The sequence below is a fragment of the Pseudonocardia yuanmonensis genome, from assembly GCF_039542425.1.
GTDB classification, from domain to species: domain Bacteria; phylum Actinomycetota; class Actinomycetes; order Mycobacteriales; family Pseudonocardiaceae; genus Pseudonocardia; species Pseudonocardia yuanmonensis.
Map to the genome: position 1 here is coordinate 57,672 of NZ_BAABIC010000001.1, position 56,831 is coordinate 114,502.

The following is a 56,831-nucleotide window of genomic DNA, read 5'->3' on the forward strand; positions in this document are numbered from 1 at the left end:
CCACGACGATCTTCAGGTGATCCTCGCCGAAGCATCGTCGCAGGTCAGCGGTGGAGCGGGCGACGGGAATCGAACCCGCGTAGCCAGTTTGGAAGACTGGGGCTCTACCATTGAGCTACGCCCGCGTGCCCTCGGATCTCTCCGCGGACGGACGCCAGCGTAGCGGATCGATCGCCCCGGCCCGGGCCACCCCGCCCCTCCCCTTACACTCTGGCGTGACGGGGTGTGGCGCAGCTTGGTAGCGCACTCGCTTTGGGAGCGAGGGGCCGTGGGTTCAAATCCCGCCACCCCGACCAGGTCGGGCCACGGGGGACCGTGCGCCGGGTCAGAACCGGTCGAGGTTCATGACCTTGTCCCAGGCCGCCACGAAGTCGCGCACGAACTTCTCGCCGGCGTCGTCGGCGGCGTAGACCTCGGCGAGCGCGCGCAGCTCCGAGTTCGAGCCGAAGACGAGGTCGACGCGGCTGGCGGTCCACCGGGGCTCGCCGGTGGCGCGGTTGCGGCCCTCGTAGGTCTGCCCGGCGCGCGTCGGCGTCCACTCCGTGTCCATGTCGAGCAGGTTGACGAAGAAGTCGGTGGTCAGCGCCCCCGGCCGCGAGGTGAGCACGCCCAGGGGCGAGCGCCGGACGTTGGCGTCGAGCACCCGCAGGCCGCCCACCAGGACGGTCATCTCCGGCGCGCTCAGGGTCAGCAGGTTCGCGCGGTCGACCAGGAGGTGTTCCGGCGGCACCCGGTTGGCCGGGCAGCTGTAGTTGCGGAACCCGTCCGCGATCGGCTCGAGCGCGGCGAACGACTCGACGTCCGTCTGCTCCTGCGACGCGTCCGTGCGGCCCGGGGTGAAGGGGACCTCGACCGCGTACCCGGCCTCGTGGGCGGCCCGCTCAACGGCCGCGCACCCGCCGAGCACGATCAGGTCGGCCAGGGAGATCCTCGTGTCGTCGGTCCGTGAGCCGTTGAACGACTCCCGGATCGCCTCCAGGGCGCCCAGCACGTCGTCCAGGACGTCGGGCTCGTTGACCTCCCACCGCCGCTGCGGCTCGAGCCGGATCCGCGCCCCGTTCGCCCCGCCGCGCTTGTCGCTGCCACGGAAGGTGGACGCGGAGGCCCAGGCGGTGACGACGAGCCGGGACACCGACAGCCCCGACGCCAGGACCTGCCGCTTGAGCTCGGCGACCTCCTCGGGCCCGACGAGAGCGTGGTCCACCTCCGGGACCGGGTCCTGCCAGATCAGCGGCTCGGCCGGGACCAGCGGTCCGCGGTAGCGCCGGATCGGGCCCATGTCGAGGTGCGTGAGCTTGAACCAGGCCCGGGCGAACGCGTCCGCCAGCACGTCCGGGTTCTCCAGGAAGCGTCGTGAGATCGGCTCGTACTTCGGGTCGAACCGCAGCGCCAGGTCCGTCGTCAGGAACGTCGGGACGTGGGTCCTGGAGGGGTCGTGAGCGTCCGGCACGCTGCCGGCGCCGGCTCCGCCGCTCGGGACCCACTGCCACGCGCCGGCCGGGCTCAGGACCGCGTCCCACTCGAAGTCGTACAGGGTCTCCAGGTAGCTGTTGTCCCACTTCGTGGGGGTCGGCGTCCACGTCCCCTCGAGGCCGCTGGTGATCGCGTCCGCACCCTTGCCGGTGCCGAAGCTGCTCCGCCAGCCCAGGCCCTGCTCCTCCAGGGGAGCGGCCTCGGGTTCCGGACCGAGATGGGTCTGCGGGGCGGCGCCGTGGGTCTTGCCGAACGTGTGGCCGCCCACGATCAGCGCGACGGTCTCCTCGTCGTCGAAGCCCATGCGCCGGAACGTCTCCCGGATGTCACGTCCCGAGAGGACCGGGTCCGGCACGCGGTGCGGGCCCTCCGGGTCGACGTAGATCAGGCCCATCTCGGAGGCGGCCAGCGGGCTCTCCAGCTCGCGGACGCGGGTGTGGCGCTCGTCGCGGAGCCAGGCGCGCTCGGGCCCCCAGTAGACGTCCGCCTCGGGCTCCCACACGTCCGCCCGGCCGCCCCCGAAGCCGAACGTCGTGAAGCCCATCGACTCGAGGGCCACGTTGCCCGCGAAGACGATGAGATCGGCCCAGGAGAGCTTGCGGCCGTACTTCTGTTTGACCGGCCACAGCAGCCGCCGCGCCTTGTCCAGGCTCTTGTTGTCCGGCCAGCTGTTCAGCGGGGCGAAGCGCAGCATCCCGGTCCCGGCACCTCCGCGGCCGTCCTGGATGCGGTACGTGCCGGCGGCGTGCCACGCCATGCGGACCATGAGCGGGCCGTAGTGGCCGTGGTCGGCGGGCCACCAGTCCTGCGAGGTGGTCAGGACCTCCTCGATGTCCCGCCGGACCGCCGCCAGGTCGAGGGTCTCGAACTCGGCGGCGTAGTCGAACTCCTCGCCCATGGGGTTCGCGGCGGGGGCGTTCTTGGCGAGGACCTTGAGGTTCAGCCGGTCCGGCCACCACGAGCGGTTGACCTCGCCCTGGGTCGGGTGCGGGGAGGCGCTCTTCCGGTTCCTCCGCTTGACGGCCGTGTCGTAGGTGGCCGACACCTCGTAGGTCGCTGACACGAGATCCCTCGGACGTGATCACGGGCGCGGCCTCCGGCGCACCGGCAGCCGTCCTCGGCGTGGTCTGACGGCCCAGCATGCGCCCGGCGCACCCCGCGGACAAGGGTCTGCACCGATCCCGGCCCGCCCGACACCGTTCGTCAGCGGGACCCCGCCGTTCGTGCCCGATCCGGGCCCGCGCCGGACACTTGCGGTCCGGTCACGGGCGCGGCGAGCATCGGGGGGTGGTCGACGCGCAGGGGCTGGGTCGCGAGCTGCTCGGCGACCCGGCGACGGGCTGGAGCATGGGGCCGCCGGGGGCGATCGCGGAGTTCGCGCGGGATCCCGACGAGCCTGCGGAGACCGGCGCGACCTCGGTCGTCACGCCCCGCGGGGGGATCCTGCTGGACCCGCCGCCGGACGTCGTCCCCGTCGCCTACGAGACGCCCGCGGGCGGCGGCCTGCACTGGACCCAGGCGGTCGCCCTCTGCCTCCCGCACGAGCGGGCCCGGCGCGCCGCCCGGACCTCGATCACCCTGCTGGGGCCCGACGTCGACGCGCTGCGGCCGGGCGACCGCGGGGCCGTGCTCGTCGACCTCGGGCTGGGTACGCCGACCGTCGACGCCTGCGTCCGGACCGAGGACCGCGAGCTGCTGGCCCTGCTCGCCGCGCACGCCGGGCGGCCGCTGTTCGCGACACCCGTCGGCGCCGAGCTCGTGGCCCGCAGCCCGGACCGGGTCTTCCTGACGGCGGTGGGCCGGGTCGAGGTGCACGCCCCGATCCCCCCGCCGGGCGGGCGGTCCCCGCTGGGCCCGCACACCCACCTGCTTCCGCACCTGCTCGGCCGCGGGCCGGCGCCGACCGTGCCGATCCCGGGCGGGCACGTGGCCGTCGCGCACGCCTATCCCGCGCACCCCGCGGCCGACCACCTGGGGCGCCCGCACGCCTTCGAGGCGGACCGGCTCGCCCGCTTCGACGCCCTGCTCGGGCTCGCCGGGGATCCGCGCCTGGCCGCGCTCAAGGACACGGTGCGGACGGCGGTGCGGGCAGGGCGAGAGCCCCTCGACCTGCCGGAGGATCCGGCCGCCCGGGCGGCGGTCGCCGTCGCGCTGCGGCAGCTCGCGCACACCGACGGCCCGACGCCGCCGGCCTGGACGCGCTACCGTGACCTGCCCGCGGACCTGCTCGATCCCGCGGGCGACCCGAACGCCGGGTGAGTCAGGCCGCCTCCGGCGACCGGTCCTCCCAGAACCACTGGGCAGTCATCGGCCTCCGGCAGTCCGGACAACCGATGTCGAAGCCCTCGGACTCGTCGGCGGGAAGCTCGGCGTAGGAACCGCAGTCGGCGCAGCTCCACCACAGGGTGTCGCCCATGGGCCCGAGGGTAATCACATCCGTGTAGTTCGCAAGCGCCGGGCCCCCGCGCGCCCCTCGTCGGCGACACCACCCTCCGACACCGCGGGTCCCAGGCTGTCGAGTCCCAGGATCCGGTCGAGCAGCCGGAGCCGGAACGCCGCGCTCAGCACGAGGAACCAGGCCACCAGGGCGGGCAGCACGACGACGAACACGGGCTTCGCGGGACCGGTGAGCCCGAAGTAGGTGTAGAGCGCCGGTACGAACAGGATCGCCACGAACGCGAGAGCAGCCCGACGACCAGCAGGGCCGGGCGGCGGTCGTCGGTGGGGCGGGTCCACGTGGCGAAGAGCCGGTGGGGTGGGGCGAGGAACAGGATCAGCAGGAACGACGCGAGGCAGATGAAGGTCGACAGCCCGGTCCGGGCGCCGATGGTGGCCGCGGCGACGGGGAAGTCGGTGTCGGTGCCGTCGGCCAGCCCGGTGTGGCTCTCGAACTCGCCGATCACCTGGGCGGGGGTGCGTCCGGAGCTGAAGCCCTTCAGCACGATGTCGGCCACGTCGCGGGTGACCGTGCTGCCGCTGCGCATCGCGACGCCGACCTGGGCGCCCTTGAGGGCGCGGGCGTCGTTCACCCGTCGCCGATCATCGCGACGTAGTGGCCCCTGCCGGCGCAGCGACGCGACGACGCGCTCCTTCTGCTCCGGGGCGAGCTCCAGCTCACGCCCGTCCCGCACCACCACGACCGGCGCGCGGTCGAGCAGCTGCAGCTTCGTTCCCTCGGGGCCGGTCCGCGGATCCTGACACAGGCGCACGACCGGGGCCCGGCACGAGCGGACCTCCGGAGCTAGACGACCACGGGGCTCCGGGTGATCACCAGGCCACGCGGCTCCAGCTCCTCCGTCGTCATCTCGGGAGGGGGACCGGTCCGCCCGGCGGACAGCTCGGCGACGACCGGCGCCACCAGCGTCTCCGTGTAGTGCTCGTACGCGGCCCGGGACTCCCACACCTCGAGGACCTCGAACCCCTCGGCGGCCGGCAGCCCGACGTGGGCCAGGAGCCCGTCGACCACGCCCCCGGTCCGTCGCACCACCTCGGCGTGGACGGCGTCGTACAGCTCGACGGGTGCGGAGACACGGGTCCGGATGGCGACGGTCATGCCGACCTCCTCGATCGGAACGGTGACCGACGAGAATAGTCAGAGAGACTGACCATGTCCAGAGTCGGCGATAGGTGCGTCCCGCCGTGGTGGAACTACGTATCGTGCCCGCCTCCACCCCGGTGCGACGCTGCCGAGCGCGCACGACGACGCCGTCGTCGTGGACCTGGAGGAGCAGCGTCATGGCGATGGACAAGCGGAGCCTGGACGACCCGGACGAGTCCCGGCGGCCGGACAAGACGGTGCTGGACGTGGTCTCCCTGCCCGGGGCCACCGTCGGGCGGATCGCCCTGCAGCCGGGGTGGCGCTGGTCGGAGTGCATCAAGCCGGTCGCCGGCACGAAGAGCTGCCAGACCCCGCACCTGGGCTACGTCATCGCGGGCCGCCTGCACCTGCGCGACGACGAGGGCGGCGAGCTCGACCTCGGACCCGGCGACGCCTACCAGGTCGCGCCCGGCCACGACGCCTGGGTCGTCGGCGACGAGGTCTTCGTGGCGCTCGAGTTCGACAGCAAGACCGCGGAGACCTACGCCACGGGCTGATCCGCGCCCCCTGCCCCGGCCCGCCGCGGGACTTCCCGGCGGGCCGGGCGGACGCACGCCCGGGCGCGGTCCGCCCCCGTCCGGCGTCCGCCCGTGCGGCTGCGGGAACACCGGTCGACACCTCTGTGACGCCGCGTAACGCGACGGATGAACCTTCCGAGTCATCTCCCGGGGCGCGCCGCCGACCCGGTCTCCGGATCGGGCGTCGTGCACGCCGACCCCGCGGCCGGGAGAACCCCTCCCTACCGGCCGCCGGTCCACGCCGGTGGTGCCCGCCGGCGTGGACCACCCGGTCCGACCGTTCGGACCGGGCCCGCTCAGATCTCGTCCACGAGCTCGGCGATGGACGCCACCACCCTGGTGGGCCGGTAGGGGAAGCGGTCGACGGACTCCGCCCGCATGATCCCGGACAGCACCAGCACCGTCCGCATCCCGGCCTCCATGCCGGCCACGACGTCCGTGTCCATCCGGTCGCCGATCATGACCGTCGTCTCGGAGTGCGCCTCGAGCCGGTTCAGCGCCGCGCGCATCATCAGCGGGTTCGGCTTGCCCACGAAGTACGGGTCGACGCCCGTGGCCCGGGTGATCAGCGCCGCGACCGAGCCCGTGGCGGGCAGGCTGCCCTCGTTCGACGGGCCCGTCGGGTCCGGGTTGGTCGCGACGAACCGGGCGCCCCGCTCGACCAGCCGGATCGCCGTCGTCACCGCCTCGAAGCTGTAGGTGCGCGTCTCCCCCAGCACGACATAGTCCGGGTCCGACTCGGTGAGCACGTAGCCGATCTCGTGGAGAGCGGTCGTCAGCCCGGCCTCGCCGACGACGTACGCCGAGCCGCCGGGCCGCTGGTTGTCCAGGAACGCCGCGGTGGCCAGCGCGGAGGTCCAGATGGACTCGACCGGCACCTCGATTCCGGTGTTCCGCAGTCGGAACTGCAGGTCGCGGGGTGTGTAGATGGAGTTGTTGGTGAGGACGAGGAACGGGGTGCCCGTCTCGCGGAGGCGGTTCACGAACGCGTCCGCACCCGGGATGATGTTCCCCTCGTGGACGAGCACGCCGTCCATGTCCGTCATCCAGGCCTCGACGGGCTTGCTGTCCGACACGGCGGCGAGCCTAGTGCCGGGAACGTTCGTGCCCCCCTGTCCGTTGTCGGTGTGCACAACCCGCCTACAAGGAGAACCCGTGGACCTCGTGACCATCGTCCTGCTGCTCGCCGTGGTGGCGGGCGTCGTGTGGCTGGTCCGCAACCGCAACGCCGGCCAGGCCCGCGAGCTCGAGGACGCCAAGGCCGATGCCCGCCGCTGGGTCGAGCGCCTCGGCGGCCAGGTGCTCAACCTCGTCGGCACCAACGAGGCGGCCAAGCAGGCCCTCGCCGACGCGTCCGAGCGCTACAACGCGGCCGGCTCGCAGCTCGAGCAGGCCCGCACCCCCGCCCAGGCCCGGGGCGTGACCGAGACCGCCTACGAAGGCCTCTACTACGTCCGCGCGGCGCGCACAGCCATGGACATCGACCCCGGCCCCGAGCTGCCGCCGCTGCCCGGTCAGGCCCGTGCGGGCCGCGTGACCGAGGAGCGCGAGGTCGACGTCGAGGGCCAGCACTACAGCGCCTCGCCGAACCCGTCGGAGCGCAACGCGCACTACTACCCCGGCGGCAACGTCGCCGGCCGGCCGGTGCCCGCCGGCTGGTACAGCCAGCCCTGGTGGAAGCCGGCCCTGGTCGCCGGCGCCTGGGGTGTCGGCTCGGCCCTGCTGTTCAGCGCGATGTTCTCCGGCATGGCCGGCAGCGCCTACGCCGAGGGCTACTCGGACGCCATGGCCGCCGACATGGCCGCGGGCGGCGACGGGACCGGCGACGCCGGCGACCCCGGTGACGCGGGCGGCGACATGGGCGGCGACGCCGGGGGCGACTTCGGGGGCGACACGGACTTCGGCGGCTTCGACTTCTGATCGTTTGGACTTCTGGACGCGCGGGTAACACCCCGTTAACAGAACGTCCGGCCGGCTCGCCCGGCCCTGCGCCACTGACCGGCCCGGAGTGCTACGACCCGGGCCGGTCGTGTTTTCCGGACCCGTTTCGGGACCTTCTCCCGTATCTCCCGCGGCCGCCGGGCCCTCTCCTGCGTGTCGACGACAGGAGGTCCCCATGGTCGCCCCGACGACACGGACGACGACCGAGACGACGACCCGGACCGGGCACCCGGCCCCGGGTCCGGCGGAGCTGCCGGCGGTCGATGCCGCCGCCCGGCTCTCCCGGCTCGCCGACGGCTACCTGGTCACCGCGGCCCTGAACGTCGCGGCGGAGCTCGGGGTGGCCGACGTGCTGGCCCGTGGGGCGTGCGACGCCGTGCGGCTCGCCGCCGAGGTCGGGGCCCGGCCCGGGCCGCTGCACCGGGTGCTGCGGGTGCTGGTCGCGGAGGGCGTGCTGGCGGAGTTCCCCGACGGCACCTTCACCCTGACGCCGAGCGGGCGGCTGCTGCGCTCGGACGTGCCGGGCTCACTGCGCGGCGCGGTCCGCGCCCGCGGCGGGGTGTACGCCACCGCCGCACCCGCGCTGCCCGACGCGGTGCGGGAGGGCGATGTGGCCTTCGAGCGGGCGCGCGGCGAGCCGTTCTTCGACCACATCGCGTCCCGTCCCGCCGAGCTGGCCGCGTTCCAGGCCGCGATGCAGGACCGGTCGGCCCGGGAGGCCGCCGACGTCGTCGCCGCCTACGACTTCGGCCGCTTCCGCAGGGTGGTCGACGTCGGCGGCGGCACCGGGGTGCTGCTGTCCGCGGTCCTCACCGCCACGCCCGGCCTGGCGGGCGTGCTGCTCGACCGGGCCGAGGTGGTGGCCGAGGCGCGCGTGCCCGAGGGCACCGAGGTCGTGGCCGGTGACTTCTTCGCCGGCGTCCCGGCGGGCGCCGACGCCTACCTGCTGTCCCGGATCCTCCACGACTGGGACGACGCGGACGCGCGCCGCATCCTCGTCCGCTGCCGGGAGGCGATGGGGCCGGACGCGACGTTGCTGGTCGTCGACGCGCTGCTGCCGGAGCGGGCCGCGGACGGGCCCGCGGTGATCCGCATGGACGCGACGATGCTGCTGCTCGCCACGGGGTGCGAGCGGACGGCGCGGCAGTTCGGGGAGCTGTTCGCCTCGGCCGGGCTCGTGCTGCGGCGGGTCGTGCCGACGACCTCGCCGGTGGGCCTGGTCGTCCTCGAGGCCGGCCCCGCGTGACTCACCCCGCCTGACAGGTGGGGCACCGGAACAGGTTGCGGGCCAGGTGCGTGGCCCGCGCGATCGGGGTGCCGCACACCAGGCAGGCCTGCCCCGCCCGGCGGTAGACGTAGACCACGCTCGCGCACACCGAGCCGCGATCGGGCGGGGCCAGCTGCGCGGGATCGTGCTCGGGCCCCAGCGTCTCGATCTTGCCGCGCCGCTCGCCGTCGCGCAGCATCGCGGTGAGGTCCGCCCAGAGGTGCTCCCAGCGCTGCCGGCCCAGCTCGCGGCCGGGCAGCTGCGGAGGCAGGCGGCAGCGGAAGAGCGCCTCGGCCCGGAAGACGTTGCCGACGCCGGCGATCACGCTCTGGTCCATGAGCAGCGTCGCGAGCGGGGCGCGCGAGCGGGAGATGCGCGCCCACGCCTCGTCCGGGTCGGCGTCCGGGCGCAGCGGATCGGCGCCGAGCCGGGAGCGCAGCGCCTTGACCCCGACGTCCGTGAGCAGCTCGCAGGCCGACGGTCCGCTCAGGTCCGCGAAGTGGGTCCCGCCGACCATCCGCATCCGGATCTGCCCGCGGGGAGGGAGCAGGGGAAGCCGACGGTTCGGGAAGCGGCCGTAGAGCCCGAGGTGCACGTGCACGACGAGATCGAGCCCGTAGTGCTGGAACAGGTGCTTGCCGTGCGCGTCGGTCCGCTCGAGGACCCGCCCGTCGACGAGCGCGGCGTCGGCGGCGAAGCGGCCCTGCGGGCTGCTCACCGCGACCGGCGCCTCACCGAACCACCGCTGCTGCAGGCGCGCCATGCGGTGGACGGTGTGGCCTTCGGGCATGTCCCGACCCTGCCCCGCCGGCCGGGATCCCGCGCGTCGAACCGGCGTCCTCGCAGGTCAGGGCGGGCCGTGAGTGCGAACTACCGTTCTACGGGCAGTCGGCGCTCACGGGGTGGACTGGCAGGTGGGGCACCAGAACAGGTTGCGGGCTGCGTGGGTGGCGGTGCGCACCTCGGAGCCGCAGACCAGGCAGGGCAGCCCGGCGCGGCGGTAGACGTACACCTCGCCGCCGTGCCGGTCCTTCCGCGCGGCCTGCCCCCGCCGGCGCGGGTCGTGCTCGGGCCGGACGGTGTCGATCCGGCCGCGGCGCACGCCGTCCCGCATCAGGGCGACGAGGTCCGGGGCCATCGCCTCCCAGGTGCCGCGGTCGAGCGCCCGCCCGGGGATCTGCGGGTCCAGCCCGTGCCGGAAGAGCAGCTCGGCGCGGTAGACGTTGCCGACACCCGCGAGCACCTTCTGGTCCATCAGCAGCGTGGCGAGCGGCGAGGCGGACCGCGAGATCCGCTCCCACACCCGGTCGGGGTCGAAGTCGCGGCGCAGCGGGTCCGGCCCCAGCCGCTCGCGGATCGCCTTCACCTCGGCGCGGGTCAGCAGCTCGCAGGCGGTCGGCCCGCGCAGGTCGGCGAAGTGGGTCTCGCCGACGAACCGCAGCCGCAGCTGGCCGCGCGGCTCCGGGGCGGGCAGCTCGCCGTCGTCGAACGTCCCGTACAGCCCGAGGTGCACGTGCACCACCAGGTCCGGGCCGAAGCGGTGGAACAGGTGCTTGCCGTGCGCCTCGACGCGGGTCATCACCTGGCCGTCGAGCAGCGCGGCGAAGTCGGCGAACCGGCCCTGCGGGCTGCTGACCGCCACCGGCCGCTTCGCGAACAGCGCCTGGTGGCGCCGCGCCAGCCGGTGCAGCGTGTGCCCCTCGGGCATCAGGCCTGCTCGGTGGTGGCGCCCGTCTGCTCGTAGGCGGCGAGCTGGTCGATGCGACGCTGGTGCCGCTCGCCCTGCGAGAAGGGCGTGGCGAGGAAGGCGTCGACGATCGCGAGCGCCTCCTCCTCGCTGTGCTGGCGGGCGCCGATGCCGATGACCTGGGCGTCGTTGTGCTCGCGGGCGAGCGTCGCGGTGTCGACGCTCCACGCCAGCGCGGCGCGGATGCCCTTCACCTTGTTGGCGGCGATCTGCTCGCCGTTGCCCGAGCCGCCGATCACGACGCCGAGGCTGCCGGGGTCGCCGACGACCCGGCGCGCGGTGTCGATGCAGAAGGCGGGGTAGTCGTCGTCCGGGTCGTAGGTCAGGGCGCCGACGTCGACGACGTCGTGCCCCGCACCCTTGAGGTGCTCGGAGAGCCGGGCCTTCAGCTCGAAGCCGGCGTGGTCGCTGCCGAGGTAGACGCGCACGGCGAGAATCCTGCCTCATGAACGGTTCCGCCCGGATCGCCGGGGTGGACGGCGTGCCCGGGGGCTGGGTGGTGGTGCGGCTGCACGGGCGCGCTCCCGGGTGGACGGTGCGGTGGGCCGTGGTGCCGAGCGCCGCCGAGGTGGTCGAGCTGACGGCGGGGTGCACGGCCGTGGGGGTCGACATCCCGCTCGGGCTCCCGGTCGACGGCACACCCCGCGCGTGCGACGTGCTGTGCGCCGCCCGGCTCGGCCGCGCCCGGTCCTCAGTGTTCCCGGCGCCGCCGCGCGAGGTGCTGCTGGAGCCGACGCACGAGGCGGCGGTGCGCCGCGCGCGGGAGCTGACCGGGCGCGGGATCAGCGTCCAGACCTGGAACATCCGCCGGCAGATCCTGTCCTGGGACGCGGTGCACCCGCTGCCGGACACCGTGATCGAGGTGCACCCCGAGCTGGCGGTCCGGGGGCTGGCGCCCGGGACGGAGTTCGCGTCGAAGAAGACGGCCCGGGGTGCGGGCCAGCGCATCGCGGCGCTGGCCCGCTGGGTCGACCCGGCCCGGGCGCTGGCCGACCTCCCCGCGGGCGCCCGGCTCGACGACTGTCTCGACGCCCTGGCCGCCACCTGGTCCGCCGCCCGCTGGGCCGACGGCACCGCCGAGGTCCTGGGCGGCGGGACGGGCGACCGGGGCCGGGTCATGCGGGTCGCGGTCTGAGCAGCCGCCCGTCCCGCGCTGCAGGAACTCGCGACTCGCTGAAGCCCACAGCGCGACTCGCGGAAGCCCACAGCGCGACTCGCGGAAGCTCAGCGCGACTGGCGGGTGGTTCAGGCGGGGACCTTGTCCAGGAAGCCCACCACCAGCGCGATCCGGCCGTCGGGGGCGAGGGTGACGGCGTCGGCGCCGATCACCGGCGGCTCGCCCGCGCCGTCCGGGCCCAGCCCCCACCGGAACCGGACGACGTCGTGGTGGGCGTCGGCCTCCCCCACCGGCCCGAACACGAAGCCGGGGAACTGCGCGTGCACGCCGCCGATGAGCGCGGTGATGGCCTCGTGCCCCGTGACGTCGGCGAGCGGGTCGACGTAGCGGGCGTCCTCGGTGAACACGTCGGCGACGGCCTTGGCTCGGGCCTCGTCGTCCGTGGTGTTCCAGGCGGTCAGGTAGCGGTTCACGATCTCGGTCATGCCACGAGCCTGCTGCCCCGCGCGCCGTCGGTCGACGACCTCGGAGGTAAGGCGGCGGTGGTCCGGTGCGGCGGTAGGGTCCGGTCCGTGCGCGCGGCGGGGATCGTGCTGGCCGGCGGCCGGTCCTCGCGGATGGGCCGGCCCAAGGCGTGGCTCGAGTGGGACGGGACGACGCTGCTCGACCGCGTCTGCGGGGTCGTCGCCGGGGCCGTCGACGGGCCGGTGGTCGTGGTTCGCGCCCCGGGCCAGGAGCTGCCGCCGCTGCCGGCCGGGGTCGAGACGGCCGAGGACCCGGTCGAGGGGCGCGGCCCGCTGCAGGGCATCGCGGTCGGGCTCGCGTCCGTCGCCACCCGCGCCGACGCGGCGTTCGTCGCCTCGGTCGACCTGCCCTTCCTGCACGGGGCCTACGTGCGGCGCGTGCTCGCGCTGCTCGGCGGGCACGCCGTCCTGCTGCCGGTCGCGCGTGGGCACCACCAGCCGCTGGCGGCGGCCTACCGGACCGCCTTGGCCCCCGTCGTCGCCGACCTGATCGACCGGGGGCTCGTCCGCCCGCCGGACCTGTTCGCGGCCGTCGACGTGCACCGCGCCGACGAGGCCGAGCTGCTGGCCGATCCGGCGCTCCGCGACGCCGACCCCGAGCTGCGCGCCCTCGTCAACGTCAACACGCCCGGGGAGTACGCCTCGGCCCGCGGGCAGGGCCGATGACCTGGGTCGAGCTGGGCGACGGCGTGCTGGCCCGCCGGCACGCCGAGCTCGACCTGACCACCGGGCTGGTCCTCGGCGCCGAGCGCGCGCTGGTGATCGACACGCGCGGCGACCACGTGCAGGGCGGGGAGCTGGCCGCGGCGGTGCGGGCGGTCACGGCCCTGCCCGTGACCGTCGTGCTCACCCACGCCCACTTCGACCACTGCTTCGGCACCGCCGCGTTCCTGCCCGCGCCGGTCCTGGCCCACCCGGGCTGCCGGGCCGCGCTGGAGCGCACCGGCGCCGCGCAGCGGGATCACTGGGTCGCGCACTACCGCGCCCACGGCGACACGGGCACGGCGGCGGCGTTGGCGGCGACCGAACCGGTGCCGCCGGATCCCGCGCCCGCGACGCTGGACCTCGGCGGCCGCGAGGTCGCGCTCGTCGCGCCGGGACCGGGGCACACCGACCACGACCTCGCGGTGCACGTCCGCGACGCCGGGGTGCTGTTCGCCGGCGACCTGCTGGAGTCCGGCGCCCCGCCGGACTACGAGGACGCCCACCCGCTCGGCTGGGCCGACGCCGTCGCCGCCCTGCTCGCCCTCGGCGCGGCGGTCCACGTCCCGGGGCACGGCGACCCGATGACCCGCGCGCAGGCCCGGGCCCAGCACGCCGAGCTGGCGGAGGTGGCCGCCCTCGCCCGGGCCGTCGCCGCCGGGGAGCTGACCGAGGTCGAGGCGGAGGCGCGCTCGCCGCACCCCGGGGTGCCCTGGAACCGGGAGCCCTAGGGTCGGACCACGTGAGCTTCTCCGAGCAGTTGCGCGAGGCCGGGCGGGAGACCTGGGAGGCCGCCGTCGGCCACCGGTTCGTCGAGGAGCTGTGGGCGGGCACGATCGCGCCCGACGTGCTGCGCCGCTACCTCGTGCAGGACTACCAGTTCTGCGACGCCTTCCTCGCCCTGATGGGCGCCGCCGTCGCCACCTGCGACGACCCCACCGCCCGCGTGGTGCACGGCCGGCAGGTCGGGCTGGTGGCCGGCGACGAGCACGCCTACTTCCACCGCTCCTTCGACCTCCTCGGCGTCCCCGAGGCCGAGCGGACCGCCCCGGAGCGCACGGCGCCGACCGAGGGTTTCGTCGCCCTGATGGACACCGTCCGGGCCGACGCGAGCTACACCGAGATCGTCACAGTGCTCGTCGTCGCGGAATGGCTCTACCTCGACTGGGCATCCCGGCCGCATGGACCGCCGCCAACCGACCCGATCGCCCGCGGGTGGATCGATCTGCACCGCGGACCCGAGTTCGAGGCCTGGGTCGCCTTCCTGCGGGCGGAGCTGGACCGCACCGCACCGCAGGCCCGGGACCGCCGCCGCGTCGCGCGCCGGTTCGCCGAGGCCGTGGATCTCGAGCTCGCCTTCTTCGAGGCGGCGTACGGCGGCTGAACCCGCCGCACGTGAGGAGGACCCCGTCGCGAGGCTATCCGCACGTAACATTCGGCCCCTAGCGTCACCCGCATGAGTGGCGCCGGGAAACCCCTCCTCGGGGTCGAGGAGGAGTTCCACGTCGTGGACCTCGAGACGCGGCGTGCCGCGCCCGAGGTCGACGCCCTCCTCCCCCAGCTCGACGGGGCCGAGTTCGCCCGGGAGCTGCAGCGCTCGCTCGTGGAGACGAACACCCCGGTCGTCGAGACCCTCGACGAGCTGGGTGCGCACCTGCGGCGGCTGCGGTGGAAGCTGGAGAGCGTCGCCGAGCCGCACGGGCTGGGGATCGTCGCGGCGGGCACCGTCCCGCTCGTCGATCTGACCGGCGAGGACATCTCCGCGGGCGCGCGCTACGAGAAGATGCAGCACGAGTACCAGATGCTCGTGCGCGAGCAGCACATCTGCGGCGCGCAGGTGCACGTCGACGTGCCGGACCGGGACACCGCGGTGCAGGTCGTCCGGCGGGTCGCCCCGTACCTGCACATCCTGCTCGCCCTGTCGGCGAGCTCGCCGTACTGGCGCGGGCACGACACCGGCTACGCCAGCTACCGCAGCATGGTGTGGTCGCGCTGGCCGACGTCGGGGCCGCCGGCGATGGTCGAGACCGCCGCCGAGTACGACGAGATGGTCCGGCAGCTGATCGCGTCGGGAACGATCAGCGACCCCGGGATGCTCTACTTCGACATCCGACCGAGCGCGCACGTGCCGACCGTGGAGCTGCGGGTCTGTGACGCCTGCACGGAGGTCGACGACGTCGTCCTCATCGCCGGGCTCTTCCGCGCCCTGGTGTGCAAGGCCCGCGAGGACCTCGACAAGGGGCTGCCCCTGCCGACCAGCCGGCAGGAGCTGCTGCGCTCGGCGAACTGGCGGGCCGCGCGCAGCGGGCTGGAGGGCGACCTCGTCGACCTGGTCGGGCCGTCGCTGGTCTCCCCTCCGCTGCTGGTCGGGCAGTTCGTGGACATGCTGCGGCCGCAGCTGGAGGCGCTCGGGGACTGGGAGCAGGTCCTCACGCTGTCCCAGGCGACCCTGGAACGCGGCAGCGCCGCGGCCCGGCAACGGCGGATGTTCGGCCGCCGCGGCCGGCTGACGGACGTCGTCGACGCCCTGATCGCCACCACCCAGGGCCGGCTGCTGCCCATCGACCCGCCGGTGGAGGTCCCGCTCGCGCGGGAGCTGCTCTCGCAGTACCGGCCCGGGACCTTCGACGAGGCGGTCAGCGCCGGCGGCACCGTCCTGCCCCAGTACGGCTGGATGTTCCGGGCGCTGGAGCGCCTGGGACCGCGCGGGATGGTCGCCGCGGAGTCCGCGCTGGGGACCGAGCAGCGGGCCCGCGGGGTGACGTTCGGCCCCGAGGACGGCACCGAGGAGCCCCGGCTCTTCCCGCTCGACCTCGTGCCGCGGATCGTGAGCGCCGAGGACTGGCACGTGCTCACCGAGGGGCTGGCGCAGCGGGTCCGGGCGCTGGAGCTCTTCGTCCGGGACGTCTACGGCGAGCGCCGGATCGTGCACGACGGCGTGATCCCGGCCTCCGTGGTCGACGGCGCACCCGGCCGCAACCGGGAGGGCGAGATCGCGCCGGCCGACGTCGTGCGGATCGCCGTGGCCGGGATCGACCTGGTCCGCGACGCGCCCGACCACTGGCTCGTGCTCGAGGACAACCTGCGCGTCCCGTCCGGCATCGGTTACTCGATCATGAGCCGCCGCCTGGTCCGGAGCGTGATGAGCGACCTGGAGCCACCCACGGGCGTCGTCGGGCTGGAGGACGTGCCCGGGCGGCTGCGGGCCGCCCTGCTCTCGGCCACCGACTCCGGCAGCCCGGGGGCGGACGAGGTGGCGCTGCTGTCGTCCGGCCCCTCGGACTCGGCCTTCTTCGAGCACAAGCTGCTCGCGGACCGCATGGGCGTGCCCGTGGTGACGCCGCGGGACCTGCAGGTCACGGACGACGGTGTCTACCTCGTCTCGACGGGCGGGAAGCGTCGGCTGTCCGCGCTCTACCGTCGGATGGACGAGAAGGACCTGATGAACGCCCGGGGCGCGGACATGCGCCCGATCGGGCGGGCGCTGGCGAGCGCGGTGTCCCGGGGCCGGGTCGCCCTGCTCAACGCGCTGGGCAACGGCGTGGCGGACGACAAGCTCGTCTACGCCTACGTCCCCGACATGATCTCCTACTACCTCGACGAGCCGCCGCTGCTCGACGCCGTCCCGACCTACCCGTGCGTCGACGACGAGCGGCGTGAGGAGGTGCTCGACCGGCTCGACGAGCTCGTGCTCAAGCCCGTCGACGGCTACGGCGGCAGCGGGATCGTGATCGGCCCGCACGCCGAGCGCTCCGAGCTCACCCAGGTGGAGAAGCAGATCCGCGCCGAGCCGGCGAAGTGGGTGGCGCAGGACATGGTGTCGCTGTCCACCCACCCGACCTTCTCGGCCGGGCGGCTCGAGCCGCGGGCGGTCGACCTGCGGGCCTTCGTCCTCCAGAGCCAGTACGGCGGCCGGGCGCACCTCGACGTGGTGCCCGCCGCCCTCTCCAGGGTTGCGCCACCCGGCAGCCTCATCGTCAACTCGTCGCGGGGCGGCGGCGCCAAGGACACCTGGATCCTCCGTTAGTCGGAAGTGGGGAGCAGCCACATGTGCGGTATCGCCGGTGAGATGCGGTTCGACGGCGGTTCGGCCGACCCGGCCGTCGTCGCCCGGATCGTCAAGGCGATGGAGCGCCGGGGCCCGGACGGCACCGGGGTGCACGCGGCCGGCCCGGTCGCGCTGGGCCACCGGCGCCTGAAGATCATCGACCTGTCCGAGCGGGGCGCCCAGCCGATGGTCGACTCCGCGCTCGGGCTCGCCGTGGTGTTCAACGGCTGCATCTACAACTACAAGGACCTGCGCCGCGAGCTGGAGGCCGCGGGCTACTCCTTCTTCTCCGACTCGGACACCGAGACGGTGCTCAAGGCCTATGCGCACTGGGGCCCGGAGTGCGTCGAGCACTTCTACGGGATGTTCGCGTTCGCCGTGGCCGAGCGGGACAGCGGCCGGCTCGTGCTCGGCCGGGACCGGCTCGGGATCAAGCCGCTGTACCTGACCGAGGGGGCAGGCGTCCTGCGCTTCGCCTCCTCGCTGCCCGCGCTGCTGGAGGCGGGCGGCGTGGACACCTCGGTCGACCCGGTCGCGCTGCACCACTACATGACCTTCCACTCGGTGGTCCCGGCGCCGCGGACGATCCTCGCGGGCGTCGGCAAGCTGCCGCCGGCGACGGTCCGCACCTACGAGCCGGACGGCCGGCACTCCGACCGCGTGTACTGGCGCCCGGTCCACGAGCGCCGCCCCGAACTGGGGATCACGGACTGGAAGGAGGCCGTGCTCGAGGGCCTGCGCACCGCGGTGCGCCGCCGCATGGTCGCCGACGTGCCGGTCGGGGTGCTGCTCTCCGGCGGCCTGGACTCCTCGCTGATCGTGGCGTTGCTGGCCCAGGAGGGGCAGACGGGGCTGAAGACCTTCTCCGTCGGCTTTCACGCCGCCGGCGGGGAGAAGGGCGACGAGTTCGAGTTCTCGGACATCGTGGCGAAGCAGTTCGGGACCGACCACCAGCAGATCCTGGTCGACCCGGCGCGGATGCTGCCGGCGGTCGACGAGGCGATCACGGCGATGGCGGAGCCCATGGTCAGCCACGACTGCGTGGCCTTCTACCTGCTGTCCGAGCAGGTGTCCAGGTCCGTGACCGTGGTGCAGTCCGGCCAGGGCGCCGACGAGGTCTTCGCCGGCTACGACTGGTACCCGCCGCTGCGCGAGACCCCCCGCGACCGGGCCGTCGAGGCGTACCAGGCGGTGTTCACCGACCGCCCGCACGCCGAGCTGGCCGAGATTCTCGAGCCCGAGTGGCTGCTCGACCACGACCCCAGCCGGGCGTTCATCGCCGAGCACTTCGGAATGCCGGGTGCGCAGGAGACGTTGGACGCGGCGCTGAGGCTGGACAGCACGATCATGCTCGTGGACGATCCGGTCAAGCGCGTCGACAACATGACGATGGCCTGGGGGCTGGAGGCCCGCGTCCCGTTCCTGGACCACGAGCTCGTCGAGCTGGCGGCGGCGTGCCCACCCGAACTGAAGCTCGCGCACGGCGGCAAGGGCGTCCTCAAGGAGGCGGCCCGCGGCGTCGTCCCGGACGACGTGATCGACCGGCCCAAGGGGTATTTCCCGGTGCCCGCGATCCGTCACCTGGAAGGACCGTTCCTGGAGCGGGTGCGCGACGCCGTGACCGACCCGGTCGCCAAGGCGCGGGGCCTCGTCCGGGGGGACTGGCTCGACCGTATGCTCGCGGATCCGAACACCCAGCGCACCAACCTCGGGTCCAACGCGTTGTGGCAGGTGGCACTGCTGGAGTTGTGGTTACAGGAGAGGGGGATCTAGCTCATGAACGGTGTCAACGTGGATACCTTCACCGACCGGCGGCGCGCCCAGCTGGCCGGTGAGCTGGACGAGCACCTCTTCACCCCCGCCTACCGCTCCGCGCTGCCCTCCCCGGACGGCACCCTGCTGGCCTGGGTCTCCGACCGGGACGGCCGCCCCCGCGCCTACGTCGGCCCGATGCCGGCGGGCGAGGCGTCCGTCGTGCAGCCCGCCGCGCCGCTGGACACCGAGGTGGACCCGGTCGTGGCGTGCGACGTCAAGGCCCTCAGCTGGTGCCCGGACGGCTCCTTCGTGGCCTGCGAGGTCGCTCCCGGCGGCGGGGAGCGGACGCGGGTCCTGCTGCTCTCCCCGGACGGGGCGGAGCGGCGCGAGATCGCCGCCGGCTCCTCCGCCGTCACGCTCGGGGCCTGGTCCCCGACCGGCCGCCAGCTCGGCGTCACCATCTACTCGGACCGCGCCGCGGGCGGGGACGGGTCCGGCACGGCCTGCCTCGTCGACGTCCGGGACGGCTCCTCGATCGTCCTCGGCTCCGGGCCGGCCGCCGTGGTCTGCGCGGTCAGCCGGGACGGCCGCCGCGCCGTCCTGCGCACCGGCCGCCGCGGCGCCCGCACCCTCGAGCTGATCGACCTGTGGACCGGCCGCCGCACGGACCTGCTCCCCGGGCACGACGCCACCGTCGCCGACGGCCGCTTCGGCGTCACCGGCGCGGTGCTCTACCTGCACACGGATGCGGGGCGGGACCGGCCCGGGCTGCTCGCCTGCTCCATCGGCGACGACGCCTCCGGCGGTGAGGTCTCCCTCGCGTGGGAGGTCGCCTGCAGAGGGCACGACGACCTCGACCAGGTCGCCCTCGACCCGGCCGGGGCCCGCGCCGCGCTCGTCTGGAACGTCGACGGCCGCTCCGAGCTCGAGCTTGTCGACCTGCGCACCGGGCTCACCGACCCGGTGCCCGACCATCCCGGCGACGTCGTGACCGGGCTGGCGTTCACCCGCGACGGCCAGGCGCTGCTCGTCGGCAGCGAGGGCCCGGCGGTGCCGCCGCACGTCGCCCGGATCGCGCTCGACGTCCCCCTCGCCGAGCCCACCCCGCTCCTCCCCGACACCTTCGAGCCGCTCGAGCCGCTCGTCGACCCGACCCTGCACGAGTTCCGCGCCGAGGACGGCCTGACCCTGACCGGCTGGTTGTTTCGTCCCCGTGGTGGATTCGGGGCCGCCCCGACGCTGGTGTGGCTGCACGGCGGGCCGGAGGCGCAGGAACGGCCGATCTTCCAGCCGCTGTTCCAGGCGCTAGTGGCCGCAGGCGTGCAGGTCTTCGCGCCCAACGTCCGCGGCTCGGCCGGCTTCGGGCGCGTCTTCTCGCAGGCGGACGACCTGGACCGCCGCTTCGTCGCGATCACGGACGTGCGGGCTGCGGTCGGCTTCCTCACCTCGTCCGGCCTCGCCGACCCGGACCGCATCGGGGTATCCGGGCGCTCCTACGGCGGCTACCTGACCCTCGTCGCGCTCGCCTGGTTCCCCGAGCTGTTCGCGGTGGGTGTCGACGTGTGCGGCATGTCCGACCTGCAGACCTTCTACTCGGACACCGAGCCGTGGATCGCCGCGGCCGCCACCACCAAGTACGGCGACCCGGAGCGGGACTCCGAGATGCTGCGCGCGCTCTCCCCCATCCACAGCGCCGACCGGATCAGCGCTCCCCTGATGGTGGTGCACGGGGCGTACGACACCAACGTCCCGCTGGGCGAGGCCGAGCGGATCGTCGAGGCGCTGCGGGCCCGCGGGGCGTCGACGAGGTTCCTGCTGTTCGACGACGAGGGCCACGAGACCCATGCCGTCGCCAACCGCGCCGAGTTCACCGCCGAGGTGGTGCGGTGGGTGACGGGCCACCTCACGGAACCCGCCTCGCAGACCGCGTGACCCGACGCGTCATGGACCCTTGACGCTCGGCAGAGCCCTCTTCTTGCAGCGTCATGGATCCATGACGCTGTCAGGGCCCCTCCTCTGGCGCGTTGTGGAACCACAACGCCGTCGGTGTCGTCGACCCGGCGCGCTGTGGAGCCATGACGCGGGTCAGGCGCGGGAGAAGGACTGGATGAGCTGGTTGCCGTCGCTGCCCGTGCCGACCCGGAAGGTGTAGGGCTCGCTGCTGGTCGAGCCGTCGTCGCGGGTGAAGACGATCGTGCCCGAGACCTGGCCCTGCCCGGTGGAGCGGGCGTTCTGGATCTCCACCTCGCTCATCCCGCCGTAGAAGCGACGGAAGCCGTCGATCCCGCCCGAGGCCGCCTGCGCCTGCGAGCCCAGCATCGCGAAGGCGGCGTCCGGGTCGTCGGGCAGCAGGCTGTAGTAGCGCTGGACGAACGACACGGCGTCGGTGTCCGAGGCCGCCGACGTCGTGGTCGTGGGCGACGGGGTCGTCGTGCGCGGGGTCGTCGTGGGCGTGGTGGTGCGGGGCGGCGACGACGTGGTGGTCGGCGCGGCCACAGGAGGCGCCGTGGTGGCCCCGCCGCCCTGATCGCCGTTGTCGGCAGCCCAGAGGGCTCCGATCGCGACGCCACCGCCGACCACGAGCAGCACGAGGGCGGCGATGACGAACGGCAGCATCCGCCGCTTGCGCGGCGTGGCCCCGGCCGGCGGCCGCTCCGATCCCGGCGGCACGACGACCGGTGGCGCCGGCATGCCCGTGAGCGTGCGCGGGCCGGGCTTCGCCGCGGCCGCCTGCGGCGTCGGGATGACCCGGGTGGTGACCGGCGCTGTGGCGCCCAGCCCGGTCGCCGACGTACCGCCTGCGATCGTGGCGAGCGCGTCCCGCGCCTGGGCCGCGGTGGGCCGGTCGCTCGGCTCGTTGGCCAGCAGGCGCATCAGCAGCGCCGTCAGCGGGCCCGCGTGCTCGGGCGGGCGCACGGCGCCGGTCGCGACCTTGTGCAGCAGGGCGTAGGCGTTGTCGTCGAGCCCGAAGGGCGGCTCGCCCTCCACCGCGGCGTAGAGCGTGGCGCCGAGGGCGAAGACGTCCGACGCCGAGGTCGGCTCCTGCCCGCGCGCCACCTCGGGCGCGAGGAAGGCCGGGGTGCCGGCGATCATGCCCGTGCGGGTGAGCTGGACGTCGTCGACCGCGCGGGAGACGCCGAAGTCCGTGATCTTGGCGCGGCCGTCCTCGGCGATCAGGACGTTGCCCGGCTTGATGTCACGGTGCACCACGCCCGCGGCGTGCGCCGCCGCGAGCCCGTCGGCCACCTGACGGCCGATCGACGCGACCTCGCGCGGCTCCATCGGCCCCTTCTCCCCCAGCACCACCGCGAGCGAGCGCGAGGGGAGGTACTCCATGACCAGCCACGGCCGGTCGTCGTGCACCACGACGTCGAACATGCTGATCACGTGCGCGTGCTGCAGCCGCGCGCCGATCCGGCCCTCGCGCAGCAGGCGCTGGCGGGACTCCTCGGCGGCGTCGGGCCCGCTGCTGCTGACCGGCGCCGCCGCCGCGATCAGCTCCTTGACCGCGACGGTCCGGTTCAGCAGCTCGTCCGTCCCCCGCCACACCGCGCCCATCGCCCCGACACCGATGCGCTCCTCGAGCCGATAGCGGTTCCCGATACGCGGGGCGTCGGGCTCGGGCGGGGTCATGACCGTCAAGGGTAGGCACTCCGCGCGCGCGGGGCGCCGGGAGGTCGGGTCAGACGGGCCTCCCCCGCCAGGGTGACACGTGACGACGGGTGATCGTCCGCCGGGTCGGCGCGGCCGCCGCAGGTCGCGGTGCTGCAGATCACCGCGGGAGGCCGAGCTTGCGGGCGCAGGCGGGCCAGGAGCCGTACCCGCCGCGCCGGTCGCGGACCTTCTCGGCGATCTCGATCTGCTGCTCCTTCGTGGCCTGGTCGGCCCGCGGGGCGTAGTGGGTGCCGCCGAAGTCGGACCAGGTGGCGGAGTCGAACTGGAGGCCACCGTAGTAGCCGTTGCCGGTGTTGACGGCCCAGTTCCCGGAGGACTCGCACGCGGCCAGGCTGTCCCAGGTCGCGGAGCCGCCTCCTGCGGACTTCGCGGGCTCGGCGGGCTTCTCCGGTGCGGCGGCGGGCTTCTCCGGCGCGGCCGGTCTCTCCGGCTCGACGGGCTTCTCGGGTTCGGTGGGCTCGGGTTCGGCGGGCTTCTCGTTCGACGGGCGCTCTTCCCGGGGCTCCTCGGGGCGATGCTCGGCGTCTGATCGCTGCTCCGTGGGGTGGTCGTCCGAGCCGTCCCCGCGCTCCTCCGCGGCGCGGTCGTCGCCGCCGTGGTCGTCGGCGTGCCGGTTCCTCGCGGGCGGCTCGTCGGTGGTTCCGTGGCCCCCGGCGGAGTCGGGCTCCACGGCATGATCCGGCTCGTCGGCGAGGTCGTCCTCGGCAGCGCCGTCCTCGGTCGCGCCGTCCTCGGTCGCGCCGTCCTCGGTCGCGCCGTCCTCGGTCGCGCCGGCGAGGGTCCCGGAGCCGGGATCCTCGAGGACCTCGGTGCCCGGTGCGCCGTAGCCCGCGGCCTCGTCGTCGAGCACGAGAACCCAGTCCCGCTCGTCGCCCGTCCCGGCGGGCGCCTCGAACGCGGCCACGCCGGTCGCGTCGACGGGCTCCTCGACCTCCAGCACCTCACCGGTCCGCGGATCGACCCACGAGGCCCGGACCCGCTCCGCGGTGAGCATGTCGAGGTCCACGGTGACGTCCTCGCCCTCGGGCGTGTAGGCGACCAGGAAGGAGCCGTCCGAGGCGAGGCCGGCGGAGACGCGCGCGTCGCCCGCGGAGCCGGTGCCGGCAAGCGTCTCGTCGGCCGGCTGCAGCAGGCGGTAGGGCCGCGACTCCAGCACCCGCTTGAGCACGCCGAGCTGGGCGCCCCCGTCGGTCTCCACCGCGTTCTCCCAGCCGGGCGCGAAGTCGGAGACGGTCGAGTCGGCGTAGGTCGCCCCGCTCGCCCCGCCGAGCGCCGCGCGCCACGCCTCCGCCCGGACGTCGTGCGCGCTCGTGGTGCCGTCGGTTCCGCCCTCTCCCGCGCAGTCCTCCCCCTCGGCGGGCGGTGTCGTGTCGAGCAGGGGCTTCCCGCTCCCGGCCGCCGCGGCGCGCGCGTCGGCCCGGGAGGCGGACGACGCGCAACTGCCAGTCGCCGCCGAGCTCACGTCGGGCGACGCGGCCCCGATCCCGGTCGCGCCACCAGGGTCACCGGCATCAGCACCGTCAGCGGCATCCTCGGCCCCGTCCTCCGTCCCGACCACCCCGGCCTCCTCGGCGCCCGCGTCGAGTCCGGCCACGTCGCCCACCCCGCTCTCGGTCGCGACGTCGAACTCACCCACCCCGTCCCCCGCGTCCTCGCTCGCGCCCGGGGGGTCCGCGGCATCGGTCTCGGACTCGTCGGCAACGGTCGACTCCTCACCGGCAGCCCCGCCCCCACCCCCGGCGGAGGTGCCACCGGACCGAGCGGCACCCGACCCCCGCGGCAGGTGCGCGACCGGCGCGTCGCTCCCGCCCTCCCGCAGCCCCTCGACCAGCTCCGCCCAGATTCCGTCGTGCGCGCCGTCGTCGTCGCCGCCCGTCAGCCAGACCACGGACGCGTCGCCGTACCGCGCGCCGAGGAAGCTCCCGTACTCCCGGGCGTTGCGCTCCGTGACCAGGCTGCCGGCGAGCCCGTCGCTCCACACCGGCGCCAGCGCGAGGGTGACCCCCTCCGCCGCGGCCGACCGGACCAGCCCGTCGACGCGTTCCCAGTAGGCTTCGGTCGGCGCGCCGAGGTGCCCCGCGAAGGCGGCGTTCCCCTCCCGGTCCCGGGCCGCCCCGGGCCGCACGAGAGCGGTCCGGACCACGGTGAAGCCCTGGTCGGCACGAGTACCGAGGTAGCTCGCGGCCTCGTCGTCGTCGAGCCCGGTGACGAGCCCCCACGCGGTGTCGGCGAGCCAGTAGAAGGGCGTGCCGTCCGGCCGGGAGAACCACCGCCCGTCGACCCGGGCACCGCTCTCCGGCGCCTCCCGCACCACGGCCGCGACGAGCACGCCCGCCAGCACGACGACCACCGCCAGCGCCGCACCCAGCGCCCGTCCGTAACCACCCACGCGCCGCACGCTCGCAGCGCGACCCGCCCGTCCGGGGCGGAACGGATCAACCGGTCACGATCGTGAACGGCCCGGCCGCCACACAGGTGATCTCCCGCATTGTTTCGTGCCGAAACGGAGGCCCCGGGAGCAGAATGAACGCGTCCGAGAACTGCGGCGGAGGGAACGGCGATGAAGATTGCGGACATCCTCGACGCGAAGGGCCGGACCGTGCACACGATCCTGCCGTGGGCGACGGTCGCGGACGCCGTGGCCCGGCTCGAGCGCCTGGGGGTCGGCGCCCTGGTGGTCTGCGACGCGGACCACCGGATGGTCGGGATCGTGTCCGAGCGGGACCTGATCCGGGAGCTCGCGCACCGGGGCACGGGCCTGCTCGATCTCCGGGTCGACGAGGTCATGACCAGGAAGGTCGCCACCTCGCGGCTCGACGAGCCGATCGCGAGCGCCATGGCCCGCATGACCCGCGACCGCCACCGGCACCTGCCCGTGCTCGACGGCGGCAGGCTCGTCGGCATGGTCTCGATCGGCGACCTCGTCAAGGCGCGGCTGCGCGACATGGAGCTCGAGACGGGCGTCCTGCGCGACATGTTCATCGCGGCGCACTGATTCTCCGCCGAATACCCGAACGGCACTTCCGCGCGATCTTCCGCGCAGAAGTGCCGTTCGGGCGAAAAGGGATCAGTAGTCGAAGTCGGGGTCCTCGGTGCGGGTCCGCTTCAGCTCGAAGAAGTGCGGCCAGCCGGCCAGCAACCGGGCACCGTCGAAGACCTTGCCGGCCTCCTCGCCGTGCGGCACCTTGCTGATCACCGGGCCGAAGAAGGCGACGTCGTTGACGTGGATCACCGGCGTGCCCACGTCCATGCCCACCGGGTCCATGCCCGCGTGATGGCTCGTCGTCAGCTTCTCGTCGTACTCGGTGGAGGTGGCGGCCTCGGCCAGCGAGGCGGGCAGGTCCAGCTCCGCCAGCGCCTCCTTGATCACGATGTCGAAGTCCTTGTTGCCCTGGTCGTGGATGCGCTCGCCCATCGCCGTGTACAGCGGGCGCAGGACCTCCGGGCCCTTCAGCTCGGCCGCGGCGATGCACACGCGCACCGGGCCCCAGCCCTTCTCCATGAGCGACTGGTACTGCTCCGGCAGGTCACGGCCGGAGTTGAGCACCGACAGGCTCATCACGTGGAAGTTCAGCTCGATGTCGCGGACCTTCTCGACCTCGAGGATCCACCGCGAGGTCAGCCACGCCCACGGACACAGCGGGTCGAACCAGAGATCGACCTTCGCCTTGTCCGTCTCCGTGCTGGTCATGGGCACTCCGTTCGTCCGGGGAGGGACTCTTCCGCTCCGCACAACCCGAGGGGTGAGGGGGCTGTTCCCGGATACCCGGCGACGACGGACGCAATGACGGGGCGACCACCCCGCCCACGTGATTGGATGCCCCCGAAGCGAACCCCTCCGGAAGGACCGCGCCCAGCTCATGGCCCCGCCCAACCTGACCCGGACCGACGCCGAGCGCCGGGCCGCCCTGCTCGACGTCACCGGCTACGTCGTCGACCTCGACCTCACCGACGGCCGCGGCGGACCGGGCGAGAAGACCTTCGCCACCACGACCACGGTCCGGTTCTCCTGCACCGAGCCGGGGGCGGACAGCTGGATCGACTTCGTCGGCGAGTCCGTCGAGTCCGCCACGCTGAACGGCACCGCGCTCGACGTCTCCGGCTACCGGGAGGACGACGGCATCGCGCTGCCCGGGCTGGCCGCGGAGAACGAGCTGACCGTCGTGGCCACCGGCGTGTACATGAACACCGGCGAGGGGCTGCACCGCTTCGTCGACCCGGTCGACGGCGGCGTCTACCTCTACTCGCAGTTCGAGACCGCCGACTGCAAGCGCCTGTTCGCCTGCTTCGACCAGCCGGACCTCAAGGCCCGCTACACGCTCACCGTCACGGCACCGGACGACTGGAAGGTCGTGTCCAACGCCGTCGCGACCACGGAGAAGGCCGGCCCGGCGACCGTCCACCGCTTCGCCGAGTCCGAGATCATGTCGACCTACCTGGTCGCGCTGATCGCGGGCCCGTACTCGAGCTGGCACGCGGAGCACAGCGACGATCACGGGGTCATCCCGCTCGGCATCTTCTGCCGCGCCTCCCTGGCCCCGCACATGGACCACGAGCGGATCTTCACCGAGACGAAGCAGGGCTTCGACTTCTACCACCGCAACTTCGGGATCCGGTACCCGTTCGGCAAGTACGACCAGCTCTTCGTGCCGGAGTTCAACGCGGGCGCGATGGAGAACGCCGGCGCGGTCACCTTCCTCGAGGACTACGTCTTCCGGTCCCGGGTCACCCGCTTCCTCTACGAGCGGCGCGCCGAGACGATCCTGCACGAGATGGCGCACATGTGGTTCGGCGACCTCGTGACCATGCGCTGGTGGGACGACCTGTGGCTCAACGAGTCGTTCGCCACCTGGGCCTCCGTGCTCTGCCAGGCCGAGGCCACCGAGTACACGCAGGCGTGGACGACCTTCGCCAACGTCGAGAAGTCCTGGGCGTACCGGCAGGACCAGCTGCCGTCGACGCACCCGATCGCCGCGGACATCCCGGACCTGCAGGCCGTCGAGGTCAACTTCGACGGGATCACCTACGCCAAGGGCGCGTCGGTGCTCAAGCAGCTGGTCGCCTACGTGGGGCTGGAGCCGTTCATGGCCGGCCTGCGCGCGTACTTCGAGGCCCACAAGTGGGGCAACGCCACGTTCGACGACCTGCTGGGCGCGCTGGAGCAGGCGTCCGGCCGGGACCTGTCGGACTGGGGCGCGCAGTGGCTGCGCACCACCGGGCTCAACCTGCTGCGCCCGCAGTTCGACGTCGACGACGAGGGCCGGTTCACCTCCTTCGAGGTCGTGCAGGGCGGGGCGCGGCCGGGCGCCGGCGAGCTGCGCACCCACCGGGTCGCGGTCGGCGTGTACGACGACGACGGCGAGGGCCGGCTCGTGCGGACCCACCGCGTCGAGGTCGACGTCACCGGCGAGCGCACGCCCGTCGAGCAGCTGGTCGGCACGCCGCGCGGCGCGCTCGTACTGGTCAACGACGACGACCTCACCTACTGTGCGCTGCGGCTCGACCCGGGCTCGCTCGCCACCCTGATCGACCGCATCGGGGACATCGCCGAGCCGCTGCCGCGCACGCTGTGCTGGTCGGCGGCCTGGGAGATGACGCGCGAGGCCGAGCTCAAGGCCCGCGACTTCACCACCCTCGTGACCGGCGGGTTCGGCCGGGAGACCGAGATCGGCGTCGTCCAGCGACTGCTGCTGCAGGTCCAGACCGCGGTGGCGTCGTACGCGGACGAGTCGTGGGCCACCGACACGGGGTGGCCGCTCCTCACGGACGCCCTGTCGGCGCAGCTCGACGCGGCCGAGCCCGGCTCGGACGCCCAGCTCGCCGTGGTCAACGCCCTGTCCGGCAGCGTCCTGCCCCCCGCGACGCTGGACCGGTTCGCCGCCTGGCTCGAGGGCCGGGACGTGCCGGAGGGGCTGACCGTCGACACCGACCTGCGCTGGCGGCTGCTGCACGCCCTGGTCGCGCACGGCCGCGCCGCCGAGGACGCGATCGAGGCCGAGCACCGGCGCGACCCGACCGCGGCGGGCGAGCGACAGGCCGAGCGGGCCCGTGCACTGATCCCCACCGCCGACGCCAAGGCCACGGCGTGGGAGCGCGCGGTGCACGACGACGAGCTGCCCAACGCCGTCAACGAGGCGATCATCGGCGGCTTCTCGCACCCGGCGCAGCGCGGACTGCTGGCGCCGTACGTGGAGAGGTACTTCGCCGAGGTCGCGGACGTGTGGGCGCGGCGGACGTCCGAGCGCGCACAGAGCGTGGTGCTCGGGCTGTTCCCGTCCTGGGCGGTGGAGAAGTCCACGGTCGACGCCGCGGACGCCTGGCTGGCCGACGAGAGCCACCCGCCGGCCCTGCGCCGGCTGGTGTCCGAGGGCCGGGCCGGGATCGTCCGCGCCCTGGCCGCGCGGGAGTTCGACCGCAGCTGACCGCACCGTGGATCCATGACGCGTCGAGGCACCACCTCCGGCGCGCCATGGATCCACAGTGCGCTCGAAGCGGTGGGCCTGAACGCGCTTGGATCCACAACGCGCTCAGGCCGCCGCTCGAGACGCGTTGTGGATCCACAGCGCCGGGGCCGTGATCTCGCTCCGTCGCAGGTCGGTGACGCGGAGCGAGAAGGTTGCTCGGCGTTCGGGTGAACGTCATCTACTCCACCCGGTAGTGCCATACTCCGCTCCTCACCGAGGGTGATCCGTGCTCCCCGTCTGCGGGCGCCCCGAACCGCCGGAGTCCGCGCATGCGCATCCCGTCCGTGCTCTACCCCGTCCTGCTGGCGTGCCTCGTGGTCGTCGCGTGCGGCAATCCGAGCGCCGACCAGGCCGCGCTCGTCAGCACCGGACCGGCGACCGCCGAACCCGCCACCGTGCCCGCGGCGATGCCGCTGCCCGGCGCCCCGTCCGTGCTGCAGGCCGCCCTCGACGCCAGCCGGAACCTGCCGAAGCCCGCGGCGCCCGCCCCGTCGTCGTCGACCGCGGCCGCACCCGGTCCTGCCCGGTCCGGCGGCGGTGGCGGCGGCGGTGGTGCCACGGGGTCGGCCGGCCGCACCGTGAACACCGAGGTCACCTTCTACGGCGCCTACGACAACGACCCGCCGGGAAGCGCGGCGATCGCCTACCCCGTGAAGCACTCCGAGGCCGGGGGCCGGGGCACCTACGCCGACCCGATCACCTTCGCCGCCGACCCGGACTACATGGCCGTGGGCACGATCGTCTACTACGCGCCGCTGCGGAAGTACTTCGTCATGGAGGACCTCTGCGCGCCCTGCCAGGACGAGTACCAGGCCAACGGGCACCCGCACATCGACTTCTACACGGGCGGCTTCGACAGCGGCGTCACGGCCTGCCAGTCGGCGCTCACGCCGTCCGGCCTGGTCGCGGTGGAGGTGTCCCCGCCGCCGGGCCGCGCGGTCGACACCACACCGCTCTACTCGAACGGGCGATGCATCTCCGGTTGATCACCGGGAACGCTGGAGATCGTGACGAGCGCAGGTCCGCCCGCCCCTCCGGCCCTGCCCGAGCACCTGCGCCGCCCCGCCGCCGTCGCGGTCGGCCTGGCCACGCTCGTGTTCGCGCTGCTCGGCGCGCGCTACGCCGGGCAGAGCGGCCACGGTCGGCTCGACGGGCACGCCGAGAGCCTGGTCGACCCGCTGACCTCGGCCCACCTGTGGGTGCTGCGGCGGCTCAGCGAGCTCGGCTCACCGCCGCTGGTGGTGTTCGCGGCGTTCGCGCTCTGCTGGCTCTGCCTGGCCCTGGGCCGGCGCCGGCTCGCCGTCGTCGCGATCGTGGGGCCGGGGCTCACCGGCGTGGCGACGACCCTCCTCAAACCCGCGATCGGTCGGACGATGGAGTTCGGCGGCTTCGCCTACCCCAGCGGCCACACCGGCGGGGCGACGTCGATCGCCCTGGTCGCCGCGTTGTTGCTGGTCAGCCTCGTGCGGCCCGGGCGGAGCACCGGCATCGCGCTGATCGTCACGATCGCACTGGCGGTCGGCGGCACGATCGGCACGGCGATGGCCGCGACCGGCGCCCACTACCCGACCGACACCGTGGGCGGCTTCTGCGTCGCCGTGGCGTTCGTGCTGGGCACGGCACTGCTGCTGGAGACCGCCGCCGCGTGGTGGCACCGGCTCCGCAGCTGACGTCGAGTACGGCACGGCCCGCCGGACAGGTCGTCCGACGGGCCCGCGGTCGTCCGTTCGGTCAGCGGCGCAGCAGGCGGCCCAGCAGCCCCTTCTTCTTCCCGCTACCGTCGGCCGGGGTGTAGTGGCCGCAGACGGCGGCCCCGCAGGCGCCGCAGTCGTCGCCGGGCCGGTAGTGCTCGTGCGCCTCGGCCGCATGCCCACAGACGCACGTCCCCGCCGGGGCGGGCGCCTGCGTCGGAGGAGCGACCGGCGGAGCCGTCGGCGCGCCGGTTCCCGCGCCGGCGCTGGTCCGTGCGTCGGTCCGCTGGGCGGGCACCGCGACCGCGGGCGCCGCGGGATCGTCCACCGCCGGCAGCCCCGTGGGCGGGGTCAGCACCGACGACGAGGATCCCTGCGCACCACGCGCCGTGGTCCGGTTGCGCGGACGGGCGTTGTCCGACTCACCCATTCGGGATCCCACCTTTCTTCCGACCGGCCTCGGGGGGCCGGATGGGGCACAGTATGCAACCGAGCGACCCCCGAGGGCCATCACCAGGAGTGGTGAGACGCCCGACGGTGCGGGTGGTTGCCTTACCGTGCGACGGGGTCGGTGGCCGGTCGATCCGCATCGACGGCCGGGAGGGTGACGGTCGCGGCGCAGCCGCGCGGGCCGTCCACCGTCCGTAGGGTCAGGGACCCTCCCTGACCCTCCACGAGCTCCCTGCTGATGTGGAGCCCCAGTCCGGAACCTCCGGCCCGGGCGTCGCGGACACCCCGCCCGAGAACCTCGTGCTCCTTCCCCGGGGGAAGACCCGGCCCGCGGTCCCTGACCTCGATTACCACCTCGTCGCCCTCCAAAAACGCCGTCACCGAGACGGGGGTTCCCGGAGCGTGCCGTTCACAGTTGGCCAACAGGTTCGTGACGATCTGGGCCACCACGGCCGGGTCGCCGAGCGCCGTCAGGCCCTCGGCCACCTCGAGGTGCACCTCCCGGCCGCGGGCCCGCTGCAGCGCCACGAGACCCGCCAGCATCGGCTCGACCTCGTAGCAGGCCGGCACGCCCGGCGCGCCGAGGTCCTCCTCGAGCTGCAGCGGGTCCGACGAGCGTTCGAGGATGGTGTGCAGGCGGCCGAGCTCGGCGAGGACCGCGCTGCGCAGGCGCTCGTGGTCCGGTCCCTCGCCCTCGGCCGAGAGCAGGTGGGTGATGCCGGCGAGTCCGGCCAGGCCGTTGCGCAGCTCGTGGTTGCGCTCCGCGCTGTGCGCGGCGGCCCGTTCCATGTGCAGCGCGGCGGCGGCGAGCTCCTCCTGCTGCTCGAAGTTCTCCTCCTGCAACGTCCGCAGGCCGCGCTGGACCAGCTGCAGCAGGCCGACCAGCAGCACGGCGATGCCGACGAGCCGCAACGTCGGGAACACGAGGTCCGGCACCGAGGGGTTCATCGGGCCGGACAGCCGGTAGAGCTGGGCGCCGGCCAGGATGACCAGGCCGAGCCCGATCCGCAGCCGGGTGGTGCTCTGCCGGCGCGCGGCGTCGACGACCGCCAGCACGGCGGCGCCGACCCACCCGAGCACGACGACGACCGAGGTCACCGGCCCGGCGACCAGGCGCGTGACCGGGCCGAGATCGGGCACCACGAACAGGGCCAGCACGGCGAGGACCGCGCCGCCGATCATGATGACCCAGCCGCCCCAGGTCCCGAGGCGCCGCGGCGAGCGCAGCGCGAAGACCAGCAGCACGAGCGCGGTGGTGTAGGCGAGCAGGCGCGAGACCTGGACCGCCGAGGAGACCGTGCCCGCCGGCGCCGAGACACCCCACGGCAGCACGACCAGGCAGTACAGGACCAGCGCGGCGGCCAGCCACGCCAGCCGGGGCTCGGTCAGCAGCCGCGAGGCCACCAGGGCCAGGATCGCGGCCGCGGCGCCGATCCCCGCGCTGACCAGGGTGAGGATGTCCGAGGCGGTCTCCTGGTGGAGCCACTCGAGGACCCGCGGGCTGCCGGCCAGCACGACGACCCCGGCGCACAGCGCGAGCAGCGCCCCCACGTCGACGGCCAGGCGTGAGGTGAAGCGGGCGCGCCGCAGCCGCCCCACCGCACTCGTGACACCCGTCGCCATGACGCCGAGGACCCCCTCCCCGGACGCGCCAGGGGCGCGCCGTTCATCCATCTTAGGGATGCGCGGACCCCGGTACGCGGTGGACGATGGACCTCGGCCGAACGGTCGTCAGGCGTTCGCCCGACACCGCACACCCGCGACCGGTGACGAGGGGCGGATCAGGCCCCGGTAGCCCGGCGGTAGAGGGCCACGGCCTCGAGCTGCGAGCTCACCTCGAGCTTCGTGAGCACCGCACGGATCTGCGTGCGCACGGTCGCCAGGGACACCACGAAGTGGTCGGCGACGGCCTGCGCGCGTTTGCCGCGGGCCAGCTCGGCCAGCACCTCCCGCTCACGCTGGGTGAGTCGGCCGAGCTTCTCGGCGAGCTCCCGGCGCTCCGACTGTCTGCGGCGGTAGAGGTCGATGAACTTGCGCCGCCGGTCCTCGGACATCACCGGGCGGCCGGCGACGGCCTCGCGCACGGCCGTGAGCAGCGTGGGGAAGGGCGCGTTCTTCGGCACCCAGGCCAGCGCGCCGGCGTCGAGCGCCGAGCCGACGCGGGCCGGGTCGGCGCTGCCGGAGAGGACGAGGACCTGCCAGCCCGCGCCCAGCAGCGGGCCGACCAGCTCCACGCCGTCGATCCGGTTGCCCTCCGCGTCCCGCCCCAGGTCCAGGTCGAGCAGCACGAGCCCGGGACCGAGCTTCGCCGCCTCGACGAGGATCCCGCGCTCGGCCGCCGGCCGGATACGGGAGGCGTCGATGCCCTCGGACCGCAGGCCGAGCACGAGCGAGGTCGCGACGAGCTCGTGGTCGTCCACGACCACGACGGGCGTGCCGACGCCCGGGGGCCTGCGCCCGGCGTCGTGCCGTCTCGGTTCGCTCATGGAGTACGACGGTGGCCTTCGGTGTGGGTCCGACGGACGGTCCTGGTGATGCACCGATCCGCCCACCAGGTACCGGTTCCCGCCCCGGGCGTGGGTGAATCCGTACGCCTTGCCCACATGATTGCACCATATGGCTGACGTTCCCTACCCATCACGCACGATTGCGTGATGAGGGTGTGGCACTGCCCGCTTCCGGGCCGTGCCGCAGGTGTACGTCAGCGGCGCGGACCGGCCTGGTCCGCCAGCATGCGCAGGCCGCTGAGCAGGCCGCCCAGCAGGTCGCCCTCCTTGAACGAGGCCACCATGCTCATGACGGCGAGCTTGGCGCCCCGGTCCGGCAGGCGCAGCCGCGCCTCGGACCCGGTGATGACCTCGACGACGCGCTGCCCGGGGCTCACCGCGACCAGCACGGACTCCGGCGCCCGCTCGAGCGACGCCTGCAGCTCCGCCGCGCGGACCTCGGTCTTCTCCCCGAGGTCGCCCAGGTAGATCGCGAACAGCAGGCCGGTCTCCCGGCTGGCGAGGGTCAGCGCCTCGTCCAGCCGGGACAGCTGCGGGGTCGTGAAGGGGACTCCGTCGGAGGAGTCCACCTCGGTGAAGATCTCGGCGGCCGACACCCGCCCGGAGCCGGTGACGACCGTGCCCTCCGGCAGGTTCTCCGGGTCGACCGTGGCGACGGCACCGTGACCGTGCCCGCCGTGCTCACCAGTGGCCACGGGCACCCCCGGTCGTCCCGGCCCCGTCGGCCGGCTCGATGTGCTCGACGTGCGCGGGCAGGTGCGCCCCCTCGGGGTTCGCCGTCCACAGCACGGGCTCGTAGCCCCACTTCTCACCGGTCCGGTACCTGGGCCGCTTCGCGGTCTTCGGGGCGATCGTCAGCAGGGCGACGACCACGTAGATGACCACGGGCGGCACCACGAAGGCCAGCACCGTCTGCACCACGCTCACGGACGTACAACCTAGTCCATGGGGTGGGTCCGGGCATGTCAGGAGGGGTGGACCTGCCTCACAGTCACACTCCGGGCTCGCAGGGCAGCACGCCCCGCCCGATCGCGCCCGTCAGCTCCTCGAAGTCCCGCTCGGTCTGGTCGGCGTAGGCACGGGCGAAGCGGCACATCGCCTCCCGTACCTTCCCGCCGCCCCCGATGTAGCCGCTGATCATCGACGCGCCGCTGGTGCGGGCGTGCCCCTTCGCGAGCAGCCGGCCGCAGACGGCGGCGTAGTCGGCGAGCGTGTCCGCGTCGATCCCGTCGAGGACGATCGCGCCCTTCATGTCGCGGAACTGACGCACGTAGTACTGCCGCTGCCCCACCGTCGTCCAGCCCAGCAGCGGGTCGGACACCGTCTGCAGCGCCTGCTGGTACTCGACGACCCGCTGGCCCTGGTGGTCGTGCCAGGCGTCGTCGCCGTGCACGTAGGGGGCGACGACGGACCGGCGGGCCTGCTTGAGCTGCAGGAACAGCACGTCGTCGGCCCCGGAGCCCTCGCACAGGGCGATGTACGCACGCAATCCGACCGAGCCGACGCCCACGACCTTGTGCGCGACGTCCACCACCCGGTACCCGCCGACGACCCGCGACCAGTGCGGCGGCAGGGTCCGCAGGTACTCGTCGAGGGCGGCGAGGATCCGCTCGTACTGCGCCGCGTCCGGCCGCGTGATCAGCGGCGGTTCGGTGACCAGGCGGCGCTCCGCCCCGTCGCGCTGGGTGAACCGGGGCAGCGCGCGGTCACTCGTGCGCCGACGGGCCTTGCGGGCCGCCGACGCCACGGCCTCGCGGCTGCTCTTGCGCGGCGCCCCCTCGTGCAGCTCCTGGGCACCGATGCGTTCGAAGGAACGGGCCAGGAGCGGTTCCTCGGCCAGCCGCTCGAGGTGGCGGCGGTAGGCGTCGACGCACTGCCCGACGGCCGTGGCGCACTGGTCCTCGGTGGCCGCGTTCTCCCGGCCGGCCACCCAGATGCTCGCCGCGAGCCGGCGCAGGTCCCACTCCCAGGCGCCGGGGTGGGCCTCGTCGAAGTCGTTGAGGTCGAAGACGAGTTCACGCTCCGGCGAGGCGTAGAAGCCGAAGTTGCCGAGGTGGGCGTCGCCGCAGATCACCGGCTGGATGCCGGTGGCGGGCAGGACCGCGAAGTCCGCGGCGTGCTGGGCCGCGGCGCCGCGCAGGTAGGCGTAGGGGCTCGCGCTCATCCGCCCGATCCGCACCGGGACCAGCCGCGCGACCCGGCCCTCGTTCGTCGCGATCACCGACTCGACGGCGCCGATCCGCCGGTCGTCCGGCGACCAGTCCGCCAGGGAGGACCGCGGCACCTCCCGGCGCAGGCTGCGGCCCAGCGCGTACCGCTCGGCGCGCGGGACGGACGGCGTCGAGAGCCGGGCGAAGCCGTCGCGGTCGCGCGGGTGCAGCGAGGTGAGGACGACGTGCGGGTGCATGGAAAGGTGATACCGGACGGGCGGTCGCGCCGCCGGGCCCGACGGCACGCCGTCCGGTTCGTCCGTCCGGAACCCCGCCCGCGAGCGGTTGGCCGCACGAGTACACCCGGTGATCTCTCCGTCACCCTCTCGGGTTGTTCGGCCGTCCCCACTTGACGACGATGGGCCGCATGCGTCTCCGGCGGGCGGCCCTGGCCCTGGTCGCGGCAGCGGGCCTCGCCGGGCTCGGGGGCTGTGCGGTCTCCGGCCCCACCCCGCTGTGCGAGGAGGCGCGCCGGCTCGTCGACCAGGGCCAGCTCGCCCAGGCCGCGGAACTGTTCGCCCGCGCGCAGGTGCGCAACGAGGGCACGTGCGCGGACGACGGCCTGTCCGAGGTCGGGGACCGCTACACGATGGCCTACACGGACGCCGCCCGCGGTTCGGCCGCCGAGATCGAGGGCCGCACCGACCTCGCCCGGTCCGCCTACGAGTCCGCGCTCCGGCTCGACGCGGGCAACCAGGCGGCGTCCAACGGCCTGGTCCGGCTCGGCCTCCCGCCGGCGGAGCGCAGCAACCCGCTGGCCCTGCCCGCGGTCGCGCCGTACCCGCAGGCCTCGTGGTGGACGGGCTGGCAGCTCGCCCTCCCCGCGCTCGCCCTCGCCCTGCTGGCCGTGGCCGGGGTCGTGGCGCTGTGGCGGCGGGGTGGCGTGGGCCGGCCGGACCGGGAACCCGCCTCGGGGCCCGACCGCGACGACGAGGGCGCACGCCCCTCCGCCTTCCGTGAATGGCGGGGGCGCGGGTGGCGGCTCCGGCGTCCGCGGGACGAGGAGGAGGTCCTCGAACCCGCGGCGGCGGGCGACGGCGGGGCGGCGGGTCCTGGCGGTCGCCGGGACCTCGAGCGGGGCGGATCGCGGTGGGGCGCACGCCGCCGGACGCAGAAGGAAGCCGACGACCGGTGGGCCCGGGCCCGGGCACGGGCGGAGGCCGAGCGCGAGCCCTCGGAGGTGGTCCCGTCGAGCTCCCGCTCGCTCCCTGCGGCATCCGGCGCCGCGGGCGCGGGAGTCCTGGCCGCGGGTGAGGTCGCAGCGGAGCGGCAGGAGGCCGAGCCCACCTCGCCCCGGCGGGAAGCGGAACCGACCCCACGAGCCGAGGCCGAGCCGACGAAGCGGGCCGCGGCCGACCAGCAGCAACCTCCGGAGGCCGAGCCGGGGCGGAAGGCCGAGCCGACGCGGGAGGCCGAACCGACACGCGACGGCGGGCCGACGCGGGGAGCCGAGCCGACGCGGGGAGCCGAGCCGACGCGGGGAGCCGAGCCGACGCGGGAGGCCGAACCGACGGGAGACGGGTCGGCGCGGGACGAGGCGCAGGAGGCCGAGCCGACGGGGAACGCCGAGCCGACGCGCAAGGCCGGGCCGGCGGAGCGCACAGCAGCGGACCACGCTGCGCCCGCCGAGCGGGGCGGCGCCGAGGAAGGCGGGAGCGCGTCCGCCGCGCAGCCCGCAGCAGCGAAGGCCACGGCCGCGGGTGGGGCGGCTGCCGAGTCGCACAAGGGCGCCGAGTCGCAGGCGAAGGTCGAGTCGCAGGGCGAGGCCGAGTCGCAGGGCGGGTCCGGGTCGACCCCGCAGAAAGCGGAGCCGGCCGAGCCGCAGCGCACAGCTGGTGCCGAGTCCGCTCCCCCGCCTGCGCCCGCCGGCGCGGCAGCCGCCGAGGAACACCCCGGGCTGCCGGGCGATGAGGAGTCCGCTGCCGCGCACGAGGAGGTCCCGTCCGGGTCGGAGGCGTCGCCCGCCGCCGAGGCATCGCCCGCCGCCGAGGCATCGCCCGTCGCCGAGGCGTCGCCCGCTGCCGCTACGCCCTTGCAGCGCACGCCCTCCGGGCCAGGGACCGCTGCCGAGCAGTCGCCGGGCGAGTCCGGTGATCAGCCGAACCGCGACGCCCAAACCACGATGCCGGACAAGGCGACGCCGTCGGACGACGCCCAGGTCGAGGAGCGGGCCGCCGCCGAGGCTCCCACCACGGCCGACGCTTCCCCGTCGGCCCCCGGCACGATCGTCGCCGCAGCGGCGGTCGGAGCCGCAGCCGTGGGCGCCGCGAAGGCCGCTCCTCGAGGGACCGGCCCGACGACCGGCGATGAGGCCGGGAGCGACGCCGTCACACAATCCGCGCAGGCGCAGGCCACCGGCACCCACCCACCTGCGGAGACGCCCGACCCGGCCCTCCGCTCCCAGCTCGCCACCCTCGACCTGGAGATCGGGCAGCTCCAGCGCATCCTCAACCGCTCGCTGCGCACCGACCGGGATGGCGGCCCGCCACGCTTCTTCGCCGCCCGCGAGCCGGTCAAGGGCGCGGCCGTGGCCGTCACGCTGGAGATCGTGTCCCTCAAGCTGACGGGCGGCGACCACACCGGGAACACCATCTGCGTGCGACGCACCGTGTCCGCGGAGCGGCAGCCGGGGCCGTGGGTGCCGGAGGACCGCGAGAACCGCTGGCAGGACGTCGCCGAGGAGGTCGATCATCGCCCGCTCGGCAGCATCCGCGACTCGGACGGCCGCATGTGGATCACCCCGGGCCGCGAGGAGCTGCGCGAGATCCTGCTGGACCTGGACCGCATCCGGCCGGCCTGGCTCTCACTCCTGAGCGGCGACTCACCGAGCACGGCGCTCCCGCTCGCCCCGCCGCCGGCGGACCAGGTCACCGGCCTTCGCGCCGCACTCGATGGCGCGCAGCCGCTGGTCACCCCGCAGCCGCTGCCCTCGGGCGTCCGCCTGCTCGCGATCGTCGACGCCCTGCTCACCGGCCCCGATCTCACGAACGTCCGGGTCGACGCCGTCGCCGACGAGATCCTCGCCCTGGCCGCCGCCGAGTCCGTGGAACACGAGCTCGACCGCCACCTGCTCCCCCTCGGCCGCTGAGGAAGACCGAACCGGCTCGGCCCACGGTCGACGCAGCACCGACACCAAGGCTTCTTGCCCGGTGGCCGACGCCGTGCGCGAGCGATCTGCCTGGTGGCCGACGCCGTGCGCGAGCGACGGGCCGCGCGAACGACGCATGGTCACCGCAACCCCGCCTCGTTCCTCAGCGACCCGTGCTTGATCACCCGTCGTGGACCCGCACGGTCGACTTTCGACCGCCCGCGTCCAGGGTCGGTGATCACGGCTCGCCCGGGCGGCGTACGCGGTCCGGGCCCCCGCCCGCGAGTCGTCCCTCCCGTGAACCTGCATGATCACCGTTGCCGGACCAGGACCGTCGATTTCCGACGGCCGCCGCCCACACCAATGATCATTGGCTCCCCCCGTGACCGGGAAGACGGGCCCGGCGAGTCGGTCGGCGGCCGTCCGAGGCGAAGAAGGTCGGTGCCGGGCCCCGGCAGGACGCCGCGCCTACCGGTACACCGGCAGGATCCCCTGTTCCTTCGCCTCGGCCAGGGCGGGGGCGTCGCGGTCCTTGTCCGAGAGGATCAGCTCGAGGTCGGCAGGCCAGGGCAGGCCCAGCTCCGGGTCCAGCGGCGAGACCCCGTGCTCCGCGGCCGGGTTGTACGGCGTGGAGCACAGGTACGCCATCACCGTCGACTCCTCCAGCGCGACGAACGCGTGCCCCAGACCCTCCGCCAGGTAGACCGCGCGCATCGACCCCGAGTGAGAACCGTCGTCCAGCTCCACGGCCTCCCACCGTCCGAAGGTCGGCGACCCCACCCGGACGTCGACGATCACGTCGAGCAGCCGCCCCGACGGGCACGACACGTACTTCGCCTGCCCCGGCGGCACGTCCGCGAAGTGCACCCCACGCACCACACCCAGCCGCGACACCGAGTGGTTCGTCTGCCCGACGACCAGGTCGAAGCCCAGCGCCTCCCGGAACACCGGCCCCTGGAACGGCGCCACGAACACCCCACGCCGATCCGGGAACACCGCCGGCTCGAACACCCACGCCCCGGAGATCCCCAGCTCCCGGTACTTCACGACGCCACCCCGTCCCGGACAGAACCGCTCTTGAGCGGCTCCCACCACTGCCGGTTGTCCCGGTACCACGCCACGGTCTCCGCCAGCCCCGCCTCGAACGACATCCGCGGCTCGTACCCCAACTCCGCGCGGATCTTCGACCAGTCCACCGAGTACCGCCGGTCGTGGCCCTTGCGGTCCGGCACCGGCTCCACCCGCGACCAGTCCGCACCCACCGCCTCGAGCAGCCGCGCCGTCAGCTCCCGGTTGGTCAGCTCCGTACCGCCGCCGATGTTGTAGACCTCCCCCGCCCGGCCACCCGCCGCGACCAGCGCGATCCCGCGGCAGTGGTCGTCGACGTGCAGCCAGTCCCGCACGTTGAGCCCGTCGCCGTACAACGGCACCGTGCCCCCGTCGAGCAGGTTGGTCACGAAGAGCGGGATCACCTTCTCCGGGAACTGGTACGGCCCGTAGTTGTTGCTGCACCGCGTGATCGACACGTCCAGCCCGTGCGTGCGGTGATACGACCGCGCCAGCAGGTCGCTGCCGGCCTTCGACGCCGAGTACGGCGAGTTCGGCTCCAGCACGTGGTCCTCGCGCCACGAGCCCGACTCGATCGACCCGTACACCTCGTCCGTCGAGACGTGCACGAACTTCCCGACCCCGGCGTCCACCGCCGCCTGCAGCATCACCTGCGTGCCGACCACGTTCGTCGACACGAAGTCCGCCGCCCCCGCGATCGAGCGGTCCACGTGCGACTCCGCCGCGAAGTGCACCACCACCTCACAGCCGCGCACGGCAGCCGCAGCCCCCGCAGGATCCCGGACGTCCCCCACCCGAAGATCCACATCGCAGCCGGCCAGGTTCTCCCGCCGCCCCGCATAGGTCAGCAGATCCAGCACCCGGACCTCACCGGCCAGGGCCGGGTAGGCGCCAGAAACCAGCGACCGCACGAAGTGCGACCCGATGAACCCCGCCCCACCCGTGACCAGAACGCGCACCCGGCGAGGGTAGCGACGGCCCGCTCGGCAGAATGCCCCCGTGCGCGCCCTCGTCCTCGGAGCGGGCGGCCAGCTCGGGAAGGCGCTGGCCGCGGCCCTGCCCACGGCCCGGGCGGTGACCCGCGCCGAGCTGGACCTGACCGACCCGGCCGCGCTCGCCGCCGTCGACTGGTCGGCCTTCGACACGATCCTCAACGCCGCCGCCTACACCAAGGTCGACGCCGCGGAGACCCTCGAGGGCCGCCGGCAGGCCTGGGCCGCCAACGCCTTGGCCCCCGCCGCCCTCGCCCGGATCGCCACCGCGCAGGACCTGCGACTGGTACACGTCTCGACGGAGTACGTCTTCGACGGCACCCACGAGGGCCCGATCCCCGAGACCGCCGCGATCGCCCCGCTCAGCGCGTACGGGGCCTCGAAGGCCGCCGGCGACGCCGCCGTCACGACCACCCCGAAGCACTGGATCGTCCGCCCGACCTGGGTGATCGGCGACGGCGCCAACTTCGCCCGCACCATGCGCACCCTGGCCCACAGAGGGGTCAGCCCGACGGTCGTCGCCGACCAGATCGGCCGGCCCACCCTGGCCACCGACCTCGCCGCCGGAATCCTCCAGCTCCTCGAGTGCGATCCCGGCACCTACCACCTGACCAACGACGGCGAGCCGGCGAGCTGGGCGGACGTCGCCCGGTTCGTCTTCGCGGCCTCCGGGCGCAGCGGCGACGACGTCACCGACACCACCACCGCGGCGTACTTCGCCGACAAGCCGGACGCCGCCCGGCGGCCGTCGAACAGCGTCCTCGACCTGACGAAAGCCGCGAAGGCCGGTGTGACGCTGCCGGACTGGCGGGAGAGCCTGGAGGCCTATCTCCGATGAAGGGCATCGTCCTGGCCGGCGGCACCGGCACCCGGCTGCACCCGATCACCCGCGGCGTCTCGAAGCAGCTGCTGCCGGTGTTCGACAAGCCGATGATCTACTACCCGCTCTCCACCCTGATGCTGGCCGGGGTCCGCGAGATCCTGGTCATCACCACCCCCGAGGACGCCCCGAGCTTCCACCGCCTCCTCGGCGACGGCGGCGAGCTGGGCCTCGCCCTCACCTACGCCACCCAGGCCGAGCCCAACGGCATCGCCGAGGCCTTCCTCATCGGCGAGGACCACGTGGCGGGCGAGAACGTCGCGCTCGTGCTGGGCGACAACATCTTCCACGGCCCCCGGTTCTCCGGGATGCTGCGCGACGCCCGCGACGGCCTCGGCCCCGCGGGCGACGGCTGCGTCCTGTTCGGCTACCCCGTCAAGGACCCGCAGCGCTACGGTGTCGGCGAGGCCGACGACCAGGGCCGCCTGGTCTCCATCGAGGAGAAGCCCGACGAGCCGCGCTCCGACCGCGCCATCACCGGCCTCTACCTCTACGACGGGCAGGCAGCCGAGCTGGCGAAGCAACTCCGACCGTCCGCGCGCGGGGAGCTCGAGATCACCGACCTCAACCGCGCGTACATGCAGCAGGGCCGCGCCCGGCTCGTCGACCTCGGCCGCGGTTTCGCCTGGCTCGACACCGGCACCCACGAGTCGCTGATCGATGCCGCGCACTACGTCCAGGTGCTCGAGAACCGCCAAGGGATCCGCATCGCCTGCCTGGAGGAGGTCGCCCTGCGGATGGGCTTCATCGACGCCGACGCCTGCTACGCGCTCGGCGAGAAGCAGGCGAAGAACGGCTACGGGCAGTACGTCATGGACGTCGCCCGGTCGATGGGGGCGAAGTCCTTCACCGCGACACGGTGAGCGAGCCGGAGCGCTTCAGACGACCGCGACCTCCGAGATCGCGATCGTGTCGTTCGCGGCCTGCCCGTTCTGCGCCGTCCCCGGCACGCTGTCCAGGACCGTGATCGTCAGGCGGCCGGTGACCGTCGCGCTCAGCGCGGTCCACTGGAGCTCGCGTCGGTCCGCCGACGGGTCCAGGGCGGCGGTGACCGAGCGGCCGTCGTCCGTCGTGAGGCGGACGGCGGTGATGCGGCGGTTCTGCGTGTAGCGGTCGGTCCCGTCCGCGGGGTCGACCTTCGCGAGACCGGGGACGATCCCGAGCGCGCTCACGCGCATGGGCGCGGCGAAGGTCAGCGTCAGGCTCTGCCCGACCCCGTCGCCGCTGCAGCGCCAGGCCGTGGCGAACACGCCGTCGATCGCCCGGGACGCCTCGTACGAGGTGGGCATCCCGGCGGCGTCGCTGCTGGGTGGGCGGACGCAGGTCGCGCTGGCCGTGATCGCCGCGGTGATCGGTGCCGTGGGGACCGGGACCACCGGAGCGGCGGGCCTGACCCGCGGGGACCAGAAGAACAAGGTCAGCAGAACTCCCAGAACCACGAGCCCGGCGAGCACCGTGATCGCGATGGGCCACGCGCTCCGCTGCGGCGCCGCGACGGCCACGGGCTGAGGCGGAGCACTCGACGCGGGCGGGGCCACCGGCGCAGGCGGACCGACCGGCGACGGGGCCACCGGGCCAGGCGGGATCACCGGCGCCGGCGGGGCGGTCGACGCAGGCAGTGCAGCCGGCGTAGGCAGGGCGGTCGACGCAGGCAGTGCAGCCGGCGCGAGCGGACGAACTGGCGCGCCCCGCATGCCTTTCCCGCGAGTCGGCGTTTCCGGGACTCCGAACCGCACGTCTCGGGAGGCCCCGCACGTCCCGCAGAAGCGCGCACCCCGCGCGATGCCCGTCCCGCAGTAGCCGCACCGCTCCGTCGCGATCGTCTGGATCGTCACCGTCCGCCCCCGTCGTCCTCGACTGTTCGTCGGAGCCGTCGGGTCCGATCACCGATTTGCTACGGGCCGGGCGGCGGTATGGACAGAATTGGGTACTGCGCCGTTCGGGGCAGCGCTTGCCCGATGCGCGAGACTCGGTGCGTGGAGCTGCTCGTCGCGCGGAACCCCGACCCGGACAGCTCGCTGCCGTACCTGATCCGCGTTCCCCTCGCCGGCGGCCTCGTGTTCCGCGCGAAGGACACGTGGCCGCGCACGAAGGCGATCTACTGCCACCCCGTCGGGGCGGACGAGTGGCCCACCGAGGCCGAGATCGTCGAGCGGGTCGCGCTCAAGTCGTGCGTCCGGCGCGGGGCGGCGATCGACGTCGTCGCCGACCGCGGCCGTGAGCAGCGCTCCCAGATCGTGTTCACGCGGGCACGCGGCAGGGAGATGGTGTTCTGGCAGTCGCCGCGGACCCGCAAGCAGGCCCGTCCGGACGTCCGGCTCCCCACCGCCCGCGCGTCCGGCATCCCCGAGCTCGAGATCCTCGTCGACGCGCACGAGCGCTACCCGTACTCCTTCTCCGGCCAGCAGGTGACGACCTCGAAGCGCGGGCTGCCCTGCGGCGACTACGCGGTCCTCGGCGGGGGCGGCACGGTGGTCGCGGCGGTGGAGCGGAAGTCCCTGGCCGACCTCGTGAGCAGCGTGTCCGACGGCCGGCTGCGCTTCGCGTTGACCGAGCTCGCGACCCTGCCCCGTGCGGCCGTCGTCGTGGAGGAGCGGTACTCGTCGATCTTCAAGCAGACCTACGTCCGCCCCGCGACCATCGCGGACGGGCTCGCCGAGCTGCAGGTCCGCTGGCCCGCGATCCCGATCGTCTTCTGCGACACCCGCGCGCTCGCCGAGGAGTGGACCTACCGCTTCCTCGCCGCCGCCCGATCCTGGGCCGACGACGAAGCCGTGGCCGCCGACCGGTTCGGCGGCGTCTCCGCGCTGACCGACGCTCCGGCCGCTCCCCCGCCGTCGACCGCCGAGGTCCGGCGCTGGGCGCGGGAGAACGGCATCGCCGTACCGGACAAGGGCCGGTTGCGGCCCGAGGTGCACGAGGCGTGGCGGGCTGCGCACCGCGACCACTCCTGACCCGAACGGCTCACCCACGGGAACCGAGCGGCCCAACTTCGGCCCAGGAAGGTTGGTGATCTCGTAACAGGGCGATCCGCCCTGCCGATGCCACGCACCGACTGGGTGAACACGCGCCGAACGGCGGACGGCGACCCGACGACCGACACGGGAGCCCCGGACGCCTCGCCGATCGCCTGCAGTGGCGGAACGGCGGGTGCGTCGAGGGAGGCCACATGGACGGATCGACCCCGGACGGCTCGCGCGGACGGCCGTCGGTCTCCGTGGTCGTCCCCACCCTGAACGAGCGCCGGAACATCGGACGCCTGCTGGCCGGCCTCGACCCGCGCTACGAGGTCGTGGTGTCCGACGGGGGCTCTGTCGACGGAACCCCGGAGGCGGCCCGCGCGGCGCGACCGTCGTGTCGTGTCGTCCGGCAGTCCGGCCGGGGTCGGGGCACCAGCATCCTCACCGGCCTGTGGAGCGCGACGGGCGACCTCCTGGTCACCCTCGACGCCGACGGCTCGGCCGACCCGCACGAGGTGCCGCGTGCGGTCGCGGCGCTGGAGGCGGGCGCCGACATGGCGAAGGGCGCGCGCACCCTCGCCTGCAGGACGCGCGCCGGAACGGGACGGAGCGTCGCGGATCTGGCGGTGGCCTCCGTGGCCTCCGCCGTGCTGGGTACCGCCTTCGCCGACATCTGCTGTGGACTCACGGCGATGCGGCGCTCGGTCCTCCCCCGACTCGACCTGCCCGACGGCCGGCGGCGGTCCACCGATCCCCCGGTCCTCGGCGACGGCGTCGAGTTCGAGGTCGTCCTGGCCTGTCGGGCGATCACTGCCGGACTGTCCATCCGGAGTATTCCGGGCCTACAAAAGGCGCAGTGGTGCGAATACCGGGCGGAGCCCTCCATCCCGGATCGAGGACGCATTCTTCGCGCACTGTTCCTGGAGCGCAGGAGAGCCGCGCGTGCTCGCAGGACCCGCATTGCCCTCCCACTTCTCGCAGCACCGAGCGAGGAGATCTCCGCGACCGGCATCCGCCGATCGGCGGACGGCGGCTGATCACTCTTCCGCAGGTCGAGAGGCAAGGAGTAGCAACCGCCGGCACGGAACGCTGCCGCCTCGGATACCCCCGCGGACTGATCGGACGACCGCGTCCGAAAGGGACCGGAGTTCGACCGGCACCCCTGTTCGATCGTACACAGAGGAATCGGGGTGGGCGCTCCCGCCAATCATGAGAATCCCGCTCGCTCGGCGCGACGCCCTTTTCGCCATGACCTATGCTGGCGGCCGTTTGCGTGACGTACACGACGGATTCACCCGTTGGACATGATCGATCCGGTCTCACCCGAGAAGGAGTCAGCGTGGTCGAACTGCCCGCGACGATCGAGCAGATCGCCGGCGTGGTGCGCCGCCAGCTGCGCAGCATGAAGCTGGACCGGACCGTGCGGCGTCTGCCGGGCAACGAGGTCGTCGCGCTGCGGGACTTCCTCGGCCCGCAGGCGAACCGGATCCTGTCCCGGCTCGGGCTGATCCCGAAGGCCGTGCTGCGCCGACGCGCCCGTCGCTTCGAGGAGGACCTCCGCCTGCTCAACGACGTGCTGGCGGGCACCGGATTCGGGGAGCGCTACTGGGTGTGGGGCGGCATGCTGCTGGGCTGGGCCCGCGAGGGCCGCCTGCTGCCGCACGACATCGGCGATGCGGACTTCTGCTACGACGCCGCGGACGAGGAGCTCCTCGACCGTGCGGAACCCGCGTTGCTCGCCGCCGGCTTCCGGCGCTGGTACTCCTTCCGCGACAGCCACGGCGAGCGGACCGAGAGGATCTTCATCCGGCACGGGGCGCTGTTCGAGTTCTTCCGGCTCCGCCCGACCGACCAGGACATGCAGGAGTACCACCTGTACGGGGCCGGTCCGACCGGCCTGGTCGAGGCCGTCGGGCTGCTGCCCCGGCTCGACACCGAACCGTTCGAGTTCCTCGGGCGGACGTGGCGCAAGCCCGTCGACCACGAGAAGGTCCTGGAGCTCCACTACGGGGACTGGCGCACGCCCGACCCGACCTGGGGCTACCTGGACGACAACGCCATCGTGCGGACCCGCGAGTGGCGCCCGGCGGGAGCGCGGTGACCCGCCGCGCCCCTGCCGCGGACGCCGTCGCCAGGACGAAAGGGGATCCCCCGATGCCCGACCCACTGCTGTCCACCGGGCTCGACCACCCGGGACCCGACCACCCCGGGCTGCCCCGTCCCCGGGGCGGCACCGCGCCCCGCTCCCGGGCGGCGGCCCTGCGGCGGATGGTGCTCTCCGACGAGCTCGAGTTCCTGATGGAGGCGCACAACGGGCTCTCCGCCCGGATCGTGCGCGAGGCCGGGTTCGGCGGGATCTGGGCCTCCGGCCTGGCCATGTCCGCCCAGCTCGGCGTCCGGGACAACAACGAGGCGAGCTGGACGCAGATCGTCGACGTCGTCGAGTTCATGGCCGACGCCAGCGACCTGCCCATCCTGCTCGACGGGGACACCGGCTTCGGCAACTTCAACAACGTCCGCCGCCTGGTGCGCAAGCTGGAGCAGCGGGGCGTTGCGGGGGTCTGCATCGAGGACAAGCAGTTCCCGAAGACCAACAGCTTCATCGACGGCGACCGGCAGCCGCTCGCCGAGGTCGAGGAGTTCTGCGGCCGGATCAAGGCGGGCAAGGACTCGCAGCTCGACGAGGACTTCGTGCTGGTCGCCCGGGTCGAGGCGATGATCGCGGGCTGGGGCGTGGACGAGGCGCTGCACCGCGCCGCGGCCTATGACGAGGCCGGGGCGGACGCGATCCTGATCCACAGCGCCAAGTCGCGACCGGACGAGATCCTCGAGTTCGCGGCGCAGTGGCAGGACCGCGCGCCACTGGTGATCGTGCCGACCAAGTACTACAGCACCCCCACGACGGTGTTCCGCGAGGCCGGGATCAGTGTGGTGATCTGGGCGAACCACCTCCTGCGCGCGGCGACCTCGGCGATGCAGTCCGTCGCCCGCGAGATCCACGACAGCCGCACGTTGGTCAACGTGGAGGACCGGGTCGCGCCGGTCGGGGAGATCTTCCGGCTGCAGGGCGCGGACGAGTACGCCGCGGCGGAGCGCCGCTACCTGTCGGTCGCGCACCAGGCGCCGGCCGCCGTCGTCCTCGCCGCGACACGCGGCCGCGGGCTCGAGGCCGTGACCGAGGACCGCCCGAAGGTCATGCTGCCGATCGCCGGCAAGCCGTTGTTGCGCTGGCTCGTCGACACGTTCAAGTCCCAGGGCGTCAACGACATCACGGTCGTCGGGGGCTACCGGGCGGACGCCATCGACACCTCCGGCCTGAAGCTGGAGGTCAACGAGCGCTACGAGGACACCGGCGAGCTCGAGTCGTTGCGGCACGCCCTGCCCGCGCTGACCCGCGACACCGTGATCTCCTACGGCGACCTGATGCTGCGCGGCTACATCCTGCGCGACCTGCTCGAGGTCAAGGCGGACTTCGCCGTGGTGGTCGACTCCTCCGCCGCCACCGAGGAGGACGGGGGCAGCACGAACGACTTCGTGCAGTGCTCGGAACCCGACGACCGGTCCCTCTTCGGCCGGCGGGTGCTGCTGCGACGCGTCACGGGCGAGGCCGCCGGCGCGGACGGCCGGTGGATCGGGATGCTTTCCGTGCGGGGCGAGGGCGTCGGCCGGTTGACCGGCATGGTGGAGCGCCTCGCGGAGCGCCCGGACTTCGACCGCATGGACATGCCGGACCTGCTCAACGCGCTCGTCGAGGACGGTGCGACAGTCGAGGTCCTGTACATCCACGGTCACTGGCGTGGCATCAACGACCTGTACGACTTCGACCGCGCGGGCGAGTTCGCCCGGCCGTGAGTCCCGACCCCGACGGGAGCACCACGTGATCGCCGCCGAGACCTTCGTCGACGAGGCCCGGTCGCGCGGGTTCGCCTGGTACACCGGCGTGCCCTGCTCGTACCTCACCCCGTTCATCAACCACGTGCTGCAGGCGGATCGGCTGCGATACCTGTCCGCCGCCAACGAGGGCGACGCCGTGGCGATCTCCGCCGGGGTGACCCTCGGCGGCGGGCGCGCGGTGACGATGTTGCAGAACTCGGGGTTGGGCAACGCGGTCAGCCCGCTGACCTCGCTGACCTGGACCTTCCGTCTCCCGCAGCTGCTGATCGTGACCTGGCGCGGCGAGCCCGGGAACCCCGACGAGCCGCAGCACGAGCTGATGGGCCGGATCACGCCGCAGATGCTCGAGACGATGGACGTCCCGTGGGCGGACTTCCCGTCCGACGACGCCGCGGTCGGCCCGGCCCTCGACACGGCCGTGGCGCACATGGACCGCACCGGGCGCCCCTACGCGCTCGTGATGCACAAGGGAACGGTCGCCCCGTACACGTTGCGCGACGGGGTGCGCCCGCCGGCCGCACCCGGCGGTGCCCCCGCACCGGAGGCGGCCGGCGCCCCCGCCGGTGCCCTGCCGACCCGGCGCGAGGCCCTGCAGCGGGTGATCGACCGGACACCCGAGGGGTCGACCGTGGTGCTGGCCTCCACGGGCTACTGCGGCCGCGAGCTCTACGCGCTCGCGGACCGCCCCAACCAGCTCTACATGGTCGGCTCGATGGGCTGCGTGGCGCTGCTCGCCCTCGGCCTGGCGCTGGCCCGGCCCGACGTGCACGTGGTCGCCCTCGACGGGGACGGCGCCGCACTCATGCGGATGGGCGCGTTCGCCACGCTCGGCACGTACGGCCCGCCCAACCTCACCCACCTGCTGCTGGACAACGGCGCGCACGAGTCCACGGGCGGCCAGGCCACCGTGTCGCCGAACGTGTCGTTCGCCGGTGTCGCGGCCGCGTGCGGCTACCCCGTCGCGCTGGAGGGGGACGACCCGGGCCTGGTCGACGCGCTGCTCGACGCGCCGGCGGCCGACGGACCGCGCTTCGCGCGGCTGCGGATCGGCACCGGGACGCCGAAGGACCTGCCCCGGCCGACCGTCACGCCTCCCGAGGTCGCCCGCCGACTGATGTCCCACCTGGCCGGGCGGGTCGCGGAGCCGTCCGCGGCGGAGCCGGGCCGGTGATGCCGGAGGCCCCGGCTCCGCACGTCCTCGCCCGCCTGCCCCGCCCGGTCGCCCGGCTGGCGCAGACCGCCGCACCCAACCAGGCCCTCGTCGCCCTCACGAGCCTGGCCGTCGTCGTGCTCGCGTCCCGGTCCCTGCCACCGGCCGCCTTCGGCCTGTTCGCCTCGGCGCAGCTGGCCGTGCTGTTCTGTGTCGGCGTCGCACAGGCCACCGTGCTCACCCCTATCGTCGCCGACCGGACGGTCGACCCGACCCGCCCGGTCGCCGAGGCGCGCCGGTTGGAGCTGCTCTTCGGGGCGGGGGCGCTGGTCGTCGGCATCCTGGGGGCCCTGTTCCTCTCCGGTGAGCTGCGGACCGTCGTCCTCGGCACCGGTCTCGTCCTGCCGGGCTGCCTGTACTGGGACGCCGTGCGGATGCACTACCAGGGGCGCTCGGCCTACCTCCGGCTCCTGCCCGGGGACCTCGTCGCGAGCGTGGTGACGACCGGCTGGGTCGGGGCCGCCCTGGCCCTGGACCTCGGTCCGCTGGTGACGATCCTCGGACTCGGCGCCGGCCCGTGGGCCGCCTGCCTCGTCGTCCTGCCGCCGTGGTCCTCGCGGTGGACGAGCTGGCGCCGGCCGTGGCCGCGGCGGGTGAGCGCCAACCTCGCCGGCGACTACGTGATCTCGACCGGCCTCGACCAGCTCCTCACCCTGCTCACCGCGGTGTTCCTGTCCGCCCAGGCGCTCGGCGGCCTTCGCCTCGCCCAGTCGGCCCTGGGCCCGATCAGCACGGTCGCGATCGCGCTGAGCATGACGGTGCTGCCCACGATGCGCGACCTCGCGCTCACGCCCGCGGGCAAGGTTCGGTGGGCGGCCCGCCGGTTCGGCGCCGTCGCCGCGCTCGCCCTCGCGATCGGGCTCGCCCTGACGTTCGTGCCGGTCCCGGTCGGTCAGGCTCTCGTGGGCGACTCCTGGGCGATCGCGGCCCCGGTCGCGCTGGCGGTCGCGGTGTACGCCGCGGCGTCCGCGCTGGGGCGGGCCGCCACGCTGACCATGCTGACCTCGGGGGCCAGCGGGCTGCTGGTGACGGTCCGCGCGGTGTCGGCCCCGGTGGTCGCCGTCGTGTGCGTGCTCGTGCTGACCCGGCGTGAGCTGGTCCTCTACGCCTGGACGGCGGCGGGGCTGCTGGCCCTGACGACCGCGGTCCTGTTCGTCATGGCCGCCCGCAGCGGCACCCGTACTTCCGGAGGTGTTCGTGACGACGAGTGAGCCCGACGAGGTGAAGCGGGCCGTGATCCTCGCCGCCGGCCGCGGGCAGCGGCTCGCGGTCGAGACCCGGCCCGGACCGAAGTGCCTGCTGGAGTTCGGCGGCCTGACCCTGCTCGAGCGGCAGCTCCGTGACCTGCACGCGTGCGGGGTGACGGAGGTCGTCATCGCGACGGGGTACGCGTACGAGGAGATCGAGCGCGAGCTCGACCGCCTCGACCTGCCCCGGCCCACGGTCGTCGTGAACGAGCGGTACGAGCTGGGCAGCATGCTCACCGTCGACGTGGTGGGGCCGCAGCTCACCGCCGGCGGGTCCGTCCTGCTGATGGACGCGGACGTGCTGTGCGACGCGCGTGTGCTCGCCCCGCTCGTCCACGCACCGGCCGCGAACGCCCTGCTCGTCGACCGGGACTTCGAGCCCGGCGAGGAGCCGGTCAAGGTGCTGCTGCGCGGCGGGGTGCCGGTCGACCTGGCCAAACGGCCGGATCCCGAGCTGCCGCACGACACCGTCGGCGAGTCCGTCGGCTTCTTCCGGCTCGGCGAGGCGGCCGCCGCGGCGCTGGCCGGGATCGTCCGGGCGAGCGTGGCGGCCGGCGGTGCGGCGCTGCCGCACGAGGACGCGGTGCGGGACCTGCTGCGGGCGGGCGAGCACCCGTTCGCCGCGGTCGACGTGACCGGCGCCCCCTGGACCGAGATCGACTTCCCGCACGACGTGGAGCGCGCCCGCGCGGACGTGCTCCCCCGCCTGAGCCTCGAGGTGTAAACCGTGTTCCTGCTCAACCCCGGCCCCGTCACGCTCTCCCCGCGCGTGCGGGAGAGCCTGCTCGGACCCGACCTCTGCCACCGCGAGCCCGAGTTCTTCGACCTGCAGGACGGAGCCCGGGCGGGCCTGCTGTCGGTCTACGACCTGGATCCCGCCGACTGGGCCGCCGTGCTGCTCACCGGTTCCGGCACGGCCGCCGTCGAGAGCATGGTCGCGTCCGTGGTGCCCGCGGACGGACGGCTGCTCGTGCTGGAGAACGGGGTCTACGGCGAGCGGATGACCGCAATCGCGGAATGTCACGGGATCGCCCACGAGACGCTGGCCGGGGACTGGCTCGACGGCCCCGATCTCGACACCCTCGAGGCGCGGCTGAGCGGGTCCCCGGGCTTCACCCACGTCGCCGTCGTCCACCACGAGACCACGACCGGCCGGCTCACCGATCTCGCCGCGGTCGGCGCGGTGTGCCGGCGGCACGGCGTGCGGCTGCTAGTCGACGGCGTCAGCAGCTTCGGCGGCGAGGAGATCGACTTCGCGCTGCCGATCGACGCCGTCGCCGGCACGGCGAACAAGTGCCTGCACGGTGTTCCCGGTACCGCGTTCGTCGTGGTGCGGCGCAGGGCGCTCGCCTCGGCGGCGCAGCGGGCCTACTACCTGGACCTGACCCGGCTGGCGACGCTGCAGGACCAGCGGAACACGCCCTTCACCCCCGCCGTGCAGAGCCTGTACGCGCTGGTCGAGGCGCTCGACGAGCTCCGGTCCGAGGGCGGGTGGCGGGAGCGGCACGCGCGCTACACCCGCTACGCCGAGGCCGTGGGCGAGGGCCTGCGGCGGGTCGGCGTGGCGCCCCTGCTGCCGGCCGGGACGAGCTCGGTCGTGCTGCGCTCGTACCGCTTGCCCGACAGTGTCACCTACACCGACCTGCACGACGGCCTCAAGGACCGGGGCTTCGTGATCTACGCCGGGCAGGGCGAGCTCGCCAAGTCGATCTTCCGGATCTCGACCATGGGGGACCTGCACGACGCGGACGTCGAGCGCCTGGTCGGAGCCTTGACGGAGGCGTTCTCGTGACGCCTCGCGTCACCTCCCCCGCGCCGGCGACCGTGTGGCGGTCGGTGCTCGAGACGGACGAGGGGGCCGTCGTCGGGCAGTCGCCGGCCTGGCGGGAGGCCGTCCTCGCCGACGGCCGCTTCACGGACGCGAGCGTGCACTACGCCTTCCCGTCGGGCCGTGAGGTCGTGCTCCCCCTGGTCCGGCGGCGTCGGTCGGCGGCGGCCGCGAGGGTGGTCTCGAGCTGGCCCCAGGTCTGGGGCACGGGTGGTCCGATCAGCACGGACGGCCGGATCACGAACGACGAGGCGGAGTTCGTGTGGCGCGACGCCGCCCGTCGCGGAACCCTGATGACCGAGGTGACACTGCGCCCGGCGGCCGACCCGACCTGGGTCTCCGCGGCGTCCCGCGTCGGGTACGCCGTGGAGGCGGGCGGCAGCTACCTGCTGGACCTCGCGGGCGGGTTCGACGAGGTCTGGTCCCGACGCTTCCGCGGCACGGCCCGCACGGCGATGCGCAAGGCGGAGAAGCTCGGCGTCGAGGTGGAGGTCGACCGCACCGGCCGGCTCGCCCACGTCTACGACGAGCTGCACGAGCGCTCGGTCCGCCGCCGCGCCGCGACCGAAGGTGAGCCGGTCTGGCTCAGCCGGTGGCGGATGAGCCGGGTCAGCTCCACCCCGGCACAGGTCGCGCTCGTCGCCGCAGCGTTCGGCAAGGACTGCGCGACCTGGGTCGCCCGGCGGGACGGCGAACCGGTCGCGGCCGTCATCGTGCTGAGCGCGGGCGGGCACGCGAAGTACTGGCGCGGTGCGATGGACAAGGACCTCGCCACCCCCTCGCGGGCCAACGACCTGCTGCACCGCCTCGCGATCGAGGACGCCTGCGACCAGGGGCGCCGCTGGTACGACATGGGCGGCGCCCACCCGGACTCCGCGCTCGCGGCCTTCAAGACCAAGCTCGGCGCCACGCTCCACCACACCCACGAGCTGCGCGCCCGACGACTGCCCGCGCGCCTCGGCCACGAGGCGCGCAGCCGCGTGGAGACGCTGGTCAAACGTGTGACAGGGCTCGGGGAGATGTGAGGTTCGTCGAGGTCCGCTGGTTTACAATTCAACTAGATGTGTAACGCATGCGCCTGGCCCGGCGATGACGAAGCGGGCCGGTGTGCCATGGTCGGCCCCCGCGCCCGGGCGGGGCGTGCCGACGTGGGGAGAAACGACATGCACGGTCCGGGTGGCGCGCGGCCATCGGTCTCGGTGGTCGTGCCGACGCTCAACGAGCGTCGCAACGTCGAACGGCTGCTGGCCGGGCTCGATCCCGCGTACGAGGTGGTGGTGTCCGACGGCGGTTCCCTCGACGGCACGCCCGACGCCGTCCGCCGCGTCCGGCCGAGCTCTCGGGTCGTCACGCAGGGGTGGAGCCGGGGCACCAGCATGCTCGCGGGCCTGCACGCGGCGCGGGGCGACGCCCTCGTCCTGCTCGACGCCGACGGGTCCACCTGCCCGACCGAGGTCGCCCGGCTGGTCATTGCCCTCGACGACGCCGACCTGGTCCGCGGCTCCCGCCCGACCCGACGCTCGGTTGCCGACGCCGCGCTCGCCGCCGTCGCCACCGCTCGCCTCGGCACACGAATCACGGACCCGTGGTGCGGGGCGACCGCGCTCCGACGCCCGGTCGTTCCTCGGCTCGGGCTGCCGGACCTCGCCCGGCACGGCGCCGGCTTCGAGCTTCTCCTGGCCTTCCGTGCCGCCCGGGAGGGGCTGACGGTGTGCGAGGTCCCGGACGTTCGCGCGGCGGAGTGGCACCGGTCCTTCCCGACGAGCTCGCTGACCGAGAACTCGCGGGTGATCAGGACGCTGCTCACGGAGCGGCGGTCCCCGTTCGCGCAGACCGTGCCCGCGCCTCGCCCGACGGTCGACGGGGTCGTCCCGCAAGCCTACGACCGCTCCTGACCAGCAGCTTCGGACTCGAGCCGCATCTGGTCGCGCTCAGCCCCGCACCCGCCGCACCGCGGCGAGCACCATCTGCATCAGCTCCCCGGGTGTGTCCGCCCACCCCTCCGCCCCGTGCCGCACCGCCTCGTCGAAGTGCTCGGGCCGGCCGGACCGGGCGTAGACGACGAACGGCGTGTGCACGCCCGCCGCCCGCAGCTTCTGCAGCAGGTCGTAGCCCGCCTGTGGGTGCTCGAGCCGCTCCATGTCCGAGACGATCACGTCGTAGGCGGGGTTGCGCTGCACCCGCTCCAGGGCGTCCTCGGTCGACGGGCTCAGCTCGACGTCGATACCGACCGCCTCCATCGCCGCGACCTCGTGCCGATTCGTGCTCGGATGGTCGTCGACCCACAGGACGCGGGCCCGGCCACCGACCGCACGGAGCGTCCGCGCGGCGCTGTCGACGTGGTCCAGCGCGGCCTGCTGGTCCATCGGCGGCGCCCCCTTCGCGGCGGTGGCCTGGGTGAGCGCGGTCGCGGCCTGCTGCCGGCTCGTCGCCGAGATCTCCAGCCCGCCCGGCCCCTTCACCGTCAACGACCCGGACAGCAGCCGGTTGAGCGGCTTCCGGAACAGCACGACGACCAAGACCACGAGCGCCGGCCACACCAGCACCCCGATCAGCCTCGTGACGTCCGCGAGCACGTCGCCTCCTTCCGCACCGGTGCTCGCACACGGTGAGCGGCCCGTTACGACTACGCAGTTCTGCGCAGCGACGAGACGTCCCTCGGGGAGGACCCTGGTCTCCCCTGCGGAACGAGGTGAGGACGATGGACGACCTGCAGCTGGTCCGGAACGAGTTCGACGCCTGGAACAGCCGGAACCTCGACGGCTGGCTCGCCCACTACTCGGACAAGTCGGTCTTCGACGTCCCCGGCGGCGTGCACCTCGAGGGCCTCGACGGTGCCCGGATGTTCTGGGCCGGCTACCAGGACGGCTTCCCCGACAACCGCGTCGTCGAGCGCCGGCTCTTCGGCCAGGACGGCCAGGTCCTCCTCGAGGCGGTCTTCGAAGGCACCCACACCGGCCCGCTGCCGACGCCCGACGGCCGGACGATCGAGCCCACGAACCGCCCCGTCCGCGTCCCCTTCTGCGGGCTCTACCTGGTGGAGGACGGCGTGATCACGGGCCACACCCTCTACTTCGACCAGATGGAGCTGCTCACCCAGCTCGGCCTGGTCGACACGGCACGCTGACCGGCCGCCTCACCGCTCAGTTCGGCGTGCCCGACAGCGCCTCGGCCGGGTGCGCCGCGACGTACTGCGCCATCGTCCCGTCGCGAAAGGCGGTCCAGAGCTGCGGTCCGGCCCGCTCGTCGAGGTAGACGACGGACTGGGCGCCCTCGCGCCCGAGCCCCGCGACCGGGGCGCTGGTGAAGGTGACCCCTGCCGGTCGCAGCCCCTTCATCTCGAGCGCGAGGTCGCGCAGACCGCCGTTGGTCAGGGTGTCGTCGACGCTGACGGTCCGGCTGGTCGCGTCGACCAGGTCGTAGAGGCCGACCGGGTCGGACAGGTCGTCGCCGGCCTTGGTCAGCAGCGCCTTGAGCGCGTTCTGCTGGCGCTTGGCCCGGTCGAGGTCACCGCCGGGCAGGTCGTAGCGCTGCCGCACGTACGCCAGGGCCTGCGCCCCGTCGAGGTGGTTGAGGCCCTCGTGGAAGTCGACGCCGGCGTTGCTCGTCGCCGCGGCGACCCGGATTTCGATGCCGCCGACCGAGTCGACCATCTCCTGGAAGCCCGCGAAGTCGATGACGCCGAAGTGGTCGACGCGCACGCCGGTCAGGTTCTCGACGGTCTGGATCAGCAGCGGGGCACCACCGAAGGCGTAAGCCGCGTTGATCTTGTTCTTCCCGCGGCCGGGGACCTCGACCCAGCTGTCGCGCGGAATCGAGGTGACGGCGGCAGTGCTGCCGTCCGCCGCCACGCGCGCCAGCATGATCACGTCACTGCGCTGCGACCCGGCGTCCACCCCGGCCGGGGCGTCCGTGCCGGTGGTCGGGTCGGACGACCGGGTGTCCGTGCCGATGAGGAGAAATGTCGTGCCCCCGGT

At 73.9% G+C, this 56,831-nt stretch carries 53 protein-coding genes and 2 tRNA genes (1 of these 55 only partly in view); 31 read left to right on the top strand and 24 right to left on the bottom strand.

Annotation, left to right across the window (positions count from 1 at the left end):
- Positions 1-51: 51 nt before the first annotated feature.
- Positions 52-125 (bottom strand) — tRNA-Gly (locus tag ABD990_RS00260).
- 94 nt (positions 126-219) lie between these two features.
- On the opposite strand from ABD990_RS00260, the gene ABD990_RS00265 reads away from it, so the two are divergent.
- Positions 220-296 (top strand) — tRNA-Pro (locus tag ABD990_RS00265).
- 29 nt (positions 297-325) lie between these two features.
- On the opposite strand, the gene katG is transcribed toward ABD990_RS00265, so the two are convergent.
- On the bottom strand, positions 326-2,518 hold the full coding sequence (gene katG / locus ABD990_RS00270; RefSeq protein ID WP_345377997.1) for a catalase/peroxidase HPI: 2,193 nt from the start codon (positions 2,516-2,518) through the stop codon (positions 326-328).
- Between the two features lie 242 nt (positions 2,519-2,760).
- Here katG and ABD990_RS00275 point away from each other — a divergent pair, with 242 nt between their 5' ends.
- On the top strand, positions 2,761-3,732 hold the full coding sequence (locus ABD990_RS00275; RefSeq protein ID WP_345377558.1) for a DUF6925 family protein: 972 nt from the start codon (positions 2,761-2,763) through the stop codon (positions 3,730-3,732).
- 1 nt (position 3,733) lies between these two features.
- Here the strand turns inward: ABD990_RS00275 and ABD990_RS00280 are convergent, their stop codons facing one another.
- The 3 genes from ABD990_RS00280 to ABD990_RS00290 all read right to left on the bottom strand — a co-directional run bounded on the left by ABD990_RS00280 (position 3,734) and on the right by ABD990_RS00290 (position 5,026).
- The gene (locus ABD990_RS00280) at positions 3,734-3,889 is read right to left on the bottom strand and encodes a hypothetical protein (protein ID WP_345377559.1); all 156 of its coding nucleotides are present in this window, start codon (positions 3,887-3,889) and stop codon (positions 3,734-3,736) included.
- Positions 3,890-4,034: 145 nt separating this feature from the next.
- Entirely contained in the window at positions 4,035-4,682 is a 648-nt protein-coding gene (locus tag ABD990_RS00285; RefSeq protein WP_345377560.1) for a hypothetical protein, read from the bottom strand.
- Positions 4,683-4,714: 32 nt separating this feature from the next.
- Positions 4,715-5,026, bottom strand: coding sequence for a hypothetical protein (locus ABD990_RS00290; RefSeq protein WP_345377561.1), 312 nt, complete (start codon positions 5,024-5,026; stop codon positions 4,715-4,717).
- A gap of 182 nt (positions 5,027-5,208) precedes the next feature.
- On the opposite strand from ABD990_RS00290, the gene ABD990_RS00295 reads away from it, so the two are divergent.
- Positions 5,209-5,568, top strand: a complete 360-nt coding sequence (locus ABD990_RS00295) for a cupin domain-containing protein (RefSeq protein WP_345377562.1) — start codon at positions 5,209-5,211, stop codon at positions 5,566-5,568.
- A 317-nt stretch (positions 5,569-5,885) separates the two neighbouring features.
- Here ABD990_RS00295 and ABD990_RS00300 read toward each other — a convergent pair whose 3' ends face one another.
- Entirely contained in the window at positions 5,886-6,635 is a 750-nt protein-coding gene (locus ABD990_RS00300) for an HAD-IIA family hydrolase (protein WP_345377998.1), read from the bottom strand.
- A 109-nt stretch (positions 6,636-6,744) separates the two neighbouring features.
- Here ABD990_RS00300 and ABD990_RS00305 point away from each other — a divergent pair, with 109 nt between their 5' ends.
- Together ABD990_RS00305 and ABD990_RS00310 are read left to right on the top strand one after the other, a co-directional pair.
- Entirely contained in the window at positions 6,745-7,509 is a 765-nt protein-coding gene (locus ABD990_RS00305; RefSeq protein ID WP_345377563.1) for a hypothetical protein, read from the top strand.
- A gap of 196 nt (positions 7,510-7,705) precedes the next feature.
- The gene (locus ABD990_RS00310) at positions 7,706-8,776 is read left to right on the top strand and encodes a methyltransferase (protein WP_345377564.1); all 1,071 of its coding nucleotides are present in this window, start codon (positions 7,706-7,708) and stop codon (positions 8,774-8,776) included.
- A gap of 1 nt (position 8,777) precedes the next feature.
- Here ABD990_RS00310 and ABD990_RS00315 read toward each other — a convergent pair whose 3' ends face one another.
- The 3 genes from ABD990_RS00315 to ABD990_RS00325 form a co-directional block, all read right to left on the bottom strand.
- Positions 8,778-9,587, bottom strand: coding sequence for an Fpg/Nei family DNA glycosylase (locus ABD990_RS00315; protein ID WP_345377565.1), 810 nt, complete (start codon positions 9,585-9,587; stop codon positions 8,778-8,780).
- 105 nt (positions 9,588-9,692) lie between these two features.
- Positions 9,693-10,505, bottom strand: coding sequence for an Fpg/Nei family DNA glycosylase (locus tag ABD990_RS00320; protein WP_345377566.1), 813 nt, complete (start codon positions 10,503-10,505; stop codon positions 9,693-9,695).
- Complete coding sequence (locus tag ABD990_RS00325; protein WP_345377567.1) at positions 10,505-10,972, bottom strand: ribose-5-phosphate isomerase; 468 nt, start codon at positions 10,970-10,972, stop codon at positions 10,505-10,507. Before ABD990_RS00325 ends, ABD990_RS00320 begins: the two co-directional genes overlap by 1 nt.
- A gap of 17 nt (positions 10,973-10,989) precedes the next feature.
- Between ABD990_RS00325 and ABD990_RS00330 the strand changes: the two genes are divergently transcribed.
- Positions 10,990-11,679 (top strand): DUF429 domain-containing protein, encoded by a 690-nt coding sequence (locus ABD990_RS00330; protein ID WP_345377568.1) that lies wholly within the window; start codon positions 10,990-10,992, stop codon positions 11,677-11,679.
- 110 nt (positions 11,680-11,789) lie between these two features.
- Here ABD990_RS00330 and ABD990_RS00335 read toward each other — a convergent pair whose 3' ends face one another.
- Positions 11,790-12,146 carry a nuclear transport factor 2 family protein gene (locus ABD990_RS00335; RefSeq protein ID WP_345377569.1) on the bottom strand — a complete coding sequence of 119 codons (357 nt, stop codon included), beginning with the start codon at positions 12,144-12,146 and terminating at the stop codon, positions 11,790-11,792.
- A gap of 87 nt (positions 12,147-12,233) precedes the next feature.
- Between ABD990_RS00335 and mobA the strand changes: the two genes are divergently transcribed.
- The 6 genes from mobA (at position 12,234) to ABD990_RS00365 (ending at position 20,622) form a co-directional block, all read left to right on the top strand.
- Positions 12,234-12,851, top strand: a complete 618-nt coding sequence (gene mobA, locus ABD990_RS00340; RefSeq protein ID WP_345377570.1) for a molybdenum cofactor guanylyltransferase — start codon at positions 12,234-12,236, stop codon at positions 12,849-12,851.
- Positions 12,848-13,618, top strand: coding sequence for an MBL fold metallo-hydrolase (locus tag ABD990_RS00345; RefSeq protein ID WP_345377571.1), 771 nt, complete (start codon positions 12,848-12,850; stop codon positions 13,616-13,618). Before mobA ends, ABD990_RS00345 begins: the two co-directional genes overlap by 4 nt.
- Positions 13,619-13,629: 11 nt before the next feature.
- Entirely contained in the window at positions 13,630-14,271 is a 642-nt protein-coding gene (locus ABD990_RS00350) for a TenA family protein (protein ID WP_345377572.1), read from the top strand.
- Positions 14,272-14,343: 72 nt separating this feature from the next.
- Positions 14,344-16,914: a glutamate--cysteine ligase gene (locus tag ABD990_RS00355; RefSeq protein ID WP_345377573.1), complete on the top strand. Its 2,571-nt coding sequence runs from the start codon at positions 14,344-14,346 to the stop codon at positions 16,912-16,914.
- A 21-nt stretch (positions 16,915-16,935) separates the two neighbouring features.
- Positions 16,936-18,708 (top strand): N-acetylglutaminylglutamine amidotransferase, encoded by a 1,773-nt coding sequence (locus ABD990_RS00360; RefSeq protein WP_345377574.1) that lies wholly within the window; start codon positions 16,936-16,938, stop codon positions 18,706-18,708.
- An 18-nt stretch (positions 18,709-18,726) separates the two neighbouring features.
- Positions 18,727-20,622, top strand: coding sequence for a prolyl oligopeptidase family serine peptidase (locus ABD990_RS00365; RefSeq protein WP_345377575.1), 1,896 nt, complete (start codon positions 18,727-18,729; stop codon positions 20,620-20,622).
- A 153-nt stretch (positions 20,623-20,775) separates the two neighbouring features.
- On the opposite strand, the gene ABD990_RS00370 is transcribed toward ABD990_RS00365, so the two are convergent.
- Together ABD990_RS00370 and ABD990_RS00380 are read right to left on the bottom strand one after the other, a co-directional pair.
- A complete protein-coding gene (locus tag ABD990_RS00370; protein ID WP_345377576.1) occupies positions 20,776-22,323 on the bottom strand; it encodes a serine/threonine-protein kinase in 1,548 nt (515 codons plus the stop codon).
- A gap of 139 nt (positions 22,324-22,462) precedes the next feature.
- Positions 22,463-24,754 carry an apiosidase-like domain-containing protein gene (locus ABD990_RS00380; protein WP_425569331.1) on the bottom strand — a complete coding sequence of 764 codons (2,292 nt, stop codon included), beginning with the start codon at positions 24,752-24,754 and terminating at the stop codon, positions 22,463-22,465.
- A 171-nt stretch (positions 24,755-24,925) separates the two neighbouring features.
- On the opposite strand from ABD990_RS00380, the gene ABD990_RS00385 reads away from it, so the two are divergent.
- A complete protein-coding gene (locus tag ABD990_RS00385) occupies positions 24,926-25,360 on the top strand; it encodes a CBS domain-containing protein (RefSeq protein WP_345377577.1) in 435 nt (144 codons plus the stop codon).
- A gap of 72 nt (positions 25,361-25,432) precedes the next feature.
- On the opposite strand, the gene ABD990_RS00390 is transcribed toward ABD990_RS00385, so the two are convergent.
- Positions 25,433-26,056, bottom strand: a complete 624-nt coding sequence (locus ABD990_RS00390) for a mycothiol-dependent nitroreductase Rv2466c family protein (protein WP_345377578.1) — start codon at positions 26,054-26,056, stop codon at positions 25,433-25,435.
- A 169-nt stretch (positions 26,057-26,225) separates the two neighbouring features.
- Here ABD990_RS00390 and pepN point away from each other — a divergent pair, with 169 nt between their 5' ends.
- The 3 genes from pepN to ABD990_RS00405 all read left to right on the top strand — a co-directional run bounded on the left by pepN (position 26,226) and on the right by ABD990_RS00405 (position 30,499).
- Positions 26,226-28,787: an aminopeptidase N gene (gene pepN / locus ABD990_RS00395; RefSeq protein WP_345377579.1), complete on the top strand. Its 2,562-nt coding sequence runs from the start codon at positions 26,226-26,228 to the stop codon at positions 28,785-28,787.
- 311 nt (positions 28,788-29,098) lie between these two features.
- On the top strand, positions 29,099-29,815 hold the full coding sequence (locus ABD990_RS00400) for a hypothetical protein (protein ID WP_345377580.1): 717 nt from the start codon (positions 29,099-29,101) through the stop codon (positions 29,813-29,815).
- A gap of 21 nt (positions 29,816-29,836) precedes the next feature.
- The gene (locus ABD990_RS00405) at positions 29,837-30,499 is read left to right on the top strand and encodes a phosphatase PAP2 family protein (protein ID WP_345377581.1); all 663 of its coding nucleotides are present in this window, start codon (positions 29,837-29,839) and stop codon (positions 30,497-30,499) included.
- A 61-nt stretch (positions 30,500-30,560) separates the two neighbouring features.
- Here ABD990_RS00405 and ABD990_RS00410 read toward each other — a convergent pair whose 3' ends face one another.
- From ABD990_RS00410 to ABD990_RS00435, 6 genes are all read right to left on the bottom strand, one after another.
- Complete coding sequence (locus ABD990_RS00410) at positions 30,561-30,950, bottom strand: hypothetical protein (RefSeq protein ID WP_345377582.1); 390 nt, start codon at positions 30,948-30,950, stop codon at positions 30,561-30,563.
- A gap of 122 nt (positions 30,951-31,072) precedes the next feature.
- On the bottom strand, positions 31,073-32,593 hold the full coding sequence (locus tag ABD990_RS00415; RefSeq protein ID WP_345377583.1) for a sensor histidine kinase: 1,521 nt from the start codon (positions 32,591-32,593) through the stop codon (positions 31,073-31,075).
- A 158-nt stretch (positions 32,594-32,751) separates the two neighbouring features.
- Positions 32,752-33,456, bottom strand: a complete 705-nt coding sequence (locus tag ABD990_RS00420) for a LuxR C-terminal-related transcriptional regulator (RefSeq protein ID WP_345377584.1) — start codon at positions 33,454-33,456, stop codon at positions 32,752-32,754.
- A gap of 215 nt (positions 33,457-33,671) precedes the next feature.
- Positions 33,672-34,172 carry a DUF5130 family protein gene (locus tag ABD990_RS00425; protein ID WP_345377585.1) on the bottom strand — a complete coding sequence of 167 codons (501 nt, stop codon included), beginning with the start codon at positions 34,170-34,172 and terminating at the stop codon, positions 33,672-33,674.
- Entirely contained in the window at positions 34,159-34,404 is a 246-nt protein-coding gene (ctaJ, locus tag ABD990_RS00430) for an aa3-type cytochrome oxidase subunit CtaJ (RefSeq protein WP_345377586.1), read from the bottom strand. The genes ABD990_RS00425 and ctaJ overlap by 14 nt, the downstream gene beginning before the upstream one ends.
- Positions 34,405-34,468: 64 nt before the next feature.
- Positions 34,469-35,884 carry a DUF2252 domain-containing protein gene (locus tag ABD990_RS00435; protein WP_345377587.1) on the bottom strand — a complete coding sequence of 472 codons (1,416 nt, stop codon included), beginning with the start codon at positions 35,882-35,884 and terminating at the stop codon, positions 34,469-34,471.
- A gap of 170 nt (positions 35,885-36,054) precedes the next feature.
- Here ABD990_RS00435 and ABD990_RS00440 point away from each other — a divergent pair, with 170 nt between their 5' ends.
- Positions 36,055-38,775, top strand: coding sequence for a hypothetical protein (locus tag ABD990_RS00440; protein WP_345377588.1), 2,721 nt, complete (start codon positions 36,055-36,057; stop codon positions 38,773-38,775).
- A 468-nt stretch (positions 38,776-39,243) separates the two neighbouring features.
- Here the strand turns inward: ABD990_RS00440 and ABD990_RS00445 are convergent, their stop codons facing one another.
- Both ABD990_RS00445 and rfbB read right to left on the bottom strand, forming a co-directional pair.
- Positions 39,244-39,822 carry a dTDP-4-dehydrorhamnose 3,5-epimerase family protein gene (locus ABD990_RS00445; protein WP_345377589.1) on the bottom strand — a complete coding sequence of 193 codons (579 nt, stop codon included), beginning with the start codon at positions 39,820-39,822 and terminating at the stop codon, positions 39,244-39,246.
- Positions 39,819-40,802 (bottom strand): dTDP-glucose 4,6-dehydratase, encoded by a 984-nt coding sequence (gene rfbB / locus ABD990_RS00450; protein ID WP_345377590.1) that lies wholly within the window; start codon positions 40,800-40,802, stop codon positions 39,819-39,821. The genes ABD990_RS00445 and rfbB overlap by 4 nt, the downstream gene beginning before the upstream one ends.
- Before the next feature lie 40 nt (positions 40,803-40,842).
- Between rfbB and rfbD the strand changes: the two genes are divergently transcribed.
- Both rfbD and rfbA read left to right on the top strand, forming a co-directional pair.
- Positions 40,843-41,673 (top strand): dTDP-4-dehydrorhamnose reductase, encoded by an 831-nt coding sequence (rfbD, locus tag ABD990_RS00455; protein ID WP_345377591.1) that lies wholly within the window; start codon positions 40,843-40,845, stop codon positions 41,671-41,673.
- Positions 41,670-42,578, top strand: coding sequence for a glucose-1-phosphate thymidylyltransferase RfbA (rfbA, locus tag ABD990_RS00460; RefSeq protein ID WP_345377592.1), 909 nt, complete (start codon positions 41,670-41,672; stop codon positions 42,576-42,578). Before rfbD ends, rfbA begins: the two co-directional genes overlap by 4 nt.
- Positions 42,579-42,593: 15 nt before the next feature.
- On the opposite strand, the gene ABD990_RS00465 is transcribed toward rfbA, so the two are convergent.
- Positions 42,594-42,965 (bottom strand): NADase-type glycan-binding domain-containing protein, encoded by a 372-nt coding sequence (locus ABD990_RS00465; protein WP_345377593.1) that lies wholly within the window; start codon positions 42,963-42,965, stop codon positions 42,594-42,596.
- Here ABD990_RS00465 and ABD990_RS00470 point away from each other — a divergent pair.
- From ABD990_RS00470 to ABD990_RS00520, 11 genes are all read left to right on the top strand, one after another.
- Positions 42,955-43,224, top strand: coding sequence for a hypothetical protein (locus tag ABD990_RS00470; protein WP_345377594.1), 270 nt, complete (start codon positions 42,955-42,957; stop codon positions 43,222-43,224). The genes ABD990_RS00465 and ABD990_RS00470 overlap by 11 nt on opposite strands.
- A gap of 467 nt (positions 43,225-43,691) precedes the next feature.
- Positions 43,692-44,669: an ERCC4 domain-containing protein gene (locus ABD990_RS00475; RefSeq protein ID WP_345377595.1), complete on the top strand. Its 978-nt coding sequence runs from the start codon at positions 43,692-43,694 to the stop codon at positions 44,667-44,669.
- Positions 44,670-44,884: 215 nt separating this feature from the next.
- On the top strand, positions 44,885-45,712 hold the full coding sequence (locus ABD990_RS00480; protein ID WP_345377596.1) for a glycosyltransferase family 2 protein: 828 nt from the start codon (positions 44,885-44,887) through the stop codon (positions 45,710-45,712).
- Positions 45,713-46,014: 302 nt separating this feature from the next.
- A complete protein-coding gene (locus ABD990_RS00485; protein ID WP_345377597.1) occupies positions 46,015-46,776 on the top strand; it encodes a hypothetical protein in 762 nt (253 codons plus the stop codon).
- Positions 46,777-46,829: 53 nt separating this feature from the next.
- Positions 46,830-48,527 carry a phosphoenolpyruvate mutase gene (gene aepX, locus ABD990_RS00490; protein ID WP_345377598.1) on the top strand — a complete coding sequence of 566 codons (1,698 nt, stop codon included), beginning with the start codon at positions 46,830-46,832 and terminating at the stop codon, positions 48,525-48,527.
- 25 nt (positions 48,528-48,552) lie between these two features.
- Positions 48,553-49,740: a phosphonopyruvate decarboxylase gene (gene aepY, locus ABD990_RS00495; RefSeq protein WP_345377599.1), complete on the top strand. Its 1,188-nt coding sequence runs from the start codon at positions 48,553-48,555 to the stop codon at positions 49,738-49,740.
- Positions 49,740-50,990, top strand: coding sequence for an MATE family efflux transporter (locus tag ABD990_RS00500; RefSeq protein WP_345377600.1), 1,251 nt, complete (start codon positions 49,740-49,742; stop codon positions 50,988-50,990). Before aepY ends, ABD990_RS00500 begins: the two co-directional genes overlap by 1 nt.
- Positions 50,977-51,750 (top strand): phosphocholine cytidylyltransferase family protein, encoded by a 774-nt coding sequence (locus ABD990_RS00505; RefSeq protein WP_345377601.1) that lies wholly within the window; start codon positions 50,977-50,979, stop codon positions 51,748-51,750. The genes ABD990_RS00500 and ABD990_RS00505 overlap by 14 nt, the downstream gene beginning before the upstream one ends.
- A 3-nt stretch (positions 51,751-51,753) precedes the next feature.
- Positions 51,754-52,818, top strand: coding sequence for a 2-aminoethylphosphonate aminotransferase (locus ABD990_RS00510; RefSeq protein ID WP_345377602.1), 1,065 nt, complete (start codon positions 51,754-51,756; stop codon positions 52,816-52,818).
- Positions 52,815-53,879: a GNAT family N-acetyltransferase gene (locus ABD990_RS00515; protein ID WP_345377603.1), complete on the top strand. Its 1,065-nt coding sequence runs from the start codon at positions 52,815-52,817 to the stop codon at positions 53,877-53,879. The genes ABD990_RS00510 and ABD990_RS00515 overlap by 4 nt, the downstream gene beginning before the upstream one ends.
- 138 nt (positions 53,880-54,017) lie before the next feature.
- Entirely contained in the window at positions 54,018-54,749 is a 732-nt protein-coding gene (locus ABD990_RS00520) for a glycosyltransferase family 2 protein (RefSeq protein WP_345377604.1), read from the top strand.
- Between the two features lie 36 nt (positions 54,750-54,785).
- On the opposite strand, the gene ABD990_RS00525 is transcribed toward ABD990_RS00520, so the two are convergent.
- A complete protein-coding gene (locus tag ABD990_RS00525; RefSeq protein WP_345377605.1) occupies positions 54,786-55,430 on the bottom strand; it encodes a response regulator in 645 nt (214 codons plus the stop codon).
- Between the two features lie 125 nt (positions 55,431-55,555).
- Here ABD990_RS00525 and ABD990_RS00530 point away from each other — a divergent pair, with 125 nt between their 5' ends.
- Positions 55,556-55,981 (top strand): ester cyclase, encoded by a 426-nt coding sequence (locus ABD990_RS00530; protein ID WP_345377606.1) that lies wholly within the window; start codon positions 55,556-55,558, stop codon positions 55,979-55,981.
- A 16-nt stretch (positions 55,982-55,997) separates the two neighbouring features.
- Here ABD990_RS00530 and ABD990_RS00535 read toward each other — a convergent pair whose 3' ends face one another.
- On the bottom strand, positions 55,998-56,831 hold the 3' portion of the coding sequence (locus ABD990_RS00535; protein WP_345377607.1) for an LCP family protein. It continues 213 nt past the right edge of the window; 834 of the gene's 1,047 nt are visible here — the last part of the coding sequence; the start codon falls outside the window, past its right edge — the gene reads right to left on this strand; its stop codon occupies positions 55,998-56,000.

Bases quoted from the DNA above. Each gene is read 5' to 3' on its own strand.
- ABD990_RS00280 (WP_345377559.1), bottom strand. From the start codon at position 3,889: ATGGGCGACACCCTGTGGTGGAGCTGCGCCGACTGCGGTTCCTACGCC.
- ABD990_RS00290 (WP_345377561.1), bottom strand. From the start codon at position 5,026: ATGACCGTCGCCATCCGGACCCGTGTCTCCGCACCCGTCGAGCTGTAC.
- ABD990_RS00295 (WP_345377562.1), top strand. From the start codon at position 5,209: ATGGCGATGGACAAGCGGAGCCTGGACGACCCGGACGAGTCCCGGCGG.
- ABD990_RS00300 (WP_345377998.1), bottom strand. From the start codon at position 6,635: ATGACGGACATGGACGGCGTGCTCGTCCACGAGGGGAACATCATCCCG.
- ABD990_RS00310 (WP_345377564.1), top strand. From the start codon at position 7,706: ATGGTCGCCCCGACGACACGGACGACGACCGAGACGACGACCCGGACC.
- ABD990_RS00315 (WP_345377565.1), bottom strand. From the start codon at position 9,587: ATGCCCGAAGGCCACACCGTCCACCGCATGGCGCGCCTGCAGCAGCGG.
- ABD990_RS00320 (WP_345377566.1), bottom strand. From the start codon at position 10,505: ATGCCCGAGGGGCACACGCTGCACCGGCTGGCGCGGCGCCACCAGGCG.
- ABD990_RS00330 (WP_345377568.1), top strand. From the start codon at position 10,990: ATGAACGGTTCCGCCCGGATCGCCGGGGTGGACGGCGTGCCCGGGGGC.
- ABD990_RS00335 (WP_345377569.1), bottom strand. From the start codon at position 12,146: ATGACCGAGATCGTGAACCGCTACCTGACCGCCTGGAACACCACGGAC.
- ABD990_RS00345 (WP_345377571.1), top strand. From the start codon at position 12,848: ATGACCTGGGTCGAGCTGGGCGACGGCGTGCTGGCCCGCCGGCACGCC.
- ABD990_RS00355 (WP_345377573.1), top strand. From the start codon at position 14,344: ATGAGTGGCGCCGGGAAACCCCTCCTCGGGGTCGAGGAGGAGTTCCAC.
- ABD990_RS00360 (WP_345377574.1), top strand. From the start codon at position 16,936: ATGTGCGGTATCGCCGGTGAGATGCGGTTCGACGGCGGTTCGGCCGAC.
- ABD990_RS00370 (WP_345377576.1), bottom strand. From the start codon at position 22,323: ATGACCCCGCCCGAGCCCGACGCCCCGCGTATCGGGAACCGCTATCGG.
- ABD990_RS00385 (WP_345377577.1), top strand. From the start codon at position 24,926: ATGAAGATTGCGGACATCCTCGACGCGAAGGGCCGGACCGTGCACACG.
- ABD990_RS00390 (WP_345377578.1), bottom strand. From the start codon at position 26,056: ATGACCAGCACGGAGACGGACAAGGCGAAGGTCGATCTCTGGTTCGAC.
- pepN (WP_345377579.1), top strand. From the start codon at position 26,226: ATGGCCCCGCCCAACCTGACCCGGACCGACGCCGAGCGCCGGGCCGCC.
- ABD990_RS00400 (WP_345377580.1), top strand. From the start codon at position 29,099: ATGCGCATCCCGTCCGTGCTCTACCCCGTCCTGCTGGCGTGCCTCGTG.
- ABD990_RS00410 (WP_345377582.1), bottom strand. From the start codon at position 30,950: ATGGGTGAGTCGGACAACGCCCGTCCGCGCAACCGGACCACGGCGCGT.
- ABD990_RS00415 (WP_345377583.1), bottom strand. From the start codon at position 32,593: ATGGCGACGGGTGTCACGAGTGCGGTGGGGCGGCTGCGGCGCGCCCGC.
- ABD990_RS00420 (WP_345377584.1), bottom strand. From the start codon at position 33,456: ATGAGCGAACCGAGACGGCACGACGCCGGGCGCAGGCCCCCGGGCGTC.
- ABD990_RS00435 (WP_345377587.1), bottom strand. From the start codon at position 35,884: ATGCACCCGCACGTCGTCCTCACCTCGCTGCACCCGCGCGACCGCGAC.
- ABD990_RS00440 (WP_345377588.1), top strand. From the start codon at position 36,055: ATGCGTCTCCGGCGGGCGGCCCTGGCCCTGGTCGCGGCAGCGGGCCTC.
- rfbA (WP_345377592.1), top strand. From the start codon at position 41,670: ATGAAGGGCATCGTCCTGGCCGGCGGCACCGGCACCCGGCTGCACCCG.
- ABD990_RS00480 (WP_345377596.1), top strand. From the start codon at position 44,885: ATGGACGGATCGACCCCGGACGGCTCGCGCGGACGGCCGTCGGTCTCC.
- aepX (WP_345377598.1), top strand. From the start codon at position 46,830: ATGCCCGACCCACTGCTGTCCACCGGGCTCGACCACCCGGGACCCGAC.
- ABD990_RS00500 (WP_345377600.1), top strand. From the start codon at position 49,740: ATGCCGGAGGCCCCGGCTCCGCACGTCCTCGCCCGCCTGCCCCGCCCG.
- ABD990_RS00520 (WP_345377604.1), top strand. From the start codon at position 54,018: ATGCACGGTCCGGGTGGCGCGCGGCCATCGGTCTCGGTGGTCGTGCCG.
- ABD990_RS00530 (WP_345377606.1), top strand. From the start codon at position 55,556: ATGGACGACCTGCAGCTGGTCCGGAACGAGTTCGACGCCTGGAACAGC.